Annotated in this window: 40 protein-coding genes and 1 tRNA gene; 20 read left to right on the top strand and 21 right to left on the bottom strand. The window is 63.7% G+C overall.

Features of this window, described 5'->3' with window-relative positions; all coding sequences use genetic code 11:
* The 3 genes from exbB to JT360_RS29385 form a co-directional block, all read left to right on the top strand.
* The coding region (gene exbB / locus JT360_RS29395; RefSeq protein WP_214476291.1) for a tonB-system energizer ExbB at nt 1-717 on the top strand (717 nt) is incomplete at its 5' end.
* A gap of 13 nt (nt 718-730) precedes the next feature.
* Complete coding sequence (exbD, locus tag JT360_RS29390) at nt 731-1198, top strand: TonB system transport protein ExbD (RefSeq protein WP_214476289.1); 468 nt, start codon at nt 731-733, stop codon at nt 1196-1198.
* Nucleotides 1195-2142, top strand: coding sequence for a TonB family protein (locus tag JT360_RS29385; RefSeq protein ID WP_214476287.1), 948 nt, complete (start codon nt 1195-1197; stop codon nt 2140-2142). Before exbD ends, JT360_RS29385 begins: the two co-directional genes overlap by 4 nt.
* A 65-nt stretch (nt 2143-2207) precedes the next feature.
* On the opposite strand, the gene JT360_RS29380 is transcribed toward JT360_RS29385, so the two are convergent.
* The 6 genes from JT360_RS29380 to JT360_RS29355 all read right to left on the bottom strand — a co-directional run bounded on the left by JT360_RS29380 (nt 2208) and on the right by JT360_RS29355 (nt 6008).
* The gene (locus JT360_RS29380) at nt 2208-2525 is read right to left on the bottom strand and encodes a hypothetical protein (protein ID WP_214476285.1); all 318 of its coding nucleotides are present in this window, start codon (nt 2523-2525) and stop codon (nt 2208-2210) included.
* Nucleotides 2526-2576: 51 nt separating this feature from the next.
* Nucleotides 2577-2825, bottom strand: coding sequence for a hypothetical protein (locus JT360_RS29375; RefSeq protein ID WP_214476283.1), 249 nt, complete (start codon nt 2823-2825; stop codon nt 2577-2579).
* 67 nt (nt 2826-2892) lie between these two features.
* Nucleotides 2893-3951, bottom strand: coding sequence for a SagB/ThcOx family dehydrogenase (locus tag JT360_RS29370; protein WP_250889157.1), 1059 nt, complete (start codon nt 3949-3951; stop codon nt 2893-2895).
* A gap of 409 nt (nt 3952-4360) precedes the next feature.
* Nucleotides 4361-5110, bottom strand: coding sequence for a helix-turn-helix domain-containing protein (locus JT360_RS29365; protein WP_214476279.1), 750 nt, complete (start codon nt 5108-5110; stop codon nt 4361-4363).
* A 314-nt stretch (nt 5111-5424) separates the two neighbouring features.
* A tRNA-Ala gene (locus JT360_RS29360) sits at nt 5425-5500 on the bottom strand.
* A gap of 88 nt (nt 5501-5588) precedes the next feature.
* Nucleotides 5589-6008, bottom strand: coding sequence for a hypothetical protein (locus tag JT360_RS29355; protein WP_214476277.1), 420 nt, complete (start codon nt 6006-6008; stop codon nt 5589-5591).
* Between the two features lie 241 nt (nt 6009-6249).
* Here JT360_RS29355 and JT360_RS29350 point away from each other — a divergent pair, with 241 nt between their 5' ends.
* Complete coding sequence (locus JT360_RS29350; RefSeq protein ID WP_027047523.1) at nt 6250-6540, top strand: YggT family protein; 291 nt, start codon at nt 6250-6252, stop codon at nt 6538-6540.
* Nucleotides 6541-6553: 13 nt separating this feature from the next.
* Nucleotides 6554-6877: a DUF167 domain-containing protein gene (locus JT360_RS29345; RefSeq protein WP_214476274.1), complete on the top strand. Its 324-nt coding sequence runs from the start codon at nt 6554-6556 to the stop codon at nt 6875-6877.
* 3 nt (nt 6878-6880) lie between these two features.
* On the opposite strand, the gene JT360_RS29340 is transcribed toward JT360_RS29345, so the two are convergent.
* From JT360_RS29340 to JT360_RS29330, 3 genes are read right to left on the bottom strand one after another with little or no spacing between them, the layout of a single operon-like run.
* On the bottom strand, nt 6881-7762 hold the full coding sequence (locus JT360_RS29340) for a MurR/RpiR family transcriptional regulator (RefSeq protein WP_214476272.1): 882 nt from the start codon (nt 7760-7762) through the stop codon (nt 6881-6883).
* A gap of 36 nt (nt 7763-7798) precedes the next feature.
* Nucleotides 7799-8869 (bottom strand): ABC transporter ATP-binding protein, encoded by a 1071-nt coding sequence (locus tag JT360_RS29335; protein WP_214476271.1) that lies wholly within the window; start codon nt 8867-8869, stop codon nt 7799-7801.
* A 2-nt stretch (nt 8870-8871) separates the two neighbouring features.
* Nucleotides 8872-9642 carry an SDR family NAD(P)-dependent oxidoreductase gene (locus tag JT360_RS29330; RefSeq protein ID WP_214476269.1) on the bottom strand — a complete coding sequence of 257 codons (771 nt, stop codon included), beginning with the start codon at nt 9640-9642 and terminating at the stop codon, nt 8872-8874.
* 181 nt (nt 9643-9823) lie between these two features.
* Here JT360_RS29330 and JT360_RS29325 point away from each other — a divergent pair, with 181 nt between their 5' ends.
* The 4 genes from JT360_RS29325 to JT360_RS29310 all read left to right on the top strand — a co-directional run bounded on the left by JT360_RS29325 (nt 9824) and on the right by JT360_RS29310 (nt 14776).
* Complete coding sequence (locus JT360_RS29325) at nt 9824-11056, top strand: ABC transporter substrate-binding protein (protein WP_214476267.1); 1233 nt, start codon at nt 9824-9826, stop codon at nt 11054-11056.
* A gap of 487 nt (nt 11057-11543) precedes the next feature.
* Nucleotides 11544-12413 carry a carbohydrate ABC transporter permease gene (locus JT360_RS29320; RefSeq protein WP_214476265.1) on the top strand — a complete coding sequence of 290 codons (870 nt, stop codon included), beginning with the start codon at nt 11544-11546 and terminating at the stop codon, nt 12411-12413.
* A 26-nt stretch (nt 12414-12439) separates the two neighbouring features.
* Nucleotides 12440-13264 carry a carbohydrate ABC transporter permease gene (locus JT360_RS29315; RefSeq protein ID WP_214476297.1) on the top strand — a complete coding sequence of 275 codons (825 nt, stop codon included), beginning with the start codon at nt 12440-12442 and terminating at the stop codon, nt 13262-13264.
* A 24-nt stretch (nt 13265-13288) separates the two neighbouring features.
* Nucleotides 13289-14776 carry a M81 family metallopeptidase gene (locus JT360_RS29310; RefSeq protein ID WP_214476264.1) on the top strand — a complete coding sequence of 496 codons (1488 nt, stop codon included), beginning with the start codon at nt 13289-13291 and terminating at the stop codon, nt 14774-14776.
* 147 nt (nt 14777-14923) lie between these two features.
* On the opposite strand, the gene JT360_RS29305 is transcribed toward JT360_RS29310, so the two are convergent.
* The 6 genes from JT360_RS29305 to JT360_RS29280 form a co-directional block, all read right to left on the bottom strand.
* Entirely contained in the window at nt 14924-16978 is a 2055-nt protein-coding gene (locus tag JT360_RS29305) for a M3 family metallopeptidase (protein ID WP_214476262.1), read from the bottom strand.
* An 85-nt stretch (nt 16979-17063) separates the two neighbouring features.
* Nucleotides 17064-17495 (bottom strand): nuclear transport factor 2 family protein, encoded by a 432-nt coding sequence (locus JT360_RS29300; protein ID WP_214476260.1) that lies wholly within the window; start codon nt 17493-17495, stop codon nt 17064-17066.
* Nucleotides 17492-18136 (bottom strand): carbonic anhydrase, encoded by a 645-nt coding sequence (locus JT360_RS29295; protein ID WP_214476258.1) that lies wholly within the window; start codon nt 18134-18136, stop codon nt 17492-17494. The genes JT360_RS29300 and JT360_RS29295 overlap by 4 nt, the downstream gene beginning before the upstream one ends.
* Before the next feature lie 146 nt (nt 18137-18282).
* Complete coding sequence (locus JT360_RS29290; RefSeq protein WP_214476256.1) at nt 18283-19050, bottom strand: DUF429 domain-containing protein; 768 nt, start codon at nt 19048-19050, stop codon at nt 18283-18285.
* Nucleotides 19047-19931, bottom strand: a complete 885-nt coding sequence (pdxY, locus tag JT360_RS29285) for a pyridoxal kinase PdxY (RefSeq protein WP_214476254.1) — start codon at nt 19929-19931, stop codon at nt 19047-19049. Before pdxY ends, JT360_RS29290 begins: the two co-directional genes overlap by 4 nt.
* 12 nt (nt 19932-19943) lie before the next feature.
* Entirely contained in the window at nt 19944-20195 is a 252-nt protein-coding gene (locus tag JT360_RS29280) for a hypothetical protein (protein WP_214476252.1), read from the bottom strand.
* 161 nt (nt 20196-20356) lie between these two features.
* On the opposite strand from JT360_RS29280, the gene JT360_RS29275 reads away from it, so the two are divergent.
* The 5 genes from JT360_RS29275 to ppa all read left to right on the top strand — a co-directional run bounded on the left by JT360_RS29275 (nt 20357) and on the right by ppa (nt 24136).
* Nucleotides 20357-20995, top strand: coding sequence for a LemA family protein (locus JT360_RS29275; protein ID WP_214476250.1), 639 nt, complete (start codon nt 20357-20359; stop codon nt 20993-20995).
* Between the two features lie 47 nt (nt 20996-21042).
* On the top strand, nt 21043-22020 hold the full coding sequence (locus JT360_RS29270; protein WP_352128695.1) for a TPM domain-containing protein: 978 nt from the start codon (nt 21043-21045) through the stop codon (nt 22018-22020).
* 9 nt (nt 22021-22029) lie between these two features.
* Entirely contained in the window at nt 22030-22668 is a 639-nt protein-coding gene (locus JT360_RS29265) for a TPM domain-containing protein (protein WP_214476248.1), read from the top strand.
* 243 nt (nt 22669-22911) lie between these two features.
* On the top strand, nt 22912-23418 hold the full coding sequence (locus JT360_RS29260; protein ID WP_214476246.1) for a GNAT family N-acetyltransferase: 507 nt from the start codon (nt 22912-22914) through the stop codon (nt 23416-23418).
* Nucleotides 23419-23602: 184 nt separating this feature from the next.
* A complete protein-coding gene (gene ppa, locus JT360_RS29255; protein ID WP_214476244.1) occupies nt 23603-24136 on the top strand; it encodes an inorganic diphosphatase in 534 nt (177 codons plus the stop codon).
* 201 nt (nt 24137-24337) lie between these two features.
* Here ppa and JT360_RS29250 read toward each other — a convergent pair whose 3' ends face one another.
* Nucleotides 24338-24931, bottom strand: a complete 594-nt coding sequence (locus tag JT360_RS29250; RefSeq protein WP_214476242.1) for a hypothetical protein — start codon at nt 24929-24931, stop codon at nt 24338-24340.
* A 44-nt stretch (nt 24932-24975) separates the two neighbouring features.
* The gene (locus JT360_RS29245; RefSeq protein ID WP_214476240.1) at nt 24976-25593 is read right to left on the bottom strand and encodes a TetR/AcrR family transcriptional regulator; all 618 of its coding nucleotides are present in this window, start codon (nt 25591-25593) and stop codon (nt 24976-24978) included.
* 74 nt (nt 25594-25667) lie between these two features.
* Between JT360_RS29245 and JT360_RS29240 the strand changes: the two genes are divergently transcribed.
* Complete coding sequence (locus JT360_RS29240) at nt 25668-26951, top strand: MFS transporter (RefSeq protein ID WP_214476238.1); 1284 nt, start codon at nt 25668-25670, stop codon at nt 26949-26951.
* Between the two features lie 271 nt (nt 26952-27222).
* Nucleotides 27223-28797, top strand: coding sequence for an alkaline phosphatase D family protein (locus JT360_RS29235; protein WP_214476237.1), 1575 nt, complete (start codon nt 27223-27225; stop codon nt 28795-28797).
* A gap of 150 nt (nt 28798-28947) precedes the next feature.
* Here JT360_RS29235 and JT360_RS29230 read toward each other — a convergent pair whose 3' ends face one another.
* Nucleotides 28948-29226 (bottom strand): hypothetical protein, encoded by a 279-nt coding sequence (locus JT360_RS29230; protein WP_250889156.1) that lies wholly within the window; start codon nt 29224-29226, stop codon nt 28948-28950.
* A gap of 197 nt (nt 29227-29423) precedes the next feature.
* Here JT360_RS29230 and typA point away from each other — a divergent pair, with 197 nt between their 5' ends.
* Nucleotides 29424-31253, top strand: coding sequence for a translational GTPase TypA (typA, locus tag JT360_RS29225; protein ID WP_214476233.1), 1830 nt, complete (start codon nt 29424-29426; stop codon nt 31251-31253).
* A gap of 62 nt (nt 31254-31315) precedes the next feature.
* Here typA and JT360_RS29220 read toward each other — a convergent pair whose 3' ends face one another.
* The gene (locus JT360_RS29220) at nt 31316-31942 is read right to left on the bottom strand and encodes a DUF1062 domain-containing protein (protein ID WP_214476295.1); all 627 of its coding nucleotides are present in this window, start codon (nt 31940-31942) and stop codon (nt 31316-31318) included.
* A gap of 391 nt (nt 31943-32333) precedes the next feature.
* Here JT360_RS29220 and JT360_RS29215 point away from each other — a divergent pair, with 391 nt between their 5' ends.
* Entirely contained in the window at nt 32334-32948 is a 615-nt protein-coding gene (locus JT360_RS29215; RefSeq protein WP_214476293.1) for a LysE family translocator, read from the top strand.
* Nucleotides 32949-33005: 57 nt separating this feature from the next.
* Here the strand turns inward: JT360_RS29215 and JT360_RS29210 are convergent, their stop codons facing one another.
* Both JT360_RS29210 and JT360_RS29205 read right to left on the bottom strand, forming a co-directional pair.
* Nucleotides 33006-33329 (bottom strand): YciI family protein, encoded by a 324-nt coding sequence (locus JT360_RS29210; protein ID WP_214476231.1) that lies wholly within the window; start codon nt 33327-33329, stop codon nt 33006-33008.
* A 133-nt stretch (nt 33330-33462) separates the two neighbouring features.
* A complete protein-coding gene (locus JT360_RS29205; RefSeq protein WP_214476229.1) occupies nt 33463-34026 on the bottom strand; it encodes a peroxidase-related enzyme in 564 nt (187 codons plus the stop codon).
* 136 nt (nt 34027-34162) lie between these two features.
* On the opposite strand from JT360_RS29205, the gene JT360_RS29200 reads away from it, so the two are divergent.
* Both JT360_RS29200 and JT360_RS29195 read left to right on the top strand, forming a co-directional pair.
* Nucleotides 34163-38953, top strand: coding sequence for an NAD-glutamate dehydrogenase (locus tag JT360_RS29200; RefSeq protein WP_214476227.1), 4791 nt, complete (start codon nt 34163-34165; stop codon nt 38951-38953).
* A gap of 263 nt (nt 38954-39216) precedes the next feature.
* Nucleotides 39217-40593, top strand: coding sequence for an MFS transporter (locus tag JT360_RS29195; RefSeq protein ID WP_214476225.1), 1377 nt, complete (start codon nt 39217-39219; stop codon nt 40591-40593).
* Nucleotides 40594-40792: the final 199 nt, after the last annotated feature.

Genomic DNA, 40792 nt, shown 5'->3' with positions numbered 1-40792 from the left:
ATGCAGCTGAACCTGCCGCATGACCTGTCGCCATGGGGCATGTTCATGGCCGCCGACATCATTGTGAAGGCGGTGATGATCGGACTGGCCTTCGCCTCGCTCGTCACCTGGACGATATGGCTGGCCAAATCGCTGGAGATTTTTGGCGGCAAGCTGCGCATCCGCCGTGCCGTCCGGGCGATCGGCGACGCCGCGACGCTGAAGCAGGCGAGCCGCGCGCTGGACCGCAGCGGCGGCCCCGGCGCGCTTCTGGTGCGGGCGGCGGAAGAAGAGACGGCTCTCTCGGCCGGCGCGCTCGACCATGCCGGCGGCGATGGGCTGAAGGAAAGGGTCACCTCGCGCCTGTCGCGCATCGAGGCGGCGGCGTCACGGCGCATGTCGCGCGGCACCGGCGTGCTGGCGACGATCGGTTCCACCGCGCCTTTCGTTGGTCTGTTCGGCACCGTCTGGGGCATCATGAATGCCTTTATCGGCATATCGCAGGCGCAGACCACCAATCTGGCCGTGGTAGCACCTGGTATAGCCGAAGCGCTGCTGGCCACCGCGATGGGCCTAGTCGCGGCAATTCCAGCGGTGGTGATCTACAACGTCTTTGCCCGCTCGATAGCCGGCTATAGGCAGATCCTCGCCGATGCCTCGGCGGGCGTCGAACGGCTGGTCAGCCGCGACCTGGATTTCCGCGCGATTGCGCCGGCGACGGCGATGGCTGCGGAATAGCGGGAGCGACGCCATGGCAAGCAGGATCCGACAGACCATGGATGACGATCTCGAAGAGAGCCACGAGATCAACGTCACCCCCTTCATCGATGTCATCCTGGTGCTCCTGATCATCTTCATGGTCGCGGCACCGCTGGCGACGGTGGACGTCAATGTCGACCTGCCGGGCTCGACGGCAACCCCGGCGCCGCGGCCGGAGACGCCGCTGTTCCTGACATTGAAGGATGATCTCACGCTGGCGATCGGCAACGACACCGTGCCGCGACCGCTCTTCGCGGCCACGCTGGACAGCAGGACAAAAGGCGACAAGCAGACGCGCATCTTCCTGCGCGCCGACAAGGCGGTCGCTTATGGTGACCTGATGGAGGCCATGAACCTGCTGCGCGGAGCCGGCTATCTGAAGATCGCGCTGGTCGGCCTGGAGACCGCGCCGGCGGCCGATGCCCCGGCAGCCGGTCCGGCCGGAACGGCGGCGCCATGACACCGCCTGCCGCCTCGCCCGCGATGCAGCTGTCGCGTTTCGGCTGGCGCGATCTCGGCCTGTGGGCGGGTGCGGCGGCGCTGGTGCTTGGCGCTCATGTCGCGGTCGCCTATGCGGTGCAGAGTATCAGTCCGATCGAGACGGATGGCGGGCCGCCGCCGGCCACGGTGATCGAAATGGCGCCAATGGTGGTCACGCCGGCAGTGCCCGAACAGGCCGCGATGCTGGATGCGGCGATGCCGGACCAGACCGAACCTGTCGAGGAGACCGAAAGGGTCACCGAGGCCGAGCCCGAGAAAATGGTCGAGCAGGCGCGGCCGGCCGAGCAGGTGGAAACGGTGCCTCCCGACGAGATCGAGCCGACCGAGACAACCGAGGCCGAACCGGTCGATCAGCCGCCGCCCAACGCGGTCATTCCCGACGCCATCGAAGCTATCACGCCAGAGATCGTCGTTCCGCTGCCGCAGCCAAAGCCGGTCGAGGAGCCCAAGGAGAAGAAACCGGTCCAGGCCAAGGCGAAAAAGCCGGTCGAAAAGCCCAAGCCAGGACCAAGGAAGGAAAAGGCCGAGCCGGCAAGGGCCGTTGCCACGGCAAGCGCGGAGACAAAACCCGCGGCCCGGGCGGCCGCGCCGAAATCGGCGGCCGGAGTCTCCGGTATCAGCCCGGCCAAGTGGGAGTCCCGGCTGACGGCGTGGATCAATCGGCACAAGCGTTATCCGAGTGCCGCGAAATCCAGGCGCTCGCAGGGCAATACGAATGTGGCCTTCACGGTGGATGCTTCAGGCCAAGTGATCTCGGCGCGCGTGGTCCGTTCTTCTGGCGACCCTGAACTCGATCGTGCCGCGCTCGCGGTGCTGCAGGGCGCCACCGTGCCGGCGCCGCCGCCGGAACTCGGCTCGCGCGTCAGCCGCACGGCGCCATTCGTGTTCAGTTTGCGGGATTAGAGCAATTCCAGGAAGTGCGTAGCGCTTTCCCTTGGGAATTTGCGTCAAGACAATGGGATAGCGGTTCAATTCATCGACTGGCACAGCGCTTCGACCTGGTCCAGGTAGAAGCGGCATTTCGTGCGCAGGATCCTGAGGCTTGGGTCGTCGGCGCCGTTGATCTCGATGGTCTGCATCGTGAAGTCGAAATGAACATGAAAGGCGTCCGCCGCGCCCCAGAGGCTGTCGGCCTGCCAGGTGTCGGCCATCGCCATGGAAATCAGTTGCCGGGCCTCGACGCGCGCGGCATCCGGCGATGCCGGCCGGCTGGCGATCAGGGCGTGAAGGCGGCCGAAGACGCTTTCCCTGGCGGCGGCGCCGCTGATGGTCGCGATCATATTCATTAGCGGTCCCCTCAAATCTCTAAGCATGGACGTCCGTTTTGCGGGCCGCCGCTACGCTCTCCTTGGCTGATGGTTGTCCTTTGCATTTGGCTTGGGATGCATCGGGTTGCCACTGAGCTGCGCATGCCTTGCCGGCCTGGCGCCGCGCAGGACATCGAATGCTTCGGCATAGGCCATGCCCAGCAGATAAGAGATCATGGGAAAACGGCTTGCTTCGGCCATCTGCACCAGCTCGTTGCTCATTGTCGCGATATATTGAATACTATCGATCTCCGATTGACGTAAGGCGTGATTTGACACGTGCTGCTCCTGTCATTGGGTGGACCTCAGGGAACGCGTACTTGCTACGCTGGACATATTGAGGCGGCTAATTAATTGTCTGGCCCGCCGGATGCGAGTTCGGCAGCGGGGTCGAGAGGGTCAAGGCATAGATGGGTGCGTCGGTCAGGTGTTCGAGGCCGAGGAGACGCTTGATCGCCGAATGGCTGAGCGCCGCTGTAGGACAGGCCGACAGGCCATGCCTGGTCGCCGCCAGCATCATGTTCTGGCCGATATGGCCAGCCTCGATCAGCACCACGCGATAGGCATTGGCATCCTCATATTTCCACATGGTGCGGTCGAGCCTGGCGCAAAGCAGGATCAGGCAAGGCATGGCATCCGCCCATTCCTGCCCGCCGACCAGTTCGGAGATCTTCGGCAGATGGTTGGCCGAAATCCTGCCGAGATCGTGATCGGCGGCGGAATAGTGATAGACGCCGGGCTCCAGACCCTCGACGCCAAGCGCAACCACATAGGCCTCATAGGGGTTTCGCGCTCCACCCGAAGGCGTCATGCCCAGCGGCAGGGCGCCGACGCAGTTGCTGGTCTCGCCGGTAATGCCCATGCCGGCGAAGAGGCAGTCGGAGAGCTGCTGCATTGTGATGGTGGGCGCAGCCGCGGTGCGGTTGGTGCGGCGTCGCGCCATCAAGCCCAGAAGTTCATTGTCGTCGAGTGCGTTCGGCAGCCGAATGGCGCCTGTGGCATTCTTGAGCAGGAGGTCGGGCTGCGCGACGTGACCGGCGCGTTCGATCTGGCGTGCCTCCGCCTGTTCGATGGTCATGAACTCGCTGTCCTGGACGCAGAAATGCATCAGCGCGGTCGGGATGCCCCAGTTCCATTGCCCGGAGAACTTTGTCTCCTGTTCGGCCAGAGGCGAGCCGGCGGTGACCAGGGCGGAAAAATCAAGCAATTGCGGGATGACCGCATTCAGGTCGGATTTGGACCATCCGTGGGCGCGTGCGATCTCCGCCGCGGAGGCCCATTCGTCCCAGGATGCGAGCAGACCAATCACCTCGGGGCTGCAGTCGAAGACGCTTCTGGTCAGGAAATTGCAAGCCGTGACCTTGTTGGTCCCGGGATAGAAGACAAGCGTTTTTGAAGAGCGCATTTTCATGATGCTGAATGACGTTTTTTAATGTGAGGCGCCGACAGGCCGATAGCCCGTCGGCGCCGAACGACTTCAGCGCTTGTTGTAGTGCATGCCCTGCGAGAAGAAGACGGTCTGCGTGCCCGCGGCAACCGTCAGCTTCGGGGTATTGCTCACTTTCTTGGCCATTTTTGTCCCTTTCCCGACCCCAATGGGATCTGTTGAAAGATCCCCACAGCGGGATCCGCGAGAAGAAAGGTAAGGTCGAAAGAGTTAATGGTTTGTTAAAATTGTAGTAAAGCAGATATGATCTAAAATATCTTTCTTGGCGATAAAGTCTAAAAAAACGATTTTACTCAGATATGGAGTAGGCGATCGCTAGCATACGCTTTTTCGGGATAGTCTTGTTCTTATTTAGCGTAACATGCGGCTATCCCTGCCCTTCCCGGACAAGGCTGACGACCAACTGGTCGATGCCCGGATCGTCAAGCCTGACGACATGCGCCATGCGGATCGCATGCCGTGCCCGGATACCGGACATATCCTGACGCATGATGACGGATACGAATGCCGGTCCGGCCTCGGTCAGAAGCATGGCCTTGCCGATCAGAACCGGCTCGGAGATGGGGGCCCATTGCACGGAGATCAGTGACGGTTCGCCGGTCTGGCGACGGTTGACGCCGCTGAAATAAATCCAGTTCAGGCGTGAGATCGCCACGCCATAGTGGTTGCCGCGCGCTCGCGCCCATGTCGAGCCACGGCGCTCCGACCATCCGGTGACCCGCCGGAATGTGACCAGTTCGGCTTCGCGCCGCACGAAGGTCACCGACCGCATCAACAGGTCGGAACGGGCCGGGATCGAAAGGTAGGTGAAATAGGTGCCTCCCGCGATGGATGGGGCGGGTGGGCGGATCATCTGGTTGAACAGGCTTTCGGAAATCGGCGGCAGGCCGGGAGCCGCGGGCTCGGGGATACCGGGGTCCTGGTACAGTTCGGCTTCGTCGATGCGGAAATAGTCGCAGATCAGCTTGGCAGTGGCCTTGTTCGGAACCGTCTGGCCCTGCAGGTAACGTTCGAACTGCGTGCGGTTGATACCCAACTCACGGCATACCGCACTAACGGAGGCATGGTCCTTGCAGAGCCGTCTAAGATTTGCACCGAGGTTCTCGCGAATGGACACTTCTTTGCTTTCGCAGGCGGGTTCTTCATTTCGAATCCATATAGCGCCTTCGGTCGCCCCCGCCGAAACGCCTTGTCACAACACACAGAAAAAACTGATTTGAGAACGTCAGTCTAATGGGACCGCTTCCAAAAAAAATAGCGCCGATCCGGCGGCGGCCATCGCCATAAGTCCAATTGACAATTGTCTTGCCTCGGAAATCGCGCGAAATCGCGGATGGCTTTTTATCGGGGTATCGGCGCTGAAGGCCGCATCGCATGGGATGCGGCTTGCGCATTGGCGGCGCAGCAAAAGGGAAGAACCGATTATTCCGCTGGTGGAGCTGAGGAGGATCGAACTCCTGACCTCGTCATTGCGAACGACGCGCTCTCCCAGCTGAGCTACAGCCCCGTCCAGCGGATGGCGCATTTATCGGGCGTGGCGGATTTCTGTCAAGGCGGCGTTTTGCCGAAAAGCCGCCGGGCGTCAGGCCCGCCGGTCACTTCACGGAAAAATCGACCGTTTCCTTCACGGTGCCGTCGACGGCGATCTGAACCTGATAGGTGCCGACCGGCCAGCCCGCATCCGGCTTGGCTATCGAGGAATCGATGTGGTTGTCGATCATGCCGATTTCGAGATTGACTTCATCGATCTTGTAGTTCGCCGGCGCGACACCGCCGGAATCGACCGAAATCCAGCTCACGGTGAGCTTCGATCCAGAAGCCACCGCGTCCGTAAGGTCGGCGGAGAGGAAAATCTTCGCGGTATCCGGTGAAAATGTCGCCTGCGTCTGCTCCGCGTGCTCGGTGGCGGACAGCACGATGTTTTGGAATCCTTCCGCCTGGGCCGGCAAGGCGAATGCCCCAACCGCCACCAGGGCAACTGTTCCCAACCCTGCCATCATCGACCGAATGTGCATGAATTTTCCTTTGAATCAAACCGCAGCCTGCACCGACTCACGTCGCGTGCCCGCGGCCGCTTTGTAGAACTCGAGGACTGGGTTTGTCCATGAAGCCTCGGTGCCGTGACCGGACCATTTTTGACACGCCGGCATCGAGCCGAGCGGAAATGATCATTGTTCGGCACTGGCGCTTCACGCAAAGCCGCCCTTGCCCGTGTCGCATGCAATGGCTACATGTCGGCAACAATTGGAGACCGGCATGCTCGCCCTCATTCAAACCATCGTCATGGCGCTCGACCTCTACTGGTGGATCATCATCGCCTCGGCGATCTTTTCCTGGCTCTACGCCTTCAACGTCGTCAACTCGCGCAACCAGTTCGTCGGCAGCATCGGCAACATGCTCTACCGGCTGACCGAACCGGCGCTGCGGCCGATCCGCCGGTTCATGCCAGACCTTGGCGGCATCGATATCTCGCCGATCATCCTGCTTCTGATCCTGTTCTTCGTGAGGCAGTTCATTCTCACCACGGTGGCGCCGCTGGTGCTGTGAGCCTGACGATCGCATGAGCGCGCCGTTCCGCCTCCGCGAAAACGGCATCGAGCTGTTCGTCCGGCTGACGCCGAAATCTTCCGTGGACAGGCTCGAAGGCATCGAAACCTCCGCGGACGGGCGAAGTCATCTGAAGGCGCGGGTCCGCGCCGTACCAGAGAACGGCGCCGCCAATCAAGCCTTGGAAAGATTGGTCGCCAAGGCGATGGGAGTGCCTATTTCGGCTGTTTCGGTCGTAGCCGGCGGCACGGCGCGGCTCAAGACGCTGCGTGTAGCGGGCGAGCCCGAGTTGTTGGCGCAGCGCATCGAAGCCCTCACCGGGCAATCCTCCGGCTGAAGTTCAATCGCCCAGCGGCAGGCGCGGATCGTCGACCTTCAGCGTGTTCACGCTCTGCTTGATGCGGCGCAGGTTCTCCAGCACCTTCGGGCCGCGCGTCTCGGCAACCGACGTCACGAGCATGTCGACGATCGTCAGCAGTGCATAGCGCGACGATGTCGGCTTGTAGATGTTGCCGTCCTCGAGCGGCTGCAGATGGATGACCGTGTCGGCGGCCTTGGCCAGCGCGGAGTCAGGCGCGGTGACTGCGACCGTCGTGGCGCCATATTGCTGGGCGACCTGCACCGCCTCGATGACCGAGCGCGCATAGCCGGACACCGAAAAGGCGACCAGCGTGGTCTCAGGCGTCGCAACGGCGGCATACATGCGCTGCAATTGGCCGTCGATCTGCGCCAGCACCGGCAGGCCGAGCCTGAACAGACGGTTCTGCATCTCGGTCGCCATCATCGAGGAGATGCCGCCGGAGCCAATGCACAGCACATTGCCTGACGTCGCAAGCCGCTCGGCGACGGCGACCAGCGTCGTCATGTCGAGGTTCTCGCTGGCGCGCTGGATGGCCGAGATTGCGGCTTCGGTGATGGCCGAAGCGATGCGCTGCTCGCGGGCATCGCGGCTCAGCGGCTCGGGCGACAGATACTGGCCGCCAATGGCGATGGCCTGCGCCAGATAGAACTTGAAATCGCGCAGGCCCTCGCAGCCGAGATTGCGGCAGAAGCGGGTCACCGTCGGTTCGCTGACGCCGACGCGCGCGGCGATCTCGGAGATCGCGGCCTTGGAGGCGAAATCGAGATCGGACAGAACGAGGCCGGCCAGCCGGCGGTCCGACTTGGTGCCGTCCTGCGATATCAGCTGCAGCCGCGTGATGATGTCGGCCGGCGTCTTCATGCCCGTGTTTTCGTCTTCATATTGGCGCTTCCGTCGTCATCTCAGCGGCAGGCCCGTCGCCGTATCGAACAGGTGGATGTTGCCGGGATCGACCGAGACCGGCAGCAGATCGCCCGGCCTGACCGGCACCCGGTCGCGGAACACGGCGCGCACCGTATCGGCGCCAATGACGCCATAAACATGGGTCTCGGAGCCGGTCGGCTCGACGACATCCACCTTAAGCGCCATGGCGTCGGTCGCTTCACCGATGATGAAGTGCTCGGGCCGGATCCCGGCCTCCACCGCACTGCCCGCCGGCACCGGGTTGCCGGCAAGCGCAAGCCGTCCGCCGCCGGCCGACTCGAACCAGGTCCTCTCAGGCGTCGTCTTGAGAGCTCCGGAGATAAAGCTCATTGACGGGGAGCCGAGGAAGCCGGCGACGAACTTGTTGGCCGGCCTGTCATAAAGCTCCAGCGGCCCTCCGACCTGCTGGATCCGGCCGCGGTCCATCACGACGATGCGGTCGGCCATGGTCATGGCCTCGATCTGGTCGTGGGTGACGTAGACGATCGTCGATTTCAGCCTCTGGTGCAGCGCCTTGATCTCGGTGCGCATCTGCACGCGCAATTGCGCGTCGAGATTGGACAGCGGCTCGTCGAACAGGAACACCGATGGTTCGCGCACGATGGCACGACCCATGGCGACGCGCTGGCGCTGGCCGCCCGAGAGCTGGCGGGGGTAGCGATCGAGATAGGAGAACAGGTTGAGGACGCCGGACGCCTTCTTGACCTTCTGGTCGATCGTCGCACGGTTCTCGCCGCGGATCTTCGGGCCGAAGCCGATATTGTCCGAAGCCTTGAGGTGCGGGAACAGCGCATAGGACTGGAACACCATGGCGATGTTGCGCTGCTGCGGCGGCAGGTCGTTGGCGCGCGTGCCGCCGATCAGGAGATCGCCAGCGGTGATCGTCTCCAGGCCGGCCAGCATGCGCAGCAGGGTCGACTTGCCGCAGCCGGACGGGCCGACCAGCACGACGAACTCGCCGCTCTTGATGTCGAGGCTGATGTCCTCGAGGATTTTGTGCTGACCGAAGGACTTCGACAGGTTGCGAAACAGGACGTCGGTCATGGTCACGCTCCCAATATATCGTCGATGAAAGGCAGGCAGCCGGCGGTCAGTCCCGCATCCACGGGCATCACCACGCCTGTTACGCCCGATGCGCGGTCCGAGGCAAGGAAGGCCACCGCCTCGGCCACTTCCGAGGCATTGACGATGCGGCCAAGCGGATAGAGCCGCTGCAGCTTGCCCAGGATCTCCGGATCCTTGGCAAGGCGGTGGTCCCAGGCGGCGGTGCGGATCGATCCCGGACAGACGACATTGGCGCGTACGCCACTGCGGCCGAGCTCGACGGCGATCGATTTGGCATAGGCGTTGATGCCGGCCTTGGCGGCGGCATAGGCGGGATTGCCGAAATGCGCGATGGCGTTGACGGAAGAGATGAAGACGACGCTGCCTGACCCGCGCGCGGCCATCGCCTTGATGATTGGGTCGGCGAAGGTCATCACGCCGGTCAGGTTGAGGTCGAGCTCGTGCTCGATCTTATCCGCCGTCAGCGCACCGAGCGTCTCTGCACGCGTCCAGCCGGCATTGTTGATCAGGATGTCGGGCACACCGTCCCTGTCGAGCACGGCAGGGATGGCTTTCTCGATCGAAGCCCGGTCGAGAAGGTTGAAGACATGGCGCGAAGCAAGGTGGGGACTGGCCAGCGCCTCCTCGGATTGGTCGCAGCCGACGACGCGCGCGCCTCTTTTGGCCAGCAGCGTGACGATCGCGGAGCCAAGACCGCCGCCGGCGCCGGTGACGACGACAGTGCGGCCTTCGAATTCGGCTTTCGAAACCACGGCGCTTGCTCCTCCCGCAGGTCAGGCAGATGCCGGCAGGTTAAGGAACCGAATGTAATTTAGCAACATGATAATCCGCTTGCATGCCGCGAATTCATGGATAATGTAGGAAAGTCACATAAATCCTGCGCCAGATCAGGCACAGGGAGCGCAAATGCGCGGAACAAATGGGAGAGATCGGATGAGCCTTGCGAAATGGACTGTCGGCCTTATGGCCGGAATGAGCATGCTGGCCTTCGCGGCGCAGGCCAATGCGGGTGAAGTGCGGGTCACCGTCGCTGAATACAGCGCCAAGACCGGCCCCTATTTCGAGGAAGTGAAGAAGGAGTTCGAGGCGAAGAACCCGGGCATCACGGTCAAGTTCGAAGTCGTGCCGTGGGATGTGCTCTTGCAGAAGCTGACCACCGACATCACCGCCGGCACCAATGCAGATCTCTCGATCATCGGCACGCGCTGGCTGATCGACTTCGTCCAGCAGGACGTCGCCGAACCGCTCGACGGCTACATCACGCCCGAATTCAAGGGCCGCTTCATCGACACCTTCCTGTCGCCCTCGATCATGAACGGCAAGACCTACGGCCTGCCGATCGCCGCCTCGGCGCGCGCCATGTATTACAACAAGGAGCTGTTCGAGAAGGCCGGCATCGCCAAGCCGCCGGCAACCTGGACCGAGCTGCAGGACGATGCGCGCAAGATCAAGGCGCTGGGAACCGGCGCATTCGGGTTCGGCCTGCAGGGCAAGGAGATCGAGACCGACGTCTATTATTATTACGCGATGTGGTCGCAGGGCACCGAAATCCTCAACAAGGATGGCACGTCGGGCCTTGGCACGCCGGGCGCGCTCGCGGCCGCCAAGCTCTACAAGTCGATGATCGACGAGGGGCTGACCGAACCAGGCGTCACCTCCAACAGCCGCGAGGACGTGCAGAACCTGTTCAAGCAGGGCAAGATCGGCATGATGATCACCGCACCCTTCCTGTCCAACCAGATCAAGGAGGAGGCCGCGAGCCTGAAATATGGCGTCGCCGCCATTCCGGCTGGTCCGACCGGTGCGCGCGGCACCTATGGCGTCACCGATTCCATGATCATGTTCAAGAACTCCAAGAACAAGGATGAGGCCTGGAAGCTGATGGACTTCCTGTTCACCACCGAGCAGCGCGCCAAGTTCACCCAGGGCGAAGGCTTCCTGCCGGTGAACAAGGAAGAGGCCAAGATGGATTACTACGTCAACAACGCGGATCTCGCCGCCTTCACCGCGCTTTTGCCCGACGCCCGCTTCGCGCCGGTCATCCCGGGCTGGGAAGAGGTTGCCCAGATCACGTCGGACGCCATGCAGAAGATCTACCTCGGCGGCGACCCCGAGGCAGGACTGAAGGACGCGGCGGCGAAGGCCAATGCCGTGCTGAAGAAATAGGGCTGTGCTCAAGGAATAGGGCGTATCTCCCTGCGCCCGTGGCGCGTCCCACTCAGGCGGGGCGCGCCACATCTTGCAGACTTGAGCAGAAAGATAGTTCGTCGATGTCAGCGCCGCCCAGCCAGGCTCCTTTCCTCTCCCTCCGGAGGGGGAGAGGTGGCTCGGCGAAGCCGAGACGGAGTGGGGGAACCACTTGGCAGCCGCCGCGAACGGACATAGCAAGGGCACCGGGCGCAAGCATCGCCTCGCCTGCGCTCAAGGGTCGACCCCCACTCCGTCGAGCTTCGCTCGACACCTCTCCCCCGATCGACGGGGGAGAGGAAGGGCCCCTTCCGCAACTGCTGCGGAGGACGGACAGGCAGGTGAGGGCAGCGCCGACGGTTGCAAGGAATCCTGAAGCGGTGCCTGAGAAGAACGAGGCGAGATTAAGTCAATCTGTTAAGCCAGCGCAATCCAATCTCCACCCGCAAAACGGTACAGCCGGCCGATGCAAAATCGTTTCTTGCCCTATCTCCTGACCTTGCCCAGCCTGTTCCTGGCGGCGATCGTCATCTTCTGGCCGGTCTGGGACCTGGTCCAGATCTCGACGCATGACGTCAACCGCTTCGGCCAGTTGCGCGAGTTCAGCGGCGTTGCCAATTTCGCGGGACTTGCCGCCGATCCCGATTTCGTCGCGGCACTCTGGCGCACTGGCTTGTGGACCGTGCTCGTGGTCGGCGGCGCGCTGCTTCTGTCGGTGCCGGTGGCGATGATCCTCAACACCGATTTCTATGGCCGTGGCCTTGCCCGTGTCATCATCATGCTGCCCTGGGCGGTGTCGCTGACCATGACGGCGGTGGTCTGGCGCTGGGCGCTGAGCGGCGAAAGCGGCATGCTGAATTCGGCGCTGCTTGGCCTCGGCCTTATCGACCATAACATCCAGTGGCTGGCGCAGGCCGAGACCGCCTTCCCGATGCAGGTGCTGATCGGCATATTGGTGACGGTGCCGTTCACGACGACGATCTTCCTCGGCGGACTGTCGTCGATCCCGGACGATCTCTACGAAGCGGCGGCTCTCGAGGGCGCCACGCCGCTGCAGCAGTTCCGCGAGATCACCTTTCCGCTCTTGAAGCCGTTCATCAACATCGCCATCGTGCTCAACACCATCTACGTCTTCAACTCGTTCCCGATCATCTGGGTGATGACGCAGGGCGGGCCGGCGAACTCCACCGACATCCTGGTCACCCATCTCTACAAGCTTGCCTTCCGCATTGGCAAACTGGGCGAGGCCTCGGCGGTGTCGCTGGTGATGTTCGCCATATTGCTCGTCTTCACCATGATCTATGTGCGGTTGGCGATGCGGGAGCAGCGCGCATGACAAATAGGCTCATGACAGGCAAGCTCATGACGGGCAAGCTGAAGCGGACCATCATCGCCTGGCTGCTCTTGGCGCCTTTGATCGTGGTGACGATCTTTCCCTTCGCGGTGATGTTGCTGACCGCGGTCAAGCCACGGCAGGAGGTGCTGTCGCCGACATGGTGGCCGAGCGAGTTCCGCTGGTCGAATTTCTCAGACATGTGGGTGGCGACCGGCTTCGGCCAGGCGCTGGCCAATTCGCTCTATGTCTCGATCATCGCCACGGTCGGCGCCATCCTCATCTCTGTTCCCGCCGCCTATGCCATGTCGCGCTTTCGCTTTGCCGGCTATGGCGCGTTCCGCCAGTTCCTGCTGATCTCGCAGATGATCTCGCCGATCGTGCTGGTGCTCGGCCTGTTCCGGCTGATGGCCGCCTGGGGGCTGGTCGAATCGACGACGGCGCTCGGCTTCATCTACATGGCCTTCAACGTCGCCTTCACGGTGTGGATGCTGCAGAGCTATTTCGACACCATCCCGCGCGATCTCGAGGAAGCCGCCTGGATGGAAGGCGCCGGCCGCTGGCTGACCCTGCGCAAAGTGTTCCTGCCGCTCTGCCTGCCGGCGATCGCGGTGACCGCGATCTTCACCTTTATCAACGCCTGGAACGAGTTCGTCGTGGCGCTGACCATGCTGCGCAGCCAGGAGAGCTATACGCTACCGATCCAGGTATTTTCGCTGGTCGCCGGCCGCTACACGATCGAGTGGCATCACGTCATGGCCGCCACGCTGCTGGCGACACTGCCTGTCGCGATCCTGTTCATCTGGCTGCAGCGCTATCTCGTCCGCGGACTGGCGCTCGGGGCTGTTAAATAGCCGTTACACTCCCACGGAGCTTTCATGCGCATCTTCACCGCCTCGCTGGCGACGGAAACCAACACCTTCTCGCCGGTGCCGACCGACCGGGCATCGTTCGAGATGGCGTTCTATGCCGCGCCGGGCAAGCATCCGCAGACACCGACGTTGTGTTCCTCGCCCATCGTCGCCTTGCGCCGGCGCGCGGCAAAGGAAGGCCTGACCGTGATCGAAGGCACCGCGACCTGGGCCGAGCCCGGCGGCCTGGTGCAGCGGCAGACCTATGAAGCGCTGCGCGACGAGATTCTGGGCCAGCTTAAAGCGGCACTGCCGGTCGACGCGGTCATCCTCGGCCTGCATGGCGCCATGGTGGCGCAAGGTTATGACGATTGCGAGGGCGATCTGCTCGAGCGCGTGCGGGCCATCGTCGGGCCTGACGTGGTGATCGCCTCCGAGTTCGATCCGCACAGCCATCTGACGCCCAGGCGCGTGGCGGCGTCAGATATCATGGCCTATTTCCTCGAGTTCCCGCACACCGATTTCTACGAACGCGGCGAGCACGTCGTCGAGCTTGGGTTGGCGGCGGCGCGCGGCGAGATCAAACCGGTCATCTCGACCTTCGACTGCCGCATGATCCAGGTATTGCCGACCAGCCGCGAGCCGATGCGCTCCTTCGTCGATCGCATCAAGGCGCTGCATGGCAAGGACGGCGTGCTGTCGGTCTCGGTCATCCATGGCTTCATGGCCGCCGATGTGCCGGAGATGGGCACGCGCATCCTTGTTGTCACCGACAACGACAAGGCCAAGGGCGATGCGCTGGCGGAACGGCTGGGGAGGGAGCTTTACACGCTGCGCGAAAAGACGGCGATGACGATGCTGAGCGCCGCCGACGGCATCGATCGCGCCTTGGCCGTTCGCACCGAAAATCCGGGCAAGCCCGTGGTCATCGCCGACATCTGGGACAATCCCGGCGGCGGCGTTCCCGGCGACGGCACCTTCGTGCTGCGCCAGATGCTGGCGCGTGGTCTGGACAATGTTGGCGTGGCGACGATCTGGGATCCGATCGCGGTAACCTTCTGCCTGGCAGCCGGCGAGGGCGCGATCATCGACCTGCGTTTCGGCGGCAAGGCCGGCCCGCAGGCCGGCGAGCCGATCGACGCGCGCGTCAAGGTGCTGAAGGCTGTTCCAGAGGGGTGGCAGAGTTTCGGGCCGAGCCGGGTGACGCTCGGGCCGACCGCGCTGGTCCGCATCGAAGGCACCGACGTCGACATCATCCTCAACACCAACCGCACCCAGACCTTCGAGCCGGACATTTTTTCCAACATCGGCGTCGATCCGCTGGGCAAGGACATGCTGCTGATCAAATCGACCAACCATTTCTATGCCGGCTTCGAGCCGATCGCCGCCGAGATCATCTACGTCTCGGCGCCGAGTTCGTATCCCAGCAATCCGGCGGTGACCGACTACAGGAAGCTGACGCGGCCGGTGTGGCCAAGGGTGGCGGATCCGTGGAAGGATAATCTCCCCCTTTGAGGGGGAGATGTCGCCGAAGGCGACAGAGGGGGTCGTCTCGCGTGAAGCGCCAACCTACATCTGCAGCAACAGGCCGAGTCCGGTCGGACCGACCCCCTCTGGCCGCTTCGCGGCCATCTCCCCCTCGAGGGGGGAGATTATCCGGTGCTACACCAGCCCGCGCTTGACCATCATCGCATCTGGCGACGGCATCTTGCCGCGGAATGCCGTGTAGAGCTCTTCGGGGTCCTTCGAGCCGCCGGCGGCGTAAATGTTCTTTCTCAGCCGCTCGGCCAGCGCCGGGTTGAAGGGATCGCCGGTTTCCTCGAAGGCGGCGAAGGCATCGGCGTCGAGCACTTCCGACCACATGTAGGAATAGTAGCCGGCCGAATAGCCGTCGCCCGAGAACACGTGGCCGAAATGTGGGGTGCGGTGGCGCATCGCGATGGTATCGGGCATGTCGAGCTTTTCCAACGTTTCGATCTCGAAACGAAGCGGCTGTTCCGGGGCGTCGGGCCGTGCGTGATAGGCCATGTCGATCAGCGCCGAGGCGGTGAACTCGACCGTGGCGAAGCCGGCGCCGAAAGTGCGTGTGGCCAGCATCTTGTCGAGCAGCGCCGTGGGCATCGGCTTGCCGGTCTTGACGTGCAGCGCGTGCTTTTCCAGCACCGCCGGCACCGTCAGCCAATGCTCGTAGAGCTGCGAGGGCAATTCGACGAAATCGCGGCTGACCGAGGTGCCGGAAACCGACGGCCAAGTGGCCTCCGTCAACATGCCGTGCAGCGCATGGCCGAACTCATGGAACAGCGTTTTCGCCTCGTCGACCGACAGCAGCGCCGGCTCGCCTGCCGGCGGCTTGGCGAAGTTCATGATGTTGTAAATGACGGGTTTCGAGCCTTCGCCGAGCCTGTAGCCGGATTTCAGCGCACTCATCCATGCACCGGAACGCTTCGAGGGCCGCGCGAAATAATCGGCGAGGAACAAAGCGCGCTCGCTGCCGTCGGCATTCTTCACCACGAAGACGCGCGCGTCCGGGTGCCAGGCGGCAATGCCTTTTTTCTCCTCGAAGGTGATGCCGAACAGTCTTGTCGCCACGTCGAAGCAGGCGTCGATGATGCGGTCGAGCTGCAGGTAGGGCTTTAATTCCGCCTCGTCGAAAGCGAACTTTTCGGCGCGCAGCTTCTCCTGGTAGAAACGCCAGTCCCAGGCGGCGAATTTCTCGTTGCTGCCGGCCTCCGCCGCCAGCCGCTCCAGCTCCTTCTGGTCGGCGGCGGCCTTCTCCAGCGCCTTTTCCCAGACCGGGTCGAGCAGCGTGTGCACCGCCTCCGGCGTCTTGGCCATGGTGTCGTCGAGTTTCAGCGCGGCGAAGGAGGCATAGCCGAGCAGCTTCGCCTTTTCGGCGCGCAGCTTCAGCATGTCGCGCACCACGGACGTATTGTCGGTGGCGCCGCCATTCTGGCCGCGCATGGTGAAGGCGCGGAAGGCGATCTCGCGCAGGTCGCGGCGTTCCGAGAAGGTCGTGAACGGCTCGTAGATCGAGCGCGACAGGGTGACGGCGTAGCGGCCTTTCTGGCCACGCATCTCAGCTGCCTCGGCCATCGAGCTCTTCACGAAGTCCGGCAGGCCGGCAAGGTCGGCCTCATCGAGGAACAGCGCCCAGTCGCGCTCGTCGGCGAGCACGTTCTGGCCGAAAGTCGTGCCGAGCGACGACAGCTCCTCATTGATTGTCGCCAGCCGCTTCTTGCCCTCGGCGTCGAGCTTGGCGCCGGAGCGGACGAAGCCTTTCCAGGTCTTCTCCAGCACCCGCAGGGTCTCGGCGTCGAGGCCCAGGCTCTCGCGGCGCTGGTAGAGATCATCGATGCGGGCAAACAGCTTCTCATTCATCGAGATCGCCGAGAAATGCCTGGACATCTTCGGCGAAATGTCGCGCTCCAGCGCCTGGATGGTCTCGTTGGTGTAAGCGCCGGCGCGGCACCAGAAGATCGATGAGACGTGATCGAGCGCCTCGCCGCCGAGTTCCAGCGCGGCAAGCGTGTTCTCGATGGTCGGTGCATCCTTGTTGCCGGCGATCGCGTCGATCTCCGCCTCATGCGCCGTCAGTGCCGCGTCGAAAACCGGGGAAAAATCGCCGTCGCCGATACGGGCAAAATCGGGCAGGCCGAGCGGCCCTTGCCATGCGGCCAGCGGATGGGCGGCGAGGTCGACGGTTTTCGTGGAGGGCATGGAGGGTCTTTCGCTGGCGTCAAGAAGGAGGGTGTCACCGATGTAGGGTGCGGCGCATGGGCTCGCAATATGGCAGTTGGCCGCCTCAGTAGCCCTCGCAGTTTTCGGCGATTGCCGCCTGCGAGCTGGCGGTGATGCGGTTGTTGGCCACCGCGAAAGTTTCCTGCACCAGCATGTCGTTGTCGGGGAAGTCGTAGCAGGCGATCACAGTGGTGACGCCGCCTTCGCTCTTCTCGATCCGGTGGCGGATCGCGGCACCCGCAACCGCCCCCCATTCGTCGAGCGAGGCGATGAACTCCTGCTTGCCTTGAGTGATGCCGAGGTCATCGAGCTTGATGCGGACGTCGTCGGCAAGCAGGTCGGCGAGTTCCGTGCGATCGGCGACCAGCAGTGCCGAATACCAGCGGCTGATGATGGCGCCGTCATCGGCGCGGGCGACAACGATTGCCGTCAGCAGCGCGGCCGCCGTGAAAACGGCCGACCGGACGTTCGCCCGCTGGCGCGCCTTCCCGTTCATTCCAGCACCGGCCGCTCGAAATCGCCGGTCTCCTTGTTCATCACCCAGAGCTCGCCAGTCGAAATATCGAACCAGGCGCCGTGCAGCGACAGCCGCCCCTTGCCTTCGAGGATCGAGACGCAGGGAAAGGTCCTGAGATTGGCGATGGAATAGCGGACCGAGATGCGCTCCAGTGCCGTCTGGCGTTCCGTCGCGGTCATGAAGGTGCTGGAGGAGACGGTCTCGGCGGCCGGTGCGATCAGGCTCATCCACTTGCCGATGAAGTCGCCGGGAGACAGCGGGGCGAAATTGGTGTCCAGCGCGGCACGAATGCCGCCGCAGCGGCCGTGACCCATGACGACGATGTTCTTGACCTTCAGGCTCTGCACCGCGAATTCGAGCGCGGCCGAGGTCGAATGGAACTCGCCATCCGGCTCGTAAGGCGGCACGAGGTTGCCGACATTGCGCAGCACGAAAAGTTCACCGGGCCCGGCGTCGAAGATCGCTTCGGGGGCAGCGCGGGAGTCGCAACAGGCAACGATCATGGTTTCCGGAGCCTGCCCGTCTCGGGCGAGTTCGCGATAGCGGCCGCTCTCGGTGAGGTAGCGTCCGTTCATGAAATTGCGGTAGCCGGCGAGGAGGTGATCAGGAAGATGAGGCATGGGCGGCTAAGGCCTTTCCGGGTTGGAGGCGGCAGCTCGTTGCGGTCGAGAAAAGGCTCTAACGGTAAAAGCGCGTCGCGAGCAATGCAGAATTGTGGGGGCTGGCTGGAAATGCCATGCGTTGGGCGCGACGCTGGCCAATGTTGTCACGCCCAGATGGCGACCGGTATGCCAAAACCGTCAACCAGTGGCGGGTCCGGAAACGGCCTGGCCTTGCCGCCGGCGATGCGGTCGGCGACCAGCATCATTGCCGCGGCATCGAGGAAATCGTCGGCGGCCGCGCCACGCGGTGTCGGCTGGTCAAGGAAGCCCATCTCATAGCCGTGGCGGCAAAGCAGTGCCTTGCGCTCCGCCATGCCGGCCGGATTGATGCCGCCCTTGATCTTTTTCGGCAACAGCATGGCCTGATCGCCATTCAGGCGGCAGAAGGCGACTTCCGGATGCGATTCGAAGACGCGGCCGCGCAAATCGGGGCGTGCGATCAGCAACGTGTCGATCTCGCGGATTTTCGAAAAGATGCCAAAGGCCTGAATCGATACGCCGCGCGGTGGGTCGGACGTGGTCCTGGCCACCTCGCTTGCTCTGCGATGCGCGGCGTACCAGGCTTCGACAGTGGTGAAGTCCTGCGTATCGGCATAGAGCGTGGCGCGAGACGGGATCGAAAAGACGCTGGATTGGCGTGCTCCGAGCAGCGGCCGCACCAGCGCCTCCGGTCCGCGCCCGCCTTTGCTGGAGAACTCCGGCAGGCCGATCGGCATGTCGACGGCGACAATCGCGCCGTCGGGAATTGCCGCAAGCAGCGCGGCGAAGCTGACGAAGACATTGATCGAAGGCGCCGCGCCCGGATCGCGCCGCACGGCGATCCAGCCGGCCTTGCAGCCGTCGACGCCGACCAGCGCGACCTTCGAGGTCACGCGCGGCGATCCCGCCCCGGATGGGTGAGGTGGCGCAGCTGCACCATGGCCATCGGGTGAGACAGGCTCTGCGCGTCGGTTTCGAGCTGCAGCTCGTCGCCGCCGCGCTTGGCGGTGCGCGCCAGGATCTCGTAGACCGCCGCCGTGGTCGATTGCAGCGCCTTGATCGCCGGTTGGCCGGAGAGGATGCGCGCGAGATAGACGGCCGCCGTCAGATCGCCCAGGCCGTTCGGCGGCTTGTCGATCAGGCGGTGCTCGGCGAGCAGCGCCTGGGTGCCGTCAAGTAGGAGATTGCCGGTGCCGCCAATCATCATCGATGGCGCCGAGGTGACCAGCATGGTCGACGGTCCGGCATGGAGTGCGGCCGAGATCACCGATTTGAGGTCCGGCAGCGGGGCGCCGGCCATCCATTCCAGCTCGTAGCGGTTAGGGGTTGCGATGTCGGCGATCGGCATCAGCCGGTCGCGCATGGCGGCGGCGGTGGGCTCGGGCACATAGAGGCCGCCTGAATCGCCCATCACCGGATCGCAGATATAGACGGCGCCAGGCGTCCTGGCCTTGACGGCGGCGACCAGCGAGGCGACCGCCTCGGCCTGGCCGGCCTCGCCGAGATAGCCCGACAGCACGGCGCCGACCTCGCCCAGCCACGGCGCGCGCTCGAGATCGGCCATCAGCGCCTTGAACTGGTCGAGCGGCGGCACGATGCGTGTCGCCCGCCCATGGCCGGGATGCCAGGGCAGGATGACGGTCGGCACCGCCCAGACCGGAAAGCCCAGTGTCTCCAGCGCAAAGACGGCGGCGCGGTTGCCGACCGAACCGCGAGCGACATGGCTGGAAATGACGATGACCGCGCGCGGCGCGTCGGGTTTTTCGGCGCTCATTGTTTTTGATTCCTAGCTGCCCCGGGTGAGGAAAAGCACGAGCCAGACCATCAGGCCCAGCGCCACGAGCAGGCCGAGTATCCTGCCAATGCGGGTGCCCCAGACCTCGATCGGGTCCGCGCGGTCGGCGTCGGCCGCGGCGACGTGGTCGCGCACGCCTTTTGCGGTCCGTGCCACCAGCGAGGTGCCGGCCGGATCCGTCTCCTGCGCGACGCGCTCAAGGATACGGCGCGATTCGCCGTCGCTGTCCTGATGTCCGGCCATGATGGTGTCCTGCTTCTGCCGACCTTATCGCGTTCGCCCCGCCAATTACAGGGGTTTGCGGCCGATGGTAACGCGCCGATAACCGTTCCCGCCGAGGCCGTTTTCTTGCGCGCCGATTGTGGTAATGCTTCGCATGCAAACTTCTACCGAGGGACTCCATCATGCTTGCCCAGCGCCTTGCTCGACCATCGACATTCCGCACGCTGCCCGCCTTCCTGATGATGGCTTTCGTGCTGCCGCTGCTTGCCGGCTGCGGCTACAACACGATTCCGACGGCGGAGGAGAATGCCAGGGCAGCCTGGAGCGAGGTGCTGAACCAGTATCAGCGCCGCGCCGACCTCATCCCCAACCTCGTCCAGACAGTCAAAGGCTACGCCGCACATGAGAAGGACACGCTCGATGCGGTGGTCGAGGCACGGGCCAAGGCGACGCAGATCACGGTGACGCCCGATACGCTGAAGGATCCCGAAGCGCTCAAGAAATTCCAGGATGCCCAGGCGGGGCTGACGAGCGCGCTGTCGCGGCTAATCGCGGTGTCGGAAGCCTATCCGGATCTCAAGGCCAATCAGAACTTCCTGGCGCTGCAGGCACAGCTTGAAGGCACCGAGAACCGCATCGCGGTGGCGCGGCGCGATTACATCCAGGCGGTCAAGGACTACAATCTGACACTGAGGACCTTCCCCTCGGTGCTGTGGGCGAGCTTGTGGTTCCGCTCCAACCAGCCCTTCGCGAACTTCACCATCGAAGAGGACAAGCTGCAGGTGCCGAAGGTGGATTTCGGCACGAAGCAGGGCGGGTGAGCAGCGACTGTCATCGGAATAAATTCCGCAAAAAACGGACCGTTGGCGTGCAAACACCCCCCTCTGTCCTGCCGGACATCTCCCCCTCAAGTGGGGAGATTGGCCGCGATCTCCGCTTTCGCCATTTTTCAACGTGGCAAGATGAGCGTCAGCGCCGAAGCTGCCAATCTCCCCCCTGGAGGGGGAGATGCCCGGCAGGGCAGAGGGGGGCGCCACGGAACGCAAGCCTAGGGTTCCTTTTCGCTCTTCTAAGCCTTTTCTTTCTCCCCCTAACCGCATTCGCCGCGGACCTGCCTGTTCTCACTGGCCGTGTCGTCGACAATGCCGGCATCATCGATGCCGGCACCAAGGCGGCGCTGACGCAAAAGCTTGCCGATTTCGAGACAAAGGGTTCCGACCAGATCGTCGTCGCCACAATCCCGAGCCTCGGCGGCGAAGAGATCGAACCCTACGCCAACCGGCTGTTCCGCTTCTGGAAGCTCGGCCAGGCCAAGGAGAACAACGGCGTATTGCTGCTGGTCGCGCCAAACGACCGCAAGATGCGCATCGAGGTCGGCTATGGGCTGGAAGGCACGCTGACCGACCTGCACACCAAGCTGATCATCGAAAACGACATGGTGCCGGCCTTCCGCGCCGGTGATTTCTCCGGCGGCATCACCAAGGCCGTCGACGACATGATCATGGTGCTGGAAGGCAATCCTGAGGAGCTGGAAGCGAGGGGCAAACGCAACCAGCAGGCGCCGTTCAATTCCGACGACCTGTTCTTCGCCATTTTCATCAGCATCTGGGCGATCATCTTCTTCGGCGGCATCGCGGCCTCGGTCCTGCCGCCGATCTTCGGCCAGAAGCTCGGGCCTGGACGCTATCGCTGGCTCGGCATGACCTTCGAGCCCAGCAGGCGATCCTCGAGCGGCGGCTGGTCTTCTGGAAGTTCCGGCGGGGGCTGGTCTTCCGGCGGAGGTGGCGGCGGATTTTCGGGCGGCGGTGGTTCGTCCGGCGGTGGCGGCTCCTCGGGAGGCTGGTGAGACAAGACCATGGCAACACGACCGATCAGCCCTCAGGACCATGAGCGCATCGCCGACGCGATCCGCATTGCTGAAGCCCGGACCGATGGCGAAATCTACTGCGTCGTGGCGTATGCCAGTGACGGCTATTTCGCTCCAGCCGCCTTGATGGCGGCGCTGGGCATGCTGATCGCCAGCCTCGCCGTCGCCTACGGATTGGAGGCATGGTGGCTCACCATCCGCCTGCCGCATTTCGTCCTCGCTGAGCTTTTGGCGCTGGCCTGCGCGCTGGCCCTATTATGGGCGCTGCCCGGCCTGCGCATCCATATGGTGCCGCGGCGGCTGCGCTATCAGGCGGCGCACGCCAATGCGACCAAGCAGTTCCTTGCCCGCAACGTCCACCGCACCACGGCGCGCACCGGCGTGCTGGTCTTCGTTTCGATCACCGAGCGCTATGCCGAGGTGGTCGCCGATTCGGGCATCGACACCAAGGTCGGCCAGCATGTCTGGGATGATGTGGTGCGCGATCTCACCGCGCATGCCGGCGATGACCGGCTCGCCGACGGTTTCGTCAAGGCGATCGAGCAGGTGGGGGCGGTGCTGGCCGAGCATTTCCCGGTCACCTCAGGCGATATCAACGAGCTTGACGATCATCTGGTCGAAATCTGAAAAGCCTGCCTGCAAACGCCCCTCAGCCGGACGCCTGACGCGGCTTCCTGCGCTTTCGATGCTCACGGACAAAAAAGTCCGCTGCGCGTCGGTTCTCGAAAGCTGCGCCATCCGCCTCGCCTGAGCGCGTTTTCAGACAGGCTTTGCCCGATCTCAGCAATGTCATGATCGGCTGTGAGAAAGCGGCCGGCGGGCCGCCCGTACTCTTGCAATCGGGCCATGCGGGTTTATGGTTAACAAATCATGAATACGCTGACGATCGACATCCGGAAGGCCGAGCCGCGCGACGCAGGCGCCATCGCCGAGGTGCATCTGGAAGCCTGGCGCGGTGCCTATTCCGGCATCATCCCGCACCGCACGCTGACGTCGATGATCAACCGCCGCGGTGCCGACTGGTGGGCGAACGCGATTCGCCGTGCCGCCACCGTTCTGGTCGTCGAAATCGGCGGCACAATCGCCGGCTATGCGACGATCGGCAAGAACCGTGCCCGGGAACTCAAGCAGCAAGGCGAAATCTACGAATTGTACCTGCGCCCGGAATATCAGGGCATTGGTCTTGGCCGGCGCCTGTTTTCGGCAGCCAGGGCTCGGCTCGCTGACCATGGCCTGAAAGGCATGGTGGTGTGGGCGCTGGAAGACAACCAGAACGCGCTTGCCTTCTATGCCGGCGCCGGCGGCCGCGATGTCGCCGAGGGTGTCGAGATCTTCGAACAGAAAGCGCTGAAGAAGGTCGCTTTCGTCTGGGAATGATCGCCGAGATGATCGCGGAAGCCCGGGACGCCTCCAGGAAATCACGACGCTGAAACATCTTGTGCTGATGATTGAACGCGCCGAATGCCGTCGCGTCTCGCCTGACGTGCGTGAGCACCATTCGCCGCATTGCGCCATTTAGCGCCGCCCGCTATCTCCTCCCCATCGAGAGAGGGATAAAGCCATGCGCATCGAAGCCATAGCCACCGGAAAGAATCCGCCTGAAGACGTCAACGTCATCATCGAAGTGCCGATCGGCGGCGAGCCAATCAAGTATGAGATGGACAAGGAGGCCGGCACGCTATTCGTCGACCGCTTCCTGCACACCTCGATGCGTTATCCCGGCAATTACGGCTTCGTGCCGCACACGCTGTCGGGCGATGGCGACCCGATCGACGTGCTGGTCTGCAACACGCGCGCACTGGTGCCGGGCTGCGTCATCAACGTGCGGCCGATCGGCGTGCTGATCATGGAAGACAATGCCGGCCAGGACGAAAAGATCATCGCCGTGCCGTCGCCCAAGCTGACGCTGCGTTACGAGAACGTCACCGAGTATAATCAGCTGCCCGACATCACCCTCCAGCAGGTGCAGCACTTTTTCGAGCACTACAAGGATCTCGAACCCGGCAAATGGGTCAAGATCGAAGGCTGGCACGATTCGAAATACGCCAAGAAGATGATTGTCGACGCGATCGAGCGGGCGAAGAAGAGTAAGTAGCTGGGTTTCGTCATCCTCGGGCTTGACCCGAGGATCCATGCCGCGACGCTAGCTGAAGTGCGCGGCGGAAACAGAATTTTGCGCCGTTGCGGCGATGTTGATGTCCCGGCATGGATCCTGGGGTCTGCGCTGCGTCGCTGCGCTCCTTGCTTCGCCCCAGGATGACGAAGTTGTGGGCGTGGCGGCCAATCTCCAACCTGGTCAATTATCCACCCGGCCGAAGGCCGGCACGTTGCCGATGACGGTGTGCCGGTCCTTGCCACAGGCGAAGGTCCGCGCCTTCTCGTCGGCAAGCTTGCGCGCCTGGTCGTTGGCTTGCGGATTGCCGGTGGCCAGCACGAGGCCGACGGTGCAGCCATCTCGCGCATCCATCTGACCGACCTTGGCGACGAGCAGCACTTCGGTCGACTTTTTCTCGTCCTCGGCATTGCTGATCGTGCGGCGGTGGATGACCGCGAAGGGCACGGCCTTGTCGCCATTTGTCTCGACGCGCCATTCGACCTTGGCCCCGGACGAATTGAAGGCGGAAAAGCTCTCCCAGGCGGATGTCATGTCGCCGCCGGGCGGAAAACCGTAAAACAGCGATTCGCGGGCGTCGTCATAGGCGATCAGCACGGGATAGCCGCGATAGCCCGAACAGGCGAGATCGGCCCAGTCGCCGTCGCCTTGTTCGGCCTGAGCGTAGGTTACGCAGTCCCTCTTCCAGTCGAGATCGGTATAGGCGCTCGATATCTCACTGGCTTGGGCTGCCTGACAGAGGCCAGCGAGAGCAAGCGGGATCAGCAGGCGGCGCATCGCGGACATCTCCGTTGGAGGCTGTCCCAGCGTATCGCCAACCGCTATTTCTTCAAGCTCGCTTCAATCAGCAGGTCGGCATTGCGGGCGACCGACTGCGCGGGACCACCGAGGCCGAACAGCTGGCCGCTGATATACGCGCCCTCGATCAGAAGCAGCAGCCCGTCGCCCAGCGTGTCGGCCTCCTGCGCGCCCATCGCGGCGGCCATGGCGCGCAGGCGGCGGCGCAGTTCCTGCTTGTTGGCTTCACTGACGACGCGGGCGGGATGGCCGTGTTCGGGATACTCGACCGCTGCATTGGTCATGCCGCAGCCGCGGTAGTCCGGCCGTTGCGTGCGCTTGCCGACGCGGGTCAGGAAGGCGAGGATCTGCGCGCGGGGATCGCCGGGATGGGCGTCCACCGCCTCGTCGAAGCGCTCCCAGAACTCAAGGTCGTATTGCCTGAGGTACGAGGCGGCCAATTCGTCCTTGGAGGGAAAGCTGCGGTAGAGGCTGGGCTTGGTGACGCCGGCGCGCCTGACGATCTCGTCGACGCCGATCGCCCTGATGCCGCGCCTGTAGAACAGGTCATAGGCGACGTCGAGGATCTTCTTGGCGGCCTTGGGTGGCGCCGACGCATGACCCTCGTTGATGGTCAGTTCAATATTTTTGTCGGTTGGCATCATGGGACTCGATTGACAATGTTACCGATCGGTACGTATACATACTCCCATCTTGCAACGTACCGGTCAGTAACATGATAGCTCAATCCCGTCCGTTTGGCCAGCGCTACGCTTTCGTCGTGGTCGGCGTCATCTTCCTCTGCCTGCTGATCGCCGCCGGTCTGCGTTCGGCGCCCGCCGTCATGATGCTGCCGCTCGAAAACAGTTTCGGCTGGCGGCGCGACGTCATTTCGCTGGCTGCCGGCGTCGGCATCCTGCTCTATGGTCTGACCGGTCCGTTCGCCGCCGCGCTGATGGAACGGATCGGACTGCGCCGCACGTTGATCGCGTCGCTGGTGGTGATGTCAGGCTCGACTGCGCTCAGCCTTTTGATGACCAAGCCCTGGCATCTCTTCATCACCTGGGGTGTGTTTTCCGGCATCGGCTCCGGCGCCGTCGCCAGCGTGCTCGGCGCCACCATCGTCAACCGCTGGTTCAAGACCAATCGCGGCCTGGTCATGGGCCTGATGTCGGCCTCCAGCGCCACCGGCCTCCTGGTGTTCCTGCCGCTGCTTGCCTCGCTGGCGCAAACGGGCGGCTGGAAGCCGGTCGCCATCGCCGTCGCGGTCGCCACCGCCTGTCTCCTGCCGCTGGTCTGGCTGCTGGTGCCGGAGCGCCCGGCGTCGATCGGCATGGTGCGCTATGGCGCCGCGGCCGATGACGTGCCGCCGACATCGCCGGCATCGCAAGGCAATTTCCTGGCGCATACGCTCAACACGCTGCGCCGCGCCGCCGGCACACGGGTGTTCTGGTACCTGTTCGCCACCTTCTTCGTCTGCGGCTTCACCACCAATGGCCTGGTCGGCACGCATCTGATCGCGTTTTGCGGCGATATGGGCATCGGCGAGGTGCAGGCTGCCGGCCTGTTGTCGATGATGGGCATTTTCGACCTGATCGGCACGACGCTGTCGGGCTGGCTCACCGACCGTTTCGATCCGCGCAAGCTGCTTGGCGTCTATTATGCCATCCGCGGCCTGTCGCTGATCTACCTGCCCTATTCCGGCTTCTCGGCGACCAGCCTGATCATCTTCGCCGTGCTCTATGGCCTCGACTGGATCGCCACCGTGCCGCCGACGCTCAGGCTCGCCAACGAGGCATTCGGCGACCGCAGCGGGCCGATCGTCTTCGGCTGGATCGTCGCCGGTCATCAGGTGGGTGCCGCCACTGCCGCAGCCTTCGGCGGCACCATGCGCGAGCTGCAAGGCAATTACGAGCTGGCCTTCCTGATCGCCGGCATGACGGCCATCGCCGCCGCCTGTATCTCGCTGCTGATCAACACCAGCCGGCCAGCCTTCGATCCGGAACCGCAGGCGGCGTGAGGCGTAGCGGGCCCTGTAATCTCCCCCCTCGAGGGGGAGATGTCGCCGAAGGCGACAGAGGGGGTCGGTCCGACTGGGCTCGGCCTTACCGCAGACGAAAGAGGTTGGCGCTCTACGCGAGGTGACCGCCTCTGTCGCCTTCGGCGACATGTCCCCCTCGATGGGGGAGATAGCCTGTTCACTGTTATCAAACGTTCATGATTTCGAGATGCGCCTGAAACATTAACGCTGGAGCTTGGTGGCAACGTCCAACGCCATCCAGGAGACAGCCATGAACAAGCTCTCGATAACCCGCCGCGCCTTCGTCACCTCCGCGAGCGCGGCCGGTCTCCTCGGCGCCTCTGGCCTCGCGCTGCCCTATTATTCCCGCGCCAGCCAGCGCCCGGCCTTCACCCACGGCGTCCAGTCCGGCGATGTCGACGCCACGAGCGGCATGGTGTGGACGCGCACGGACCGCCCGTCGCGCGTCATGTTCGAAGTGTCGTCGACCGAGAATTTCGCCAACGCGACCCGGCTGGCGCCGCTCGATACGTCGCCGGCCAGCGACTATACGGTCAAACGCCTGCTCACCGATCTCGCTTCCGATCAGGACATCTTCTACCGCATGACGGCGGCCGACCTCGCAGACATCAACGCCGTCTCCGAGCCGATCGTCGGCCGCTTCCGCACCGCGCCGGCCTCGAAGCGCGACATCAAGTTCGCGTGGTCCGGCGACACCGCCGGCCAGGGCTGGGGCATCGACGAGACCGGCATGAAGACCTACGCCACGATCGGCAAGCACACGCCCGATTTCTTCCTGCATTCGGGCGACACCATTTATGCCGACGGCGCGATGAAGGATGAGGTCGACCTGCCCGGCGGCGGCAAGTGGAAGAACGTCGTCTTGATCGACGGCAAGCGCAAGGTCGCCGAGACGCTGGACGAATACCGCGACCAGTGGAAGTACAACATGATGGACAGGAACGTGCTCGGCCTGAGCGCCATCTGCCCCACCTTCTACCAGTGGGATGACCACGAAGTGCTGAACAACTGGTCGGATTCGAAGAATTTGAGCGCCGACAATCGTTACACGGAAAAATCCATCCATGTGCTGGCGGCTCGTGCGGCGCGCGCCTTCCATGAGATGACGACGATCCGCTACGAGCCGTCCGAGCCCGGCCGCGTCTATCGCAAGATAGCCTACGGACCGCTGCTCGACGTGTTCTTCCTCGACATGCGCGCCTATCGCGGTCCCAATGGTCCGGACATGCAGGATGAAATGACGCCGCAGTCGCGCATGCTCGGCGAGCAGCAGACGAAATGGCTGAAGCGGGAACTGGCCAACTCCAAGGCGACATGGAAGATCATCGCCGCCGACATGCCGCTCGGCCTCGTCGTCTGGGACGATGCCGCCAAGAAGGCCGGCGCGGAAGCTGTCAGCAATGGCGACAACGGCCTGCCCAAGGGACGTGAGCTCGAGATCGCCGACCTGCTGCGCTATATCAAGAATGCCGGCATCACCAACACCGTCTGGCTCACCGCCGACGTGCACTATACGGCCGCGCATTACTACAATCCCGACAAGGCGCGGTTCCAGGATTTCAGTCCATTCTGGGAATTCGTCTCCGGCCCGATCCATGCCGGCACGTTCGGTCCGAACGATTTCGACATGACCTTCGGTCCGGAGCTGAAGTTCATCAAAGCGCCGACCGCTGAGCAGGGTCAGAACCTGCCGCCGTCAGCCGGCCTGCAATTCTTTGGTCTTGTCGACATTTCCGGCGCCAGCGAGCAGATGACGGTGAGGCTGATGGACCGCGAGGACAACGAACTCTACAAAGTCACGCTCGACCCGGTGCGGTCGGCGTAAGGGCGCTGTTTACCCTCCCCTTGTCGGGAGGGTCGGCGAGGCGGCTTCGCGAAGCGAAGCTGGCGAGACGGGGTGGGGAGAGCGCTAGCGCAGTTGGGACCCCCGCTCCGCTTCGCGACCCTCCCGTAAGGGGGAGGGTAAAGTTCGTCGTCAGTCCGGATAGCAGGCCATCGGAATGTTCGGCCACACCGCGCTGTCGCAATTGGCGGCATCCTGGCGCTGCTTGAAGGCGGCGCTGACCGGGCCAGTCACCACCGGATCCACGCCGTCGGGGGCGTCGGCGAAGACCTGTTCGGCCGGCGCATTGGACGGCAAGGCCGGTCTTGCCTCCTTCAGCGACGCGGCCGACTGCGCGGCGTTGGCCGCCAGCAGCATGGCAAAGGCAACGGACGCGATAAGCGGCCAAAAACGGTTGAGTTTATCGGTCATGACGGTCGAACTGCCCGGGCCCTGAATGGTTCCCGCCTTGGTTAACAAAATCATTTCGCACGCAGATGCTTAAGATTTGATGAGTATTTGGTGTCGCGCTTCCCCTTTCGCAACTGCGAAAAACCCTGTATGAGCCGCGCAACCGAAAGAGGCAGCGCCTTTGGCCTGCTGCCTGCAACGCTTCCGAGACCCAGAACATGAAACTCCGTAATATCGCGATCATCGCGCACGTTGACCATGGAAAGACCACCCTGGTCGACCAGCTTTTGAAGCAGTCCGGCTCCTTCCGCGACAACCAGCGCGTCGCCGAGCGCGCCATGGATTCCAACGATCTTGAAAAGGAGCGCGGCATCACCATCCTGGCCAAGGCGACCTCGGTCGACTGGAAGGATACGCGCATCAACATCGTCGACACGCCCGGACACGCCGATTTCGGCGGTGAGGTCGAGCGCATCCTGTCGATGGTGGATTCGGCCATCGTGCTGGTCGACGCTGCCGAGGGCCCGATGCCGCAGACCAAGTTCGTCGTCGGCAAGGCACTCAAGGTCGGCCTGAAGCCGATCGTCGTCATCAACAAGATCGACCGTCCGGACGCCCGCCATGTCGAGGTCGTCAACGAGGTGTTCGACCTGTTCGCGGCACTCGACGCCACCGACGAGCAGCTCGACTTCCCGATCCTCTATGGTTCGGGCCGCGACGGCTGGGTTTCGGAAAATCCGGAAGGTCCGAAGGATCAGGGCCTGGCGCCGCTGTTCGACCTCGTCATCAAGCATGTGCCGGCGCCGACCGTTCATCCCGGCCCGTTCCGCATGATCGGCACCATCCTGGAAGCCAATCCGTTCCTCGGCCGCATCATCACCGGCCGCATCGAGAGCGGCACGCTGAAGTCGAACCAGGCGGTCAAGGTGCTGCACAATGACGGCACGCAGATCGAAACCGGCCGCATCTCCAAGATCCTTGCCTTCCGTGGCCTCGAGCGCCAGCCGATCGAAGAAGCCCAGGCGGGCGACATCGTCGCCATCGCCGGCCTGTCCAAGGGCACCGTCGCCGACACGTTCTGCGACCTGGCGGTGACCGAGGCGCTGCATGCGCAGCCGATCGATCCGCCGACCGTGACCATGTCCTTCCTGGTCAATGATAGCCCGCTCGCCGGCACCGAGGGCGACAAGGTGACCAGCCGCGTCATCCGCGACCGCCTGCTGCGCGAGGCCGAAGGCAATGTCGCACTGAAGATCGAGGAATCGCCCGACAAGGATTCGTTTTTCGTCTCCGGCCGCGGCGAATTGCAGCTCGCCGTGCTGATCGAGACGATGCGTCGCGAAGGCTTTGAAATCGCCGTATCGCGTCCGCGCGTCGTCATGCAGAAGGGCGAGAACGGCGAATTGCTTGAGCCGGTCGAGGAAGTCGTCATCGACGTCGACGAGGAACATGCCGGCGTCGTCGTGCAGAAGATGTCGGAGCGCAAGGCCGAGATGGTCGAACTCCGCCCGTCCGGCGGCAACCGCCAGCGCATCGTCTTCCACGCGCCGACGCGCGGCCTGATCGGCTACCAGTCGGAACTTTTGACCGACACGCGCGGCACCGCCGTGATGAACCGCCTGTTCCACGCCTATGAGCCCTATAAGGGCGAACTGCCCGGCCGCACCAACGGCGTGCTGATCTCCAACGAGCAGGGCGAGTCGGTCGCCTACGCCATGTGGAACCTGGAAGACCGCGGCCCGATGGTCATCGATCCGGGCGTCAAAGTCTATCAGGGCATGATCATCGGCATCCACTCCCGCGACAACGACCTCGAAGTCAACGTGCTGAAGGGCAAGAAGCTGACCAACATCCGCGCCGCCGGCAAGGACGAGGCGGTCAAGCTGACACCGCCGATCCGCATGACGCTGGAACGCGCACTGGCCTGGATCCAGGACGACGAGCTGGTCGAGGTGACGCCGAAGACCATTCGCCTGCGCAAGCTCTATCTCGACCCGAACGAGCGCAAGCGCTTCGAGAAGTCGGCCAAGGCGGTCGGCGCGGCGTAATCTTCTTACTTCTGATCGTTTCCGAGAGGGGCGGAGCACCTGACGCTTCGCCCCTCTCTCGTTCACCCGCCGGCCGCGCGGATGATGGCTTGGTGATCCGGCTCGCCGGCCAAGTCGATGCGGATCGTTGTTCCCGCGCGGGCCGGCTTGCGCAGGGCTTTGACCCCGTCCGGATCGATGACCAGCGATCGCTTCTCCTCCAGCGCCTGAAGCCGCGAGCGCGAGATGCCGAGTTCGTTGGCGAGCAGACGGTCTAGTCGCAGCGATGTCGGCATTTCGAGCCCGAGCTGGAGCTCCAGCGCCGTCGCGCTTTCCCTTGTCACTCCAATCACCTGCTTGTGCACGGCGACATCTGGAAATTCCTCGACGCGTCCCGCCTGGTTGCGCAACGCAACACTATCGAAAGCGTGGCGCCGGGCGAGTGCCGCATCGTTGCTCTCGAGCGCCTGCAACAGCGCAGGCTCGATGTCGCGGCGGTTGCGGCGTTCGAAAATGCCGAAATTCCAGGAATTGTCGCAGTCGACACAGCGATAGATCAGCCAGACGTCGATGCGCTTGCCGTTGGCGTTGACGCGGAATTTTCCGCTGCAGCGATAGGCCTTCACGTCGCCGCAGTGGTTGCAGTTGATGAGGGGTCGTGGTGCGATTTCGGGCGCGATCGCCCAGTGGATGCGCAGAGACATGCCGATAAGACCTTCCCGTCGGGAAGTTCATCAGGTCGGCGATGTCGAGATGCCCATGCGGGCGCGGCGTGGCGGTAGCTAGCTATGATCGGAAAATCAGGCGTCACGGGCGGTTGCGCGCGACAGCGGTTCAGCAGTGCCAAACCGGTCTCGAACCGCCGCCCAGAGGAACACATGAAAAATGAAATCAGGCCCGCGAACGCGGCGCCATCAGGTGTGTCGGGGGAGTTGACGAGACCGGCGGTTACGTAGGCAAAGTGAAGCTCAAAAATTGTTTCGCGACGGCCCTTCTAACCGCGAGACGTAGGACCGGCAAGTGTGTTTTCTCGACGCTACCGAAGCCCGGTCACTTGCGCTAATGTCTGGCATCGAAGGTTTTCAAACAGAGATCCTCGCCATGCACCTCACCTCGCTGTTGATCTTCGCCGCCGCTCTGTTCGTCGCTGCCGGCTCTCCTGGCCCCTCGATCGCGGCACTTGTCGCGCGCGTCATCTCGAAGGGCTTTCGCGATGTGTTCCCGTTCCTGCTCGCCATGTGGATCGGCGAGGGCATCTGGTTGTCGCTGGCGGTGTTCGGGCTGGCCGTCGTGGCGCAGACCTTCCATTTCGCGTTCGTCGTGGTGAAGTGGGTCGGCGTCGCCTATCTCGCTTACCTCGCCTGGAAGATGTGGACGGCGCCTGTCGACGCGAAAGAGGGCGAGATGCCGCGCGAGGATTCGCCGGCGAAGCTGTTTTTCGCCGGCATGGCGGTGACGCTAGGCAATCCCAAGATCATGATGTTCTACCTGGCGCTGCTGCCGACCATCATCGACCTTGCCTCGGTCAGCATCGTCGGCTGGGCCGAACTGACGGCGACCATGGCCGTGGTGCTCATCGCCATCGATCTCGCCTGGGTGCTTGCCGCCTCGCAGGCGCGCAAGCTCCTCAGGAGCAAGCGCGCCATGAAGATCGCCAACCGCGTCAGCGCCACGACGATGGCTGGCGCGGCTGCGGCAATCGCGGCGCGGTCCTGAGCATGATCTCGGACAAACGGTTCGTTTGTCCGAGATCATGCTCAAATAGACGGCGCATCACATCATTTCGATGATCGGCGCGATCTCGACGCTGAAGCCCGGGTCCGTCAGGATCGGGCAATCCTTGGCCTTGGCCACGGCATCGTCGATGTTCTTCGCGTTGACGATCGTGTAGCCGGCGGTCGGATTGCTGCCGCCATTGTTTTCGATCTTGCCGCCAGGCAACACCGTCTTCGACATGCCGACCGGATTGCCGCCGTCGACAACCGCCGAGCCAAGCTTGCCGTACCAGCTGGTCCAGGCATCCATTGCGGCTTTCCGCTCGGCCTCTTCGGTCGGCATCTTGCCGGAGCCATGATAGACGTAGAGAAATTTCGCCATGTTCTCCTCCTTGGTGAGCGGCATCGAACCGGCATGCGGTCATGCCGCCTGCCGATCATCGGACCAAACGGGCAAACAAGCAACGAGAATGAGGGATGACTAATATAAGGAGGCCAGGCTCCAGCGCCGCGCCTCACCTTGCCATGGCGTGGTATTCGTCGTTCGGCCGCATATCGATTGCCGCCGCCACCCGGTTCGACATGTTGAAGAAGGCTGCGGTCGAGGCGATGTCCCAGATGTCGCGGTCGCTGAAGCCGGCCTGACGCAGTGCCATCCGATCGGCTTCGACGATCTTCGCCGGTTCTTCGGTCAGCTTGACGGCGAATTCGAGCATCGCGGTCTGCTTCGGTGAAAGATCGGCGGCGCGGAAATTCATCACCATCATCTCGCCGAGCGCCGGGTCGCCGGACAGCTGGCGCACCGCCGCGCCATGCGCCGTCAGGCAGTAATAGCAATGATTGATCGAGGAAACGGCGACCGCGATCATCTCGCGTTCCAGCTTCGACAGGCTGGAATCGCCCAGCATCAAATCGTTGTACATGTCGGTGAAGGCGCGCAGCTTCTTGTCGTCGAAGGCATAGGCCTTGAGCACGTTGGGAACCAGGCCGAGCTTCTCCTCGCATTTGGCGAAATAGGCCTTTGTCGCGTCGCTCAGCTCTCCAGAGGCCAGGTCAAGCGCGGTGATTTTGCCGGTCATGGGTCGTTTCTCCTCGTCGGCGGTGCCTTGGCGCCGAATTCCGATAATTCTTGGCAAGCCGTCAAACCTTTGTCGCCAAACAGCGGTCATCTGCTACCATAGTCGCAAAAGCATGCGACGGGAGGCAAGAAGCGTCATGGCCAGCGTGAAAACCGCAGCTAAGTCGAAGAGGAAGGCAACAGCGGCGGCGAAGGCGGACGAGAGGCCAGCCAGGCTCGCCGATTACCTGCTCGCCCGCGCCCCGGCCGAAGATATCGCCGCCTATGACGTCGCCGACCTCGAACGCGCCGCCGATCTCGCCGGCCAGGCGGTCGGCGGCCACAAAAAGGGTGAATGCGTCGTCGCCGTCGAGGCCGATTCGGGTGTCTTTCGCGAAGGCCGCCCGGTGACGGTCATCACCGTCGTCAACGACAACATGCCGTTCCTGTTCGATTCCATTCTCGGCGAGGTCACCGAGACATCAGGCGAACCGAGCCTGGTCACGCACCCGGTCATCACCGTTCGCCACGGCAAGGGCGGTGTGGAAGAAATCCTCGGCGACGGCAATTTCGCCAAGGACGACGGCAATCACGACCGGCTGAGCGTCATCCACGTCCACATCCCGCGGCTGACGAAGGAGCGGGCGAACGGCTTGACCGAGCGGCTGCGCAAGATGCTCGGCCAGGTCCACGCCGCCGTCCACGACTGGAAGCCGATGCTGGCCCGGCTCGACCAGGCGATCTCGGAGTTCCGCTATTCGGTGGTGCCGCTCGACAAAAAGAGCGTTGCCGAGGCGATCGCCTTCCTGGAATGGCTGCGCGACGACAATTTCACTTTCCTTGGCATGCGCGAGTTCAAATACACAGGCGGCGAGGAGAGCGGCACGCTGGAGCGCGCCGACAAGGCCGGCCTCGGCATCCTGACCGATCCCGACGTGCTGGTGCTCAGGCGCGGCACCGAAGCGGTGACGACGACACCTGAAATCCGCGCCTTCCTGCATGGGCCAGAGCCGCTGATCGTCACCAAGGCCAATGCCAAGTCTTCCGTGCACCGGCGCATCTATCTCGATTACATCGGCGTCAAAACCTACACACCCAAGGGCGCATTGTCGGGCGAACTGCGGATCGTCGGCCTGTTCACCTCGACGGCCTATACGCGCTCGGTGATGAAGATCCCGTATCTCCGGTCCAAGGCCGAAACCATCATCGCCAAGTCCGGCTTCGACCGGCACGACCACTCCGGCAAGGCGCTGATCAACGTGCTGGAAAGCTATCCGCGCGACGAATTGTTCCAGGTGCCGGTGCCGATCCTGAGAAAGCATGCCGCGGCCATTCTCGGCCTGGTCGAGCGGCCGCGTGTGCGCGCGCTGGTGCGTGCCGACCAGTTCGACCGCTTCGTCTCGATCCTGGTCTTCGTGCCGCGCGACCGTTACGACAGTGTCGTGCGCGAGAAGATCGGCACCTATCTGAAAGCCGTTTTCGAGGGCCGGCTGTCGGCCTATTACCCGGCCTTCCCCGAAGGCGGGCTGGCGCGTGTGCATTTCATCATCGGCCGCTCCGGCGGCAAGACACCGAAGGTCGAGCAAGCGACGATCGAGGCGGCGATCCGGGACATCGTGCGGACCTGGGAGGATGCCCTTTCCGACGCGGCGGATGCCCATGGCGGCGACCAGGCGCTGAAGGCCATCGCCGCGAGGCTGCCTGAAAGCTATCGCGATTCGTTCAGCGCAGCGGTGGCATTGGTCGATGCCGGGCGCATCGCCAAGATCAGTGCCGACAATCCGATCGCTATCGACTACTACCGCCATGCCGAGCAGAAGCCGCAACAGGCGGCGCTGAAGATTTTTCACCATGCCAGCCCGGTGGCGCTGTCGCGGCGGGTCCCGCTGCTGGAGAACATCGGCTTTCGCGTTATCAGCGAGCGCACCTTCGAGGTCGGTGACGAGCAGGCCGGCCGGGTCTTCATCCACGACATGGAGCTTGAGAACAGCTATGGCAAGCCGATCGACCTCGGCGACGGCGGCGGGCTGTTCGAGGACGCGTTCCTGTCGGTCTGGCGCGGCGACGTCGACAATGACGGCTATAACGGCCTTGCCCAGACCGCCGGCCTTTGGTCTGAAGAGATCACCATCCTGCGGACCTATGGCCGCTATCTGCAGCAGATCGGCATTCCGCAAAGCCAGGATTTCATCGCCGCGGCACTCAACCGCTATCCCGAGATCGCGCGCGGCCTGCACGCGCTGTTCATCGCAAGGCTTGGGCCGACGGCCGAGGGCGAAGGCGTTGTCGCGGCCAAGCATCTCAAGGCCAAGATCAGGGATGCGCTGGAAGATGTGCCCAACATCGATGACGACACCATCATCCGCCGCTACCTCAATTTGATCGAAGCCTCGCTGCGCACCAATCATTTCGTTTCCGATACGAAAGAGAAGGGCCAGTCGCTGGCGATCAAGCTCGACTCGCAGGCGGTCGAGGGGCTGCCGGCGCCACGGCCATGGCGGGAGATCTTCGTCTACGGTTCCGAGGTCGAGGGCCTGCATCTGCGCTTCGGCCCGGTGGCGCGTGGCGGCCTGCGCTGGTCGGACCGTGCCCAGGACTACCGCACCGAGGTGCTCGGCCTGGTCAAGGCGCAGCAGGTCAAGAACGCCGTCATCGTGCCGGTCGGCGCCAAGGGCGGTTTCTATCCCAAGAAACTGCCGATGAGCGCCGGGCGCGACGCGATCTTCGAGGCCGGCACGTCGGCCTACAAGAATTTCGTCTCCAGCCTTTTGTCGATCACCGACAATATTGGGCTGGCCGGTGTCATTCCGCCGGTCGGCGTCGTCAGGCGCGACCAGGACGATCCCTATTTCGTCGTCGCCGCCGACAAGGGCACCGCGACCTTCTCCGACACCGCCAATGCGATCAGCGAGAAGCATGGCTTCTGGCTCGACGACGCCTTCGCCAGCGGCGGCTCGGCCGGCTACGACCACAAGAAGATGGGCATCACCGCCAAGGGCGCCTGGGAAGCGGTCAAGCGGCATTTCCGTGAGATGAACCGCGACATACAGACCTCGCCCTTCACCGTCGCCGGTGTCGGTGACATGTCGGGCGACGTGTTCGGCAACGGCATGCTGTTGTCGCCGAAGACCCGGCTGATCGCCGCCTTCGACCACCGCGACATCTTCATCGATCCCGATCCGGACATGGCGGCCTCGATGGCCGAGCGCGAGCGCATGTTCGCTCTCGCCCGTTCGAGCTGGCAGGACTACGACAAGACCAAGCTGTCGGAAGGCGGCATCATCGTCTCGCGCAACCAGAAGTCGATCACCATGCCGGCCGCGGCTGCGGCGGCGATCGGCCTTGCCAAAACGACCGCCACCCCGGTCGAGATCATGACCGCCATTCTCAAGGCGCCGGTGGACCTCTTGTGGTTCGGCGGCATCGGCACGTATCTGAGGGCATCGACCGAGACCAATGCCGAGGTCGGCGATCGCGCCAACGATGCCATCCGCATCACGGCGCCCGACGTGCGCGCCAAGGTGATCGGCGAGGGCGCCAATCTCGGCGTCACGCAGCGGGCGCGCATCGAGTTCGGCATGAATGGCGGCCGCTGCAATTCCGACGCCATCGACAATTCGGGCGGCGTCAACTGCTCCGACGTCGAGGTCAACATCAAGATCGCGCTGGCATCGGCCATGCGCAAGGGATCGCTGACGCGACCGGCGCGCAACAAGCTGCTGGCCGAGATGACCGACGAGGTGGGCGGGCTGGTGCTGTCCAACAACTACCAGCAGACGCTGGCGCTTTCGATCGCCCGCAAGCGCGGCCTTGCCGACATCGCCCATCAGGCCCGGTTCATGACGGCGCTTGAAGCGCGCGGCCTGCTCGACCGTGCCGTGGAGACGCTGCCGTCCCCGGCAGCGCTCGCCGAGCGCGAGGCGCGGGGCGAGCCGCTGACCCGGGCAGAGCTCGGCGTGCTGCTCGCCTATGCCAAGATCGTGCTGTTTTCCGACATCGTCGCCAGCGACGTGCCGGACGATGCGCATTTCGACCGCGACCTGATGGGCTATTTTCCGGACCGGATGGGAAAGAAATACGCCGCCGAAATCCACGGTCACCGGCTGCGCCGCGAGATCATCGCCCGCGTCGTCGCCAACGACCTCGTCAACCGCGGCGGGCCGTCCTTCGTCAACCGACTGCAGGAAGCGACGGGCCGCACCGCCGCTGACGTCGTGCGCACCTTCGCCGTGGTGCGCGACGGCTTTGCGCTGCCGGCGCTCTATCGCGAGATCGACGCGCTCGACAACCAGATCGACGGCCAGGTGCAGCTCGATCTCTACCAGATGGTTAGCCGGCTGATCTACGTGACCAGCGGCTGGTATCTGAAGAACGATGCCGGCACGGCGCCGCTCGGCCAGCGCATCGCCGAGCTGCAGGAAGCGCGCAAGGCGCTGGAGCCCAAGCTCGTTTCGCTGCTGCCGGTTTTTTCGCGCCAGCGGATCGAAGAAAAGCGGCACGGGCTGTTCAAGGCCGGCGCGCCGGAAAGACTGGCCGAGCAGCTGGCGCTGAGCGAGGTGGCGGAACTCATCCCCGACATCGCGCTGGCGGCCCGCACCGCCGGTGCCGACATCGTCGCTGCCGCCAAGGCGTTCTTCGCCGTCAGCGATGCCTTCCGCATCCCGCGCGTCGAGGACGCCGCGCGCTCGATCACACCGTCCGACTATTACGATCAGCTTGCCCTGTCGCGTGCCACCGACACGATCGGCGCGGCCCGGCGCGGCATTGCGGTCGCAGCACTCACCGGCCACACTGGCACGTCGGATCCGGTGGCGGCCTGGCTGGAAGCTGGCGGCGAGCGGGTGGCGCGCATCCGCGAGCGGCTGCAGGCGTTGACCGAGGGCGGCGACATCACCGTCTCGCGGCTGTCGGTGGCATCGGGCCTGATGAGTGATCTGACGGGGATGTGAGCTGTCGTGGTCTTACCCTCCCCTTGTGGGGAGGGTCGCTGCGAAGCAGCGGGGCGGGGGTCAGCGCCGGACCCCCACCCGGACCTTCGGTCCGACCTCCCCACAAGGGGGAGGTGGGGGTTGGCGCCCTTGCTCCCGTTCACTCAGAAATATGGGCAGGCAAATCAATGAACAGCGGCGCGACGCTTGTGGTTTGCATGGCCGCGAGAAAACATGCAGACATGGCGCAAACCGCCAGCGACATGAAGGCGAGTGGAGGGGATATGGTCGAGGTAGCAGTGCAGCGGGCATCGGGACGCGGCATCTGGGGATGGATGTTCTTCGACTGGGCGGCGCAGCCGTTCTTCACGGTCGTCACCACCTTCATTTTCGGTCCATATTTCGTTTCGCGCATGGCTGGCGATCCAACCACCGGTCAGGCCGTCTGGGGCTACGGCATCGCCGCGGCCGGGCTGGTCATCGCCGTGCTGTCGCCGATCCTCGGCTCGATCGCCGACCAGACCGGGCCGCGCAAGCCGTGGATCGCCTTTTTCGCCGCGATCAAGATCACCAGCCTTGCCCTGCTCTGGTTCGCCGCGCCCGGCTCCAACCTGTTCCTGATCGTGGCCTTGTTCTCGCTGGCCTCGGTGGCGGCCGAGTTCTCCACCGTGTTCAACGATTCCATGATGCCGCGGCTGGTGCCGAAAAGCGAGATCGGCCGCATCTCCAATACGGCGTGGGGCCTTGGCTATCTCGGCGGCATGATCGCGCTGATCTTCGTCGTCACCTGTCTGGCCGGCTCGCCGGAGACCGGCAAGACGATCATCGGCATCGACCCACTGTTCGGGCTCGACCCGAAGCTCGGCGAGGATGCGCGCGCCACCGGGCCGCTGTCGGCCGGCTGGTATTTCCTGTTCATCCTGCCGATGTTCTTCTTCACGCCGGACGCCATCAAGGGCATCCCGATCGGGCCGGCGGTGCGCGAAGGCCTGTCGGAGTTGAAATCGACATTGGCCGAGGTGCGCAAGCGCGGCGGCATCTTCCGCTTCCTCGTTGCCCGCATGATCTACCAGGACGGCGTCAATGCGCTGCTGGCGCTGGGCGGTACGTTCGCGGCAGGCATGTTCCAGTGGTCGATCACCGAGATCGGCATGTTCGGCATCATCCTCAACGTCGTCGCCATCGTCGGCTGCTGGATCGCAGCGCGCCTCGACACCGGGCTCGGCTCCAAGGCGGTGGTGATGATTGCGCTTGTCATGCTGTCAGTCGCCACCATCGGCGTCATCTCGACCGGTCCGGGCTTCACGCTGCTTGGCCTGATTCCGCTTCCAGCCACCGATTCGGGAGGGTTGTTCGGCACGGCAGCCGAAAAAGCGTACATCCTGTATGGCCTGCTGATCGGCCTGGCGTTCGGGCCGGTGCAGGCCTCATCGCGCTCCTATATGGCGCGCAGCGTTACGGCAGCGGAATCCGGCCGCTATTTCGGCATCTACGCGCTGGCCGGCCGGGCAACCAGCTTCCTGGCGCCGTTCCTGGTGGCGACCATCACCGCACTCAGCGGCTCGGCGCGGCTCGGCATGGCCGTGATCATCCTGTTCCTCGGCATTGGCATGGCGATTCTGGTCGGGACCCCCTATCCGGCGGATCGGCCGGGGGAGTGACTTTACCCTCCCCCTTGTGGGGAGGGTCGATCCGCGAAGCGGAGCGGGGTGGGGGGGCGGCGCTGCCCCCACCCCGTCCCCCCAATTTTGCTACGCAAAAATCGTTCGCCGACCCTCCCCACGAGGGGGAGGGTAAAGTGCTACTGGCCTGGTGGTCCTGCACCCCGTGAACCCCCTGGGGGGCACGTGCGCACCGCGG

It is taken from the genome of Mesorhizobium sp. dw_380 (genome assembly GCF_018588885.1).
In the GTDB taxonomy this organism is placed as follows: Bacteria; Pseudomonadota; Alphaproteobacteria; order Rhizobiales; family Rhizobiaceae; genus Mesorhizobium.
This window is presented reverse-complemented; position numbering and strand designations above follow the sequence as displayed.

Bases quoted from the DNA above. Each gene is read 5' to 3' on its own strand.
- exbD (WP_214476289.1), top strand. From the start codon at position 731: ATGGCAAGCAGGATCCGACAGACCATGGATGACGATCTCGAAGAGAGC.
- JT360_RS29385 (WP_214476287.1), top strand. From the start codon at position 1,195: ATGACACCGCCTGCCGCCTCGCCCGCGATGCAGCTGTCGCGTTTCGGC.
- JT360_RS29380 (WP_214476285.1), bottom strand. From the start codon at position 2,525: ATGAATATGATCGCGACCATCAGCGGCGCCGCCGCCAGGGAAAGCGTC.
- JT360_RS29370 (WP_250889157.1), bottom strand. From the start codon at position 3,951: ATGCGCTCTTCAAAAACGCTTGTCTTCTATCCCGGGACCAACAAGGTC.
- JT360_RS29355 (WP_214476277.1), bottom strand. From the start codon at position 6,008: ATGCACATTCGGTCGATGATGGCAGGGTTGGGAACAGTTGCCCTGGTG.
- JT360_RS29350 (WP_027047523.1), top strand. From the start codon at position 6,250: ATGCTCGCCCTCATTCAAACCATCGTCATGGCGCTCGACCTCTACTGG.
- JT360_RS29345 (WP_214476274.1), top strand. From the start codon at position 6,554: ATGAGCGCGCCGTTCCGCCTCCGCGAAAACGGCATCGAGCTGTTCGTC.
- JT360_RS29340 (WP_214476272.1), bottom strand. From the start codon at position 7,762: ATGAAGACGCCGGCCGACATCATCACGCGGCTGCAGCTGATATCGCAG.
- JT360_RS29335 (WP_214476271.1), bottom strand. From the start codon at position 8,869: ATGACCGACGTCCTGTTTCGCAACCTGTCGAAGTCCTTCGGTCAGCAC.
- JT360_RS29325 (WP_214476267.1), top strand. From the start codon at position 9,824: ATGAGCCTTGCGAAATGGACTGTCGGCCTTATGGCCGGAATGAGCATG.
- JT360_RS29320 (WP_214476265.1), top strand. From the start codon at position 11,544: ATGCAAAATCGTTTCTTGCCCTATCTCCTGACCTTGCCCAGCCTGTTC.
- JT360_RS29315 (WP_214476297.1), top strand. From the start codon at position 12,440: ATGACGGGCAAGCTGAAGCGGACCATCATCGCCTGGCTGCTCTTGGCG.
- JT360_RS29310 (WP_214476264.1), top strand. From the start codon at position 13,289: ATGCGCATCTTCACCGCCTCGCTGGCGACGGAAACCAACACCTTCTCG.
- JT360_RS29305 (WP_214476262.1), bottom strand. From the start codon at position 16,978: ATGCCCTCCACGAAAACCGTCGACCTCGCCGCCCATCCGCTGGCCGCA.
- JT360_RS29300 (WP_214476260.1), bottom strand. From the start codon at position 17,495: ATGAACGGGAAGGCGCGCCAGCGGGCGAACGTCCGGTCGGCCGTTTTC.
- JT360_RS29295 (WP_214476258.1), bottom strand. From the start codon at position 18,136: ATGCCTCATCTTCCTGATCACCTCCTCGCCGGCTACCGCAATTTCATG.
- pdxY (WP_214476254.1), bottom strand. From the start codon at position 19,931: ATGAGCGCCGAAAAACCCGACGCGCCGCGCGCGGTCATCGTCATTTCC.
- JT360_RS29280 (WP_214476252.1), bottom strand. From the start codon at position 20,195: ATGGCCGGACATCAGGACAGCGACGGCGAATCGCGCCGTATCCTTGAG.
- JT360_RS29275 (WP_214476250.1), top strand. From the start codon at position 20,357: ATGCTTGCCCAGCGCCTTGCTCGACCATCGACATTCCGCACGCTGCCC.
- JT360_RS29265 (WP_214476248.1), top strand. From the start codon at position 22,030: ATGGCAACACGACCGATCAGCCCTCAGGACCATGAGCGCATCGCCGAC.
- JT360_RS29260 (WP_214476246.1), top strand. From the start codon at position 22,912: ATGAATACGCTGACGATCGACATCCGGAAGGCCGAGCCGCGCGACGCA.
- ppa (WP_214476244.1), top strand. From the start codon at position 23,603: ATGCGCATCGAAGCCATAGCCACCGGAAAGAATCCGCCTGAAGACGTC.
- JT360_RS29250 (WP_214476242.1), bottom strand. From the start codon at position 24,931: ATGCGCCGCCTGCTGATCCCGCTTGCTCTCGCTGGCCTCTGTCAGGCA.
- JT360_RS29245 (WP_214476240.1), bottom strand. From the start codon at position 25,593: ATGCCAACCGACAAAAATATTGAACTGACCATCAACGAGGGTCATGCG.
- JT360_RS29240 (WP_214476238.1), top strand. From the start codon at position 25,668: ATGATAGCTCAATCCCGTCCGTTTGGCCAGCGCTACGCTTTCGTCGTG.
- JT360_RS29235 (WP_214476237.1), top strand. From the start codon at position 27,223: ATGAACAAGCTCTCGATAACCCGCCGCGCCTTCGTCACCTCCGCGAGC.
- JT360_RS29230 (WP_250889156.1), bottom strand. From the start codon at position 29,226: ATGACCGATAAACTCAACCGTTTTTGGCCGCTTATCGCGTCCGTTGCC.
- typA (WP_214476233.1), top strand. From the start codon at position 29,424: ATGAAACTCCGTAATATCGCGATCATCGCGCACGTTGACCATGGAAAG.
- JT360_RS29215 (WP_214476293.1), top strand. From the start codon at position 32,334: ATGCACCTCACCTCGCTGTTGATCTTCGCCGCCGCTCTGTTCGTCGCT.
- JT360_RS29210 (WP_214476231.1), bottom strand. From the start codon at position 33,329: ATGGCGAAATTTCTCTACGTCTATCATGGCTCCGGCAAGATGCCGACC.
- JT360_RS29205 (WP_214476229.1), bottom strand. From the start codon at position 34,026: ATGACCGGCAAAATCACCGCGCTTGACCTGGCCTCTGGAGAGCTGAGC.
- JT360_RS29200 (WP_214476227.1), top strand. From the start codon at position 34,163: ATGGCCAGCGTGAAAACCGCAGCTAAGTCGAAGAGGAAGGCAACAGCG.
- JT360_RS29195 (WP_214476225.1), top strand. From the start codon at position 39,217: ATGGTCGAGGTAGCAGTGCAGCGGGCATCGGGACGCGGCATCTGGGGA.